Here is a 57,671-nt window from a genome sequence, read left to right as displayed (position 1 = left end):
AAATTAAAGGCTATCGCACTTGCTCTAGAGGTTAATGCTCCTTTTATAATACCAGTAATATATAACTCTAATAAATCGTAAACAGTAAGACCTTCTAGACCTGGCAGTTTAAGCGTTTTAAAGAATCTTACTAGAAAATTTACTATTGGAATTTCGGCTAGCTTATCCTCAATAGGCTTTGTCATAATTAAACCGCTTTGAGGCTTAAATCCATATTATAAACAGAATGCGTTAATGCTCCAGATGAAATACAGTTTACACCACATTCGGCATACTTACGAAGTGTATTTTCATTAATTCCTCCCGAAGATTCTGTTTGGCATGTATCACCAATTAACTTTACGGCAGTCTTGGTATCGGCGTAATTAAAATTATCTATTAAAATGCGGTATACCCCATCGTTTAGAAGAATCTCTTCAATTTCTTGAAGGTTTCTAGCTTCAACAATAATTTTTAAATCTTTATTATTCGATTTTAAATAAGCTTGAGTTTTTGTAATCGCAGCAGTAATTCCACCAGCAAAATCGATATGATTATCTTTTAACATAATCATGTCGTACAACGCAAATCTATGATTTTCTCCACCTCCTATTTTAACAGCCCATTTTTCTAGAGCACGAATACCAGGCGTAGTTTTTCTTGTATCTAAAATTTTAGTTCCGGTACCTTCTAACAAATCGACATACGATTTTGTTTTAGTTGCAATTGCACTCATACGTTGCATGGCATTTAAAACCAAACGCTCTGCTTTTAAAATAGATTGCGAAGCACCTTCTACGTAAAAAACAACATCACCATATTTTACTTTGGTCCCGTCTTCAATTAAAGTTTCAATTTTTAAATTACTATCAATATATTCAAAAACCTTTTTAGCAAATTCTACACCTGCAATAACACCTGCATCTTTTACCAGTAATTTGGCTTTTCCTTGTGCTGTTTCTGGAATACAGGCTAAAGAACTATGATCACCATCACCAACATCTTCACGTACAGCATTACTAATAATACCTTCTATTTCCTTATCGAATTGCTCCTTACTTATCATAAAAATTATTTGATGCTAAATTACTAATTGCGGATTTAAAATGTAATAAAATCGAATTAAAAAATTTCTAAACTTCCTTTCCCTTCCCTCACAATTACAGGTTCGTCTTCGGAAAAATCGATTACTGTAGACGCTTGATTACCCCCATAACCACCATCGATTACCAAATCAACTAGATTATCCCATTTTTCATAAATTAATTCTGGATCTGTAGTATATTCTAAAACCTCATCTTCATCTCTAATAGAAGTTGAAACAATAGGGTTTCCTAATGCTTTAACAATTTCTAAAGCTATTCTATTATTTGGAACACGAATACCAACTGTTTTCTTTTTCTTGAAAGCTGTTGGCAAAGTTTTGGCTCCAGGAAGAATAAATGTATATGGTCCTGGTAAAGCTCGTTTTAATATTTTAAAAGTAGACGTATCTATTTGTTTTACGTAATCGCTCAAATTACTCAAGTCGTAACAAATAAATGAGAAATTTGCTTTTTCCAATTTCACCCCTTTTATACGTGCTATACGCTCTAAAGCCTTACTATTTGTAATATCGCATCCTAAACCATATACCGTATCGGTTGGATAAATAATTAGTCCACCACGTTTTAAAACCTCCACTATTTTTTTTATTTCCTTAGGGTTCGGATTTTCTTCATAAATTTTTATTAACTCGGCCATAATAAGTATATTGTAGAATCGTTCTACAAAGTAATTAATAATTTATAATGAAACCAATAAAATCCATTATCATCCTACTATTAATTGCAGTTTCTAGTTATTCGTGCACATCAGACACCACATCTGATACAAATGAATTTACAGATTTAGAAGCCTTAATTAAAACAGATGTCTCATATGGTAATCACGAATCTCAGACCTATGATATTTATTTACCTGAACATCGTGATATAGACACCAAAACTTTAATTTTAGTGCATGGTGGCGGATGGACTTCTGGCGATAAAAACGATATGAATGGTTTTGTAGCTCTAATCCAAAAAGACTTACCAAATACTGCAATTGTAAATATGAATTACCGTTTGGTAGACGAAAGTACAGAAGCCTACCCAACACAAATAAACGATATCTCGGCAGTAATTAATCATTTAAACGCGAATCTTGATGCCTATCAAATTTCCGATGACTTCGGATTTATAGGCACTAGCGCAGGTGCACATTTAGCTTTACTATGGAGTTACGCCTTCAACGAAAACGAACTGATTAAAATGGTTTGTAGTATTGTTGGACCTACAAATTTTACAGACCCTGCATATTTAGAAAATTTAAATTTCAACACAGCTAGTTTACTAGAAAACCTTTATGGTATTGATTTAACTACCGAATTTTTAGAAACTGTAAGTCCGTATCATCAAGTTACTGCAGCAGCACCGCCAACAGTTTTATTTTATGGCGGAAAAGACCCTTTGGTGCCGACCTCTCAAGGAGATCAATTACAACATAAACTTCAAGAATTGGGAATTATGCACGAATACACATTATATCCTGAAGCGGGACATGGTTGGGCTGGTTTAGAACTACTAGATACTTGGTCTAAATTAAAAAGCTTTATTGAAGCACATTTAGATTAATTATTTACATATTCTACCTCGTTAAATCATGAGCACCTTTCACCTCTACCTCCTTTAAAACCAACATAATACCTGAATTATTTTAAATCAATCACAGCCCACATGAATAAAAGTTTTTATGAACAAAACAGACAAAAGCTATTGCAAATGGTTAAAGCTTTACATAAACTTGGGTATGGAAAAACACGGGTAATTCCCTCAATTGCTCCTATCGGCTTGGCGTTGCGTTTTTATTGATTAGACAAGAAATACAAAATTATAGCGTCGTCATGGATTTCTAATCACGAAAATGGAAGTTTTCAAAATGAGATTAAATTATCTTCAATAGAGTTGGCTGATATTTTTATAAAAGAAAACTCAGATTTTATTGAACAGTGTATGGGTAATAACGAAGCATGCTATTACCAAATGATTTCAAGTTTAGAAGAAGAAGAATTACCATATGCTTTCGATATAGGTGAGCGTTTTTTCCTACTGATTATTGGTTAACTAGTAAAAACAATAAAATAAAAAATTTACCCAACGAAGAAGATTTTTACTAGCACTACTTCACTCACTAAGTGAAACTTTATTATCTGTCATAAACTATATCACGAATAGACGGTCAATTAAAATAAAAAAGTCCAGAATAATGAATTCTGAACTTTTTTAATCTTAACCTTAATTATATTTCTGTTACCCTAAAACCTCTAATTTAGCAAAACGAAGCAATAGTTTCTTATTACCTCCATTTTCAAATTTTATTTCAGCTTTTGTATCTGCTCCTGCACCTTCAATTTTTAAAACTTCTCCTTTACCAAATCGTAAATGCTTTACAATGGTTCCTGTTGTTAATTTATTATCGAATAAATTAGCACCTTCTGCTGCTCCAGTACTACTTACTGGTTTTAAGTTTTTAGGTGTATTGATTTGAACTTTAGCTGGCCCTTGTAATTTTGAAGCTCCCTTTTTCTGAATTGGTAATTGCTTAGCTGGCTTAAATCGGATATTCCCTGGTCTTGGCGTATCTGCATCTCCAAAAATGTTAGCATCTAACATCGGATTCATTCTACGTTCTTCAATAGGCGTCAATATATCTAAATACTCCTCGTCTATTTCTTGAATAAATCGGCTTGGATCAGAATCTACTAATTTTCCCCAACGGTATCTTGACAACGCATAAGTTAAATACGCTTGTTTTTCTGCACGTGTTAAAGCCACATAAAACAAACGACGTTCTTCTTCTAATTCACTTCGCGTGTTCATACTCATAGCACTTGGAAATAAATCTTCTTCAAGTCCTACAATAAACACATACGGAAACTCTAGTCCTTTTGCTAAGTGAATAGTCATTAAAGCTACACGATCATCTTCTCCAGTATCATTATCTAAATCGGTTGCCAGTGCAACATCTTCTAAAAATTCGGTTAAAGATCCTGTTGTATCTGCAAGCTCTTTCTGTTCTTCAACGAAATCTTTAATACCGTTTAATAGCTCTTCAATATTTTCAACCTTAGCAACACCCTCAGGCGTGGTGTCTTTATTGAATTCTTTTATTAATCCTGTTGTTTTTGTGACATGGTCGGCAAGTTCGAAAGCATTTACATTCTCATTCATCACTTGAAAACTCTCTACCATGGTCACAAAATCCATCAACTTATTCTTAGTTCCTGAATTGAACTTTACATCGGTTTTATCGATGTTTTTCATCACTTCAAAAATAGAACGCTTATAACCATTTGCAGCGATTAGCAACTTATCTATAGTTGTTTGTCCAATACCTCGTGGCGGGAAGTTAATCACACGTTTTAACGCTTCTTCATCAGACGGATTGATAATAATTCGTAAATACGACAGGATATCTTTAATCTCCTTACGCTGATAGAATGACAATCCACCATAAATACGATATGGAATGTCACGTTTACGCAACGCGTCTTCCATAGAACGAGACTGCGCATTGGTACGATACAAAATAGCAAAATCTGAATGATTAAGTTGTTCGTTCATTTTCGTTTCAAAAATGGTACTCGCTACATAGCGCCCTTCTTCCCCATCGGTCATAGAACGATTTACTTTAATCTTATTCCCTTCATCATTAGCCGTCCAAACCACCTTATCTAATTTGGTTTCGTTTTTATCGATTATAGAATTCGCTGCATTTACAATTGTTTTAGTCGATCTGTAATTTTGTTCTAGTCGAAACATTTTTACATCGTCGTAATCCTTTTGGAAATTCAGAATGTTATTAATATTGGCACCACGGAACGCATAAATACTTTGCGCATCATCCCCAACCACACATATGTTTTGGAAACGATCGGACAGTGCTCTTACTATTAAATATTGTGAGTGGTTTGTATCTTGATACTCATCGACCAAAATATATCTAAATCGATCTTGATATTTTGCTAATACTTCTGGAAAACGTGTTAAAAGTTCGTTGGTTTTCAATAATAAATCATCGAAATCCATAGCTCCAGATTTAAAACAACGATCAACGTATTCTTTATAAATATCTCCTAAACGCGGACGTCTAGCCATTGTATCTGCTTCGATTAATTCAGGATTCTGAAAATAAGCACGAACGGTAATTAAACTGTTTTTATATGAAGAGATTCTAGAAAATACAGATTTGTATTTATACAATTCTTTATCTAATCCCATCTCCTTTATAATAGATGAAATTAAACGCTGAGAATCTTGCGCATCGTAAATGGTGAAGTTTGCTGGATATCCTAAACGGTCTGCCTCTATTCTAAGAATCTTAGCAAATACCGAGTGAAATGTTCCCATCCATAAATTCTTAGCCTCACTTTGACCAACAATAGTCGCAATACGCTCTTTCATTTCGCGTGCTGCTTTATTGGTAAATGTTAACGATAAAATATTAAAAGGGTCGATTCCCTTATGCATTAAATAGGCAATTCTGTAGGTAAGCACACGCGTTTTTCCTGAACCCGCACCTGCGATAACTATCATAGGGCCGTTCATCTGGATTGTTGGTGCTAACTGTGCTTCATTTAACTGACTTAAATACTTCTCCAATGTTCATACAATTTAGATTGTAAAATTAACCTTTGTTGGCCGTTTAACTAAATAGATTTATAAATAATTATAAACATTGCCCATTTTGTATGATTCTCTAACACTAAACGCACTTAAATAATCCCGTCGCCCACAAACACAAGTTTTAAGCCTTCCTTTACATTTAACCAGAAGAAGTTGAAAACAGACTTGGTTTTATCGCGTTCTACCTGACCTGATTTTGTAATAAATCCATCATCGTTTTTGTCGGAATCATTTCTAAGAAATAAGTTCGCTACCGAAGATAAAAATTTATTTTTCTGGTGTTTTTTATTTAAAATCTGAAGTTTCATATCTTCATACTTCACACTAAAATCTACATGAGACCGATTTACATTACCATTAATATTGGCATAAATTTCATCGAACTGTCCTTCTAGCTTAATATTTAAATTGTGTTCCGTGAATTTATTAAGCTGAGAAACGGGCAATAAACCGATTTCGGTTTTAAAATTGAATTCGTCTTTTTCGTTATTCACATCAAAAGTCCAAAGCGCGTGTAAAGGTGCGGTGTCAAAAAAATTGGTATTAATATCTAACTCTGTTTTGGTAGGCGATGTATACGTATTACTTACATTTTTTATTGTTGCATTAAAATCGTTAAAAGAGATACTTCCAGCATGAATTCCTTCCTTTACCTTTTCCTCATATTCTATATATCCGTCTTTTAAGATAAGAACAGGTAAGGTTAAATCGAATTTTAAATCTCGTAACATTTTACTGTATAATGGTTTTACTGAATAATCGTCGGCAACCATTTTATTTCTATAAATTTTCATTATTGGTTTCTGAATAGTAATCGTATCTGTATTAAAATAAATACGTTTATCTGCAGCACCAAATTGCGGACCTTTAATATATAAGGAGTCCATTTCTACATCAAAATGATCACGTTCCTTTGTTATAAACTTGGTCAACTCGCGTTTAGAATATTTCGTTTTTAGTTTTAAATCGCGAATCACCCAATAATTTTTAGTAAATTCAAGCTCGCTTAAACGTAATGTTTCAAATTTTCCGACATTAAATTTTAACGAATCGGTTAACACGCGATAATCGGAATACTTAAAAGGCACACCTTCTAATGCCGTAGCATCATCAAAATAGATATCGTTAAATCTAATACTTGCATTCTCCGATTTCACAAAAACAGAATCTTTAGACCCTTTGTACAAGGTGACTGTCGCATGATTTAAATCGAAATTATCAATCTTCACCACCTTATCGAATTTTTTTAAACCTTGAGATTTCGAATTAGAACTAACTTGTACAGAATCCTTAGTTTTTTCTTTAGATCTCACATAAAATATTTGGGCATTATTTAGCAACACCGAATCTAAATGAATTGTATTATTAACCACATACTCCCAATAGCTTACATTGGTGAGCTTAAAATCTTCGAGTATAATCTTTAAATCTACTCTTCTTTCTGCGCCTTCTATAAGTTCTAACTCTGGATTTTCGACAAACAACATGCCTTGAAACACATTAACATGTAATGCAGAGTAATTGAAACGCACAGACTCTGGTAAGGTTTTCAGGGTGTTTTCTAATTTCTTTTCAACGAAACTATTTGCGAAAAACACGCAAATAACACAAAACGCACCAAGGATTGAAAACCCTATAATTAACCTCTTTCTTATTGTATACGACATTTTATTGTATCTAGATAATTCTAAAATACTGAAAACAATCTAATCTTATTGTAAAATACTTATTTATGTTTTCCCTTTATTTTAAATATATTTACTTCCAAATCATAAAACATACACATAATGGGCTTAAGTGACATAAGTTGGTGGGTTTGGGTTATCCTATTCCTATTAATTGTAGCAATACGCGATATTTTTATCCAGAAGAAACATACAATTAGCCACAATTTTCCAATTATTGGTCATATTCGATATTTATTAGAAAGTATCGGCCCAGAAATGCGTCAGTATTTTGTAGCAAATAACCGCGAAGAATTACCTTTTAATCGCATAGAACGTGGTTGGATTTATGCTTCAGCAAAAAAAGAAAACAATTACGAAGGTTTTGGAACCGATAGAGATATTTATGCCATTCAGCACATCTTTATCAACAACGCCATGTTTCCTTTTAAACCCAAAGAAAATCATCCAAATTTAATTGACAAAACATTCTTGCCATGTGCTAAAGTTATGGGTACATATAACAAGAGAAAAAAACCTTTTAGACCGGCTTCTGTTATTAACATATCAGCAATGAGTTTTGGTTCACTTTCTGCTAAAGCTATGGAATCTTTAAACAAAGGTGTGAAAATCTCTGGTGCATATCATAATACCGGCGAAGGAGGCTTATCGCCCTACCATAGTTATGGTGGCGATGTTATTTTTCAAATTGGAACGGGGTATTTTGGAATTCGCGATGATCAAGGAAATTTCTCTAAAGAAAAATTAATTGCTTTAGTAGAGGCCAATCCATTTGTTAAAGCCATAGAAATAAAATTATCTCAAGGTGCTAAGCCTGGAAAAGGAGGCGTATTACCTGCAGCAAAAATTACACAAGAAATTTCAGATATTAGACACGTCCCAATAGGAAAAGACGTGCTTTCACCTCCTAGCCACTCTGCTTTTAGCGATATTCCAGAGCTTATGGCTTTTATAGAAGACATTGCTGATGTTACAGGTTTACCTGTTGGAATTAAAGCTGCTATTGGAAAATTAGACCAATGGGAACAACTTGCCGATATGATGTTAAGCACCGGTAAAGGTCCCGATTTTATATCTGTTGATGGTGGAGAAGGTGGTACTGGAGCAGCACCTCCGAGTTTTGCCGACCACGTGTCTTTACCATGGGTTTACGGATTTAGCGACTTATATAAAGTGTTCTTAAGACGTGGACTAACAGACCGTATTGTTTTTATAGGAAGTGGAAGATTAGGATTTCCAGCCAAAGCAGCTATGGCTTTTGCTATGGGTGCCGACTGCATTAATGTGGCCAGAGAAGCCATGATGAGTGTTGGATGTATTCAAGCACAAGTATGCCATACAAACCGCTGCCCTAGTGGTGTCGCTACACAGAATAAATGGCTACAAAACGGTATTGACCCAACCTTAAAATCGGAACGATTAGCACAATATTTTAAAACGTTTAGAAAAGAGTTTATTGAGATTACTCATGCCGCTGGTTACGAACACCCTTGTCAGTTTAAAATGACCGATATTGATGTGAATGTAGACGACAAAAATTTATCTACCGAATTAGACAAAACCTATAAATATAACAAAGCTTTAGTAGAGTTCACAAGTATGCAAGACCTAAAAGATTGTCCACATCTAGGAGGAAAAGCTATCTAACTCAAACTATAAATCATTAAAAATTGCAATACGTTTTTGTGTTTTGTAGACACAAAAAAAGCTAGTAAGTTTGCTTTTAAATATTACACAAATGAATACAGATTCAATAATTAATTTATTCTTATATACATTACCTGCAGTTGTTACAGGTTTAATTGCTTATTATTTCTTTAAAGAACATACCAAGAATGAAGACGGTCGTAGGCGGTTTCTGTTAAAAAAAGAAATGCAAGTAAATGCTATGCCTTTACGCTTACAGGCTTACGAGCGTATGACCCTTTTTCTTGAACGCATTACACCTTCTAAATTGTTAATTCGTGTTCAACCAACTTCAACTGATAAGGACGATTACGAATCGTTATTAATTAATAATATTGAACAAGAGTTTGAACACAATTTATCGCAACAAATATATATTTCAGATGAATGTTGGAGCATTATTACTGCTGCAAAAAACTCTACAATCCAATTGGTGCGTAAGGCTGCCATGTTAGAAAAAACAGACTCTGCAAATAAAATCCGTGAAGTTATTTTATCAGAAATGATGGAAAAACGAGCACCTAGCGACGCGGCTTTATCTTACATTAAAGAAGAAGTTAGTGATATGTGGTAATATAAAAACCATCATCACAAAACTTTAAAAGCTTTAAAAATTGAACTACCACAATAAATCATTCAGACCTGTAGAACATTCCGAAAACGCAGAAACTACTACTGAAACTAGTTTTGAATACAAACAACACGGAAATATTCTTACCTCGAACTACCAAGGTGGTCACATAGTAAGCGGACATTTAATCGGGTTGGTAGACGACTTTGGTAACATTGAAATGCGTTATCATCAGGTCAATACTAAAGGACAACTCATGACAGGAATCTGTACTTCTAAACCTAAAATCCTTCCCAACGGAAAAATCAGACTTTATGAAACCTGGCAGTGGACATCTGGAGATAAGTCTAAAGGCAAGTCTATTTTAGAGGAAATTTAAGTTAATAGTTCACAAAACACCGCTCTTTCCCTTAACCTCTAAATCAGAAGTCGACCCGTTAAAATGTTTTTCTTCGGCGTATTCGTAGCCTTGTTTCCACCATTTTTCCATTAAGGGTTTGCTAAAAATCAAAGAGTTCTCGGTGAGTTTGGTAGGCGTGTAATACAAGTTAAGCTTTACCGTTTTCTGAATCGCGGCGAGTTTTCCTATCACAATATCATGCTGTTCTACTTGGTCTAATAAATGACCGAATAAATTCATCATTAATGAAAACGGATTTTTTCCTAAGACCTTATTTTTTTTCATTTGTTCCGATTCCAAAATAACCGCATCAATTTCTGTGGCTCCACGTTTTATGGCTTCTTGAATAGGCACTACACACGAAAATCCGCCATCGGCATATTCGTAACCATTTACTGTCGCTAAAGACATAAACGGTATGTAATTACAGGAAATCCATATCCATTCGCAAAATTCTTCATAGGAATAATCATGAATAGACTTGTACTCGACTTTACTTTTAGACAAATTGGTAACCGTTACAACCACATCTTCCTTAGTGCGTTTAATGAGATTGTATTCTTCTAAAGTGAAATTCTTTTTAATGTTTCGCCTTAAAGATTTACTCTCTCCAAACGTCCGTTTCCGTTTAATAAACTGAAGTATGGAACTCAAATAATTAATAGTTACATACTCACGGCCTTCCTTTTTGCGTTGAATAAATGGACTCACGCTAAAAATATCATGTTGCGTGACATTGGTATACATTTTATGCAATTTTTTTAAATCGCCCGTAGCCAAATGCGGAATTAACATACTTCCTGTAGATGTCCCCAAAAACATATCGTATTCACGCTTGTTGCGTTCTATTAAATATTGGGCGACACCACCCGCGAAGGCACCTTTACTTCCGCCTCCCGAAATTACTAATGCTCTCATATGTTTTCTAATTGGCTAATTTCATCATTTTTATATTTGGCAAATTCAAATCCACTTTGCCACCACTTAATCATATTCTTTTTATTAAAAATTAAAGAGTTTGTGGTTAATATGGTTGGCGTGTAATACAAGTTAATAATCGCATCGTTATTTGTGGCAACATATTTCCCGATTTTTATATTCTGACTCTCGATACGGTCCAGCATAAACGCAAACATATTGGTAAGTAACGAAAAAGCATTTAAGGATGGCATGCGGTTAAATTGAGTGACTTCGGTTTGTAAAATAATAGCATCTACTACTTTGGCACCGCGTTTTATAGCTTCTTCTATAGGCACCATAGACCCTAAACCTCCATCGGCATATTCGAAACTATTCTTTTGCACCAAACTCATAAACGGAGTGTAATTGCACGAAATCCAAATCCACTCGCAAAACTCGTCGTATTCAAAATCTTTAAGCGATTTATATTCCGTTTGATTAATAGATAAGTTCGAAACCGTGACCACCACATCGGTCCCGCTTTGTTTTAGTTCTGAAAATTCGGCTGGGGTAAATACTTTTTTAATCAGTTTCTTTAGGTTTAAACTCTCTCCGAATGTTTTATTTCCGTTTAAAATATTGCGCAACACATTCACATGATTAATGCTAATGGTTTCGACACCTCTCTTTTTTTTGATTAAAAACGGACAGCTATTAAATATATCGTCTTGAGTAACACTTGTATAAATGCCTTTAATTTTCTCCACTTTCTTAAGCGCCAAATGAGAAGCCAACAAACTTCCCGTAGATGTCCCGATAATAAGGTCGTAATTATGTTTTTTATGTTCTATAAGATATTGAGCCACACCTCCTGCAAATGCACCTTTACTTCCTCCTCCCGAAATTACAAGCGCTCTCATGGTGTTGTAGATTGTGTTTCTAACTGACTTAAAATAGCTTTATACTTTGGCTGTGTTTCTAAGGCCGATAGCAATTGCTTGGCCATTTTGCTTAGTCGCCAATTGTGATGTGTTGTTGCTTGCTTGATATTTATAATTGAATCTTCATTATACAACTGAAGCGCATCGACATAACTAAAAGCCAACTCACGAACTTCAAAATCGTATTCCGGTCCTGTATAACTGATTAATTCATTGATGTAAGATGCATTCTTGTCGGCTTCAAACTCTGGAGTCGACAAGGCTAAAACCAACCACAATTGTCTGATATTTTTAGATTTAAAACCAACACGTCCTTTTGTTTCTTCTAAATATGTAGCGCGTTTATCCGGAAAGTTAGACCACAAATTGTATAAGGCCATTTCCTGAGTCTGATACGATTTATCGCTTAACAAGGTTTCGTAAGCCGATTGCAATTCTGAAGGAATCGTTCTCAAGGTTTGAGCAATGGTTTGACGCACTTCTACACCATTTTCAAGCAATACCGATTCCGTGATTAATTCAGGATATTTTTTTATGATTTCCTGTTTTTCATAATAAAACTTAGAAGCGTCCATTAAAAAATCGACGTCTTTATCGACCGAACATTCAATATGCTCCAAATGCTTGATGTAAAAACTCATATCGTCTTTAGCATTTTCAACAATAGACTCCTTTGGAAATTCTACGGTGTTTAACCACAAATCGAAAAACGCATCTAAATTTTCACCGCTAGTCGCTTCTACCGCCTTAATAAAATCGTCTGTCTCGACATTATTAAACTGATGTGCTTCCAAATATTGCCTAACAGCCATTTTAAAAGCCTTATCGCCCACTTTTACACGCAAAGCATGCAAGAGCCACGCTCCTTTTTTATAGAACGTTGTACTGCTCGATTTCGCATTTAACAAGGCTGTACTTTGTCCGCTAGCATCCTGAGCTTCTAATTCCTTTGCATATTCATACAAGCGCATTTTGTAATAATCGTTACCAAAAATATCGCGTTCGGCCAGTAACGCGTAATAGGTCGCGAATCCTTCTTGCAACCAATGGTGCGTCCCCGAAGTTTCGGTAACTAAATCACCAAACCATTGGTGTGCCAACTCATGAGCATTTACGTTGACGTAATTTCTATCTACAAAACCAATGTCATCTACCACAAAGGCATCAGAAAAAATGGTTGCCGTGGTATTTTCCATGCCTGCATACAGAAAATCTGCCACCGGAATTTGCTTATAATTGTCCCAGGGATACGGCACACCAATTTCTGTTTCCAAAAAATTAAATAGCTGTGCACTGTATCTGTATGTTGGTTCTACTTTAGAAACATCTTCTGGATAATAATACAATTCTAAAGGGATTCCGCTTTTAGATTCGAGTATTTTCTTATCGTATTTTCCAATGGCAATGGCAAACAAATAATTACTCATAGGCTTGGTCGATACATACCGCCAAGATGTTAAATCATCTTCCAATTTTACTTTTTCTATTAATTCACCATTTGCAATAACCTCATAGCCATCAAGAAAGTTCACAGTCAGGTCTAAGGTTGTTTTTTCATTCATATCGTCGAAACTCGGCAACCAATTACTCGTGTATTTCCCTTGGCCTTGCGTCCAAACTTGCTGTCGGCCGTCGTATTCCCATCCTACAAAATACATGGCCTTTTTAGGGGTTGCAGTATATTCTAACTTCAGCGTATTATTATCACTTCTTTCAAAATCAGACAGTATCCACAGTTTTTTACCATCGTTTGTAAAGGCTATGTCTTGTTTATTTAAGGTTACTTTTGAAATGTGCATCTGCTGAGCATCAATAAAAATAGAATCTGTAGCATGTAATACATCAAAAACATACGATACCTTACCTGAAATTTCTCTCTCCAAAGGCTGAATAGACACTTGTGCAGTAATCGACTTAAAATCAATCACATCAATTTGTTGACTCCACAACACACTACTGAATATCCCAATTAAAAGGTATAAAAAATGCTTCATATCTTAAATATAACAAAGGTTTTAGTAAAATTCGTAAAAATTAGGGTTTTATGTTTCAAGTATAAGATTTATCTTCGTTTTTATGAATTCCAAGCTTCAAACCCCAATTGACTACTTAAAAGGTGTCGGCCCAAATCGTGCCGATTTACTTAGAAAAGAACTTGGCATACATACCTATCAGGATTTAATTAATCTCTTTCCTAATCGTTATCTAGACCGAACTCAATATTACAAAATCGCTCAATTACAGCGTAACAATGCCGATGTACAAATTATTGGGCGCGTTACCGGACTTAAGGAAGTTTCGCAAGGCAAAGGAAAACGCTTAGTTGCTACATTTCGAGACGACTCTGGAGCGATGGAACTCGTTTGGTTTCGTGGCGCAAAATGGCTTAAAGAAAGTATTAAATTAAATACCGATTATGTGGTGTTTGGAAAAGCTAATGCTTTTGGTACCAACTTTAGCATGCCACATCCGGAAATGGAACTATTAGAAGACCATGAGAAAAACCTGCGTTCGGCCATGCAACCTGTTTACCCATCGACCGAAAAATTATCGAACAAAGGAATTACCAATCGAGTGATGAGTAAAATCATGCAACAGTTATTTTTAGAAACTCATGGTAAATTTGAAGAAACGTTGTCTCGTGATTTATTAACCGAACTAAAATTGGTTTCAAAATCTGAAGCACTTTTTAATGTCCATTTTCCGAAAAACCAAGAGCTCTTAGCACGCTCACAATTCCGATTAAAATTTGAAGAATTATTCTACATTCAGTTGCAATTAATTCTGAAAAATCTAATTCATAAATCGAAAATAAAAGGCTTTCCTTTCGACCAAGTTGGCGAATATTTTAACACCTTCTTTAAACACCATTTACCATTCAATTTAACCAACGCACAGAAACGTGTGATTAAAGAAATTCGTGCCGATTTAGGTAGTAATGCGCAAATGAATCGGCTTTTACAAGGCGATGTGGGTTCGGGGAAGACCATAGTCGCCCTCATGTCAATGTTAATCGCACTTGACAACGGTTTTCAAGCTTGCTTGATGGCGCCTACTGAAATTTTGTCAGTCCAACACTACAACGGATTACATGACCTGTGTAAAGAACTAAATATCAGCATAAAACTACTCACGGGTTCAACTAAAACTTCAGATAGACGAATCATTCATGAAGCCCTCGAAAATGGCGAATTAGACATCTTAATTGGTACGCATGCGCTACTAGAAGATAAGGTGAAATTTAAGAATTTAGGACTTGCTATTATAGACGAACAACACCGTTTTGGAGTTGCACAAAGAAGTAAATTGTGGCATAAAAACCATGTGCCCCCTCACATTTTAGTGATGACGGCAACGCCAATTCCGAGGACTTTAGCCATGTCTGTTTATGGTGATTTAGACATCTCTATAATCGATGAGTTACCACCAGGAAGACAACCCATAAAAACGGTGCATCGTTTCGATTCTAACCGATTAAAAGTATTACGATTTATAAGAGACGAAATAGATAAAGGGCGCCAAGTTTATATAGTTTATCCGCTGATTCAAGAAAGCGAAAACATGGATTATAAAGATTTGATGGATGGCTACGAAAGCATAGCTCGCGATTTCCCTAGTCCGAAATACCAAATCTCAATAGTACACGGAAAAATGAAACCCGCCGATAAAGAGTTTGAAATGCAACGGTTTATAAAAGGAGAAACTCAGATTATGGTTGCCACAACGGTTATTGAAGTGGGGGTAAACGTCCCGAATGCGTCGGTTATGATTATTGAAAGTGCCGAGCGTTTTGGATTATCGCAACTACACCAGTTGCGCGGTCGTGTAGGTCGTGGTGCAGAACAGAGTTTCTGTATTTTAATGACGAGTCATAAACTAAGTAACGATAGCAAGACCCGTTTAGAGACCATGGTAAGAACCAGTGACGGTTTCGAAATTGCCGAAGTCGACTTGCGTTTACGTGGTCCTGGAGACATTATGGGCACGCAACAAAGCGGTATTTTAAACCTTAAAATTGCAGATATCATTAAAGATAACGACATTTTAAAACTCGCTCGTTTTCACGCAAAAAACATTTTAAAAGACGACCCTAGACTTATTAAAGACCAGCATCGTCCTATACTTTTCACCTATCAGCAATTAGCGAAATATAAAAATATTTGGAATTACATTAGTTAAACTATTCGTTTAGTAATTTATCTATAAACGATTTAAAGTCAGACTTATAATCATCATATAAATCTCCTGTAGCAGGTCCATTAAACCCAGTATGTATTTTTCTAACCTTTCCTTTTTTATCGATATAAATCGCCGTTGGATAAGACAACACATGATTCAACATAGGGAGTTTTTCTTGAGCCGATTTTTTATTTGTAGACCCATATTGTGCCAATAAAATAGGATATGTAATACCTAATCTCGATTTTAAACGTTGGATGTTTTCAAAGGCTTTTTCTTTCGTTTTGGCATATTCAAATGCAAGTCCTATAAACGCAATATCATCAGAGTTATTAGCTTTTAAATACTCTACAAAATATTTACTTTCGTCTAAACAATTTGGACACCACGTCCCCATTAACTGCACCACAACCACTTTATTTTTAAATTGCGCATCAGACAAAGACACCATATTTCCAGAAGCATCAGAGAAAGTAAATGCTAAAGCATCGTATCCTGGCTTTAAAAAGGTTAAAGAATCGGCGTCGGCTAATTCAAACATACCATTACGTTTAGCCTTAAACGACTCTTTAAAATGATTCCCCGAATAAAACGTTCCAGTCATTGTACTATCGTTCACATCTGCCGTAAACAAGAACGCATGAGCACCGTCGAAAGCAGATAGCTTCATGGTATTGCCTTCAACACTACCTTCTAAAAAACGATAATCTCCGGTAGTCGTTCTAAATGTTCCCGTAACTCTATCGCCATCCTGCTTAAATATACCTTTGGCTTTATATTTATCATCAGGGCTGTCTGGAGAAAAGGTTGTTTCCCAAATACCGTCGACGTTTACCTCGGCTTTTTTGCTGGTTTCAAATCTATGAGATACGCCATATTCAGCTTTAAATGGCACAGCACGCTTTAATTCATCTATAATAAAGAATCCGTTTAACGATTTTCCCGCTGTGAGTTTCGCTTTTAAATACCCTTCAAACACTGGTAGTTTTATAATTACACTATCGTTTTTAAAAGAAATCTCGTCTACTTTAATTTCTTCTTCGGCATTAAACACGGTAAGCGTACTATCGTTAACCACCTCAAAATTAAAAGGTAAAACCTCAGAATCTTGAGCTTCAATTGTCGCCCTCCACATGCCTTCTTCAAGTTTTTCAGATTCAGGTTGTTTACAATTAAATAGACATATTGCAACACTTAGCAATAAAAAATAACGCATAGAATATAGTTTTAATTAGTATTCGAAGAAACATCAAATTCCTTACAATAAAAAAACATTTTACAATTTTATAGACGTTGAAGTATTACTATCTTTGCGCTTTTAAGAAAACACGCTTTACATGAAGATTTCATACAATTGGTTAAAACAATTTATTAAAACTGACTGGTCTGCAGAGCAAACCGGAGAACTTTTAACCGACCTTGGCCTAGAGGTTGAAGGCATAGACTCGTTTCAATCTGTAAAAGGAGGCCTAGAAGGCATTGTTGTAGGTGAAGTATTAACTTGCATACAGCACCCGAATGCTGATAGATTAAAAATTACAACCGTAAATATTGGCGCAGAAGCTCCTGTACAAATTGTATGTGGTGCACCAAATGTAGATGCTGGACAAAAAGTTCCTGTTGCTACTATTGGCACGACTTTATATACTGAAACCGGTGAAGCTTGGACCATTAAAAAAGGTAAAATTAGAGGCGAAGAAAGTTTTGGAATGATTTGCGCCGAAGATGAACTTGGTCTTGGGAAGTCTCATGATGGTATTATGGTTTTAGATGCCGATTTAAAAGTAGGAACAGCTGTAGCAGATATATTTGATGTTGAAAATGATTTGGTTTTCGAAATTGGATTAACACCAAACCGTGCCGATGCCATGAGTCATTATGGTACAGCACGTGATTTAAGAGCCGGTTTGTTACAAAAAGAAATTCACGCCGAGCTTATTACACCTTCTGTTAGCGCGTTTCATGTGAATAACAGAACATTTCGTGTAGATGTCGATGTACAAAATAAAGAATTAGCGCCACGTTACTGTGGCGTTAGTATTTCTGGAATTAAAGTTGAAGAATCTCCAGAATGGTTAAAAAACCGACTTAAAGCGATTGGTTTAACGCCTAAAAATAATGTTGTAGATGCTACAAACTATGTGCTTCACGATTTAGGACAACCGCTTCACGCTTTCGATTTTAATAAAATTTCTGGTCAGAAAGTGATTGTAAAAACGGTTGAAGCTGGAACGAAATTTACTACTTTAGACGGTATAGAGCGTACCCTACACGAAGATGATTTAATGATTTGTGACGCCGAAAAACCAATGTGCATTGCTGGAGTTTTTGGTGGCGAGCAATCTGGAGTTACAGAAAACACTACTAATATTTTCTTAGAAAGTGCTTACTTTAATCCGGTTAGTGTTAGAAAAACCGCTAAACGTTATGGTTTAAATACAGATGCTTCTTTTAGATTTGAGAGAGGAATAGACCCTAATTTATGCGAGTACGCTTTAAAACGTGCAGCATTACTTATAATTGAAGTTGCAGGTGGTGAAATTTCAAGTGATATTGAAGATTCATACAGCAATAAAATAGAAGATTTCCAAGTTCGTTTAAGTTTTGACAATGCAAAACGTCTTATTGGTGAAGAAATCCCTAAAGATGTTATTAAACGCATTTTAATGTCTTTAGATATCAAGATTAACAATGTTACAGAAACTGGCTTAGGACTTACTATTCCGGCTTACAGAAATGACGTACAACGTGAAGCTGATGTTATTGAAGAAATATTACGTGTTTACGGTTACAACAATGTAAAAACGACTGAAAAATTAAATGCATCTATTTCTAATTCGTCTCGTTTTGAAGATCATAAAGTTCAGAACACCATAGGAAACCAATTGGCTGCACAAGGTTTTTACGAGATCATGGCCAACTCTTTAACATCGCCAGATTATGTTAACTTGAGCGAGCAGTTAAAAGCTGAGCATAACATAAGCATGTTAAACCCTTTAAGTAACGATTTATCTGCATTAAGACAGTCGTTATTGTTTTCAGGTCTAGAAGCTGTATCTCATAACATAAACAGAAGACGTCCGAATTTAAAATTCTTTGAATTTGGAAAAACATATCACCAGTATAGCGAAAACCGTGAAGAATATAAACATTTATCATTGTTTGTAACAGGAAATAAATCTTCTGAAACCTGGAATTCAGCGCCTCAAAAAGGAGATTTCTTCTTTATGAAAGGTATCATCAACACCGTTTTAGAACGTTTAGGTTTAACCAGATATAGAACATCTCCTATTTCTAATGATATTTTTGCTGAAGGCTTACAATTAGGTCTGGGTAAAACAAAATTAGTGGAGTTTGGTTTAGTTAAATCTAGTATTTTAAAACATTTTGATATCTCTCAAGAAGTTTTATTCGCCGATTTTAATTGGGATGCTATTATTGATTTAGTAAAACACAATAAAACGAAATACTCCGAGATTGCTAAGCACCCAGAAGTACGTCGTGATTTTGCTTTACTTCTAGACGATCAAGTAACTTTTGAAGAGATTTATACGATTGCAAAACAAACGGAAAAGCAACTTTTAAAAGAGGTAAACTTGTTTGATGTATACCAAGGTAAAAACTTACCTAACGGCAAAAAGAGCTACGCAGTGAGCTTTATTTTACAAGACGAACAAAAGACTCTTACCGATAAACAAATCGATAAGATCATGTCTAAACTACAATCTAGTTTCGAAAACAAATTAGGTGCTGAGTTAAGATAAACTCTAAATATTCATAAAAAAGCCTGCAATTGCAGGCTTTTTTATGCTCTTAATTTACTTCACATAAATCACCATGAGCAAAAAAAAATCTCAGACTAAAATATAGTCTGAGATTTAAAATAGTTTTATTGTAAATAAAAGGAATCAAATCAATTTCCTTTTTAGCGACCTGAAATGAGTCTTCTATTTATTGATAATAGTTAACTCATCTACAATATGTTTTGCATTAGAGTATTTATCAATTAACCATAACACATATCTAATGTCAACATTTATGGTGCGTTGTAAATCTGAATCGAATATAACATCACCTGCCATAGCTTCAATATTTCCATCGAACGCTAAACCAATTAATTCACCATTTCCATTAACTACTGGCGAACCTGAATTTCCTCCAGTGATATCGTTATCAGTTAAAAAGTTTACAGGAAGCTGTCCGTATTCGTTAGCATAACGTCCAAAATCTTTCTTTTCGTAACTATCAAGCATACTTTGGTCTAAATCGAATTCAGGGTCGTTTGGTTTATATTTATTAATCATACCTTTAAACGTAGTATAATTATTTTCATTAGCATCGTTTCTTGGATCTGCAGGTAAAGCTCTCACCTTTACGTAAGACAAACGTAACGTAGAGTTTGCATCTGGATATTGTATTTCGCTTAAACCAGATTCACGTAAACCTTCTACTAATAATCTAAAAGATGCTTCAAAATCATTTTCTGGCTGTACTAAATTTTCTGGCTGCTCTCTGTATTTACTTAATAATTCACCAGATAAAATATAAAGTGGATCATTCTTTAACTGCGCTTCATCTGGTTGTTTTAAGAATGCTTCTACTTTTTCTTTTGAAGAAAACATACTCTCATCGAAACTAGAATTAATATAAGCTGTAAAATCATTATTAGTCTTAGCTCCTACTGCTGAAACCGTTTTAGGAAGTGGATAATTTGATTTTGTAGCATACAACCCTAATTGTTTAGCAAAGACTTCTTTTTCTAACGGCAAATAGAAATCCTTATAAGAATTATCGATTGAAGCTTGAAGTTTAGGCAATAACTCTTGACGCTTAGCTTCATTTTGAGAAGCATAATACTCTAAGTTCTTCCCTAAACTATATGGTAAAGCCGCAAATTTACTCGTACGCAGTAGCCCAACCAAATAATTTCCTTGCTTTGCTTTTTTATTTGTTAAATCGTAATACGTATTAATGTTTTCTATAACATCTCCGTACTTAGATTTATTTTTCTTCTTATTAGCCCATTTATCAAATTTCTTCTCTGTTTTACGTTTTGTTTCTACAGTTTTATGAGCCGTTAAAGCATCAATCATACCTTGACGGTTTTTCCAATAATTGGCAACACCAGCGTATTTAGAGGCATACATTAAATTTACCTCTTCACTTTGGTCCATATATTTTTTAAACACATCCATACCCAATTTAGAGCTTTCTACCCATGCAGGATATGCATACTTTACGTTTTGTTCTACACCAGATGCAGGCATCCAACGGTTTGTTCGACCTGGATAACCAAGAATCATGGCAAAGTCGTTTTCTTTAACACCGTTTATATTTACAGGTAAGTGGTATTTAGCTTTTAAAGGCACATTTGTTTTAGAATACTCTGCAGGCTCTCCATTATCGTTAGCATACACTCTAAATAATGAAAAATCACCAGTATGTCTTGGCCATTCCCAATTGTCTGTATCTCCACCAAATTTACCTACACTTTCTGGAGGTGTTCCTACAAGTCGAACATCGTTATAGTCTTCGTAAACAAAGTAATAATACTCATTACCTTGATAAAAAGAACGTACCGAAACGGTATATTTTCCGCCTTCATTATTTTCTGCTTCAATTTTAGCTATTTCTTTATTTATTATAGCTTCTCGTTCCTTTTCAGTCATCTCATCATTAACTAATGAAAGAATACGTTTAGACACATCGTCCATACGTACAAAGAAACGCACATATAAACTTTCAGGTTTCATCTCCTCCTCTAAAGAAGCTGCCCAATATCCGTTTTTTAAATGATTTTGTTCTGCTGTAGATAATTCTGCAATGGCACTATATCCACAATGATGATTTGTTAAAACCAAACCACTATCAGAAACAATACTCGCTGTACACCCGCCATTAAACTGTACGATAGCATCTTTTAAACTCTGATTGTTTATACTGTAAATTTCTTCAGGAGTTAATTGCAACCCCATTTTTTGCATATCGCGATAATTTAAGCGCTCTATATGTATTAAAAACCACATCCCTTCATTCGCCATTACCGATGGTAAAGCGATAACGAATGCAATAATTAAAAGTCCAAGTTTCTTCATGTTGTTTTGTTTTGAATAAGGCTATAAAAATAATGAAATTTAAGTTCAGATTATAATAGACAACACTTTTAAAACCGTGATTGGCATTGAATACAAGACTTCTTTTAGAACATAAATACTAAACCAAAACAACAGTTACATAACGTTATACTAAAACAAAAAACAACCTTTAATAACCAAGCGTTGTTAAGCCTGATTTTAAACAAAAAAATCGTCTAAAAACACGTTTTAGACGACCTCTTTTGTCAAAAATTAAAGAATAAAATTAAATTACTTTTACATTTATTGCGTTTAATCCTTTTTTTCCTTCTTTTAATTCAAATTCAACTGAATCTCCTTCTTCGATGCTGTCAATTAAGCCAGATACATGTACAAAGTATTCATTGCTTGAACCCTCTTCTGTAATAAATCCAAATCCTTTAGATTCATTGAAGAATTTTACTGTTCCGTTTTTCACTGTTTTAAAAAAATAATATTAATAATAGTAACAAATTTAAGATTATTAACTACTTAGCAAAATAAATACGCAATTATATTTTTAACTCAAATACAACATAAAACATTGAAAATCTAACTTATAAACATAAAAAAACCCTATCAATAAATTGATAGGGTTTCAAGATCTTAAAAAGTATATATACTACTGAAAGTATTAGATTACTTTTACATTTACTGCGTTTAATCCTTTTTTACCTTCTTGTAAATCGAATTCTACTGCATCTCCTTCGCGAATTTCGTCAATTAATCCAGAGATGTGTACGAAATGTTCTTTGTTTGTGTCGTCTTCAATAATGAATCCAAATCCTTTTGAGTCGTTAAAGAATTTTACTGTTCCTTTGTTCATTGTAATAAATTAAATAATTATAATTACTACAAATGTAGTGTTATAAATTAGATAACCTGCTATAATTTTATTTTATTTTTAATAAATATTCAATTCTTCACTTTACACCCTATTTTTAAAAGATTTGAAAAGATTATTGAAAAGTTCGTATCTTTAAGTATAACTAAATTTTTAAAACTATGGAAGATTCAAATTATATAAGAGTATTTACAGGAAGTTTTATTATCTCCCAGAGAATTGTTCAAGATCTTGAAGCCGCAGGCATTAATGCTATTGTTAAAGACGAGAGTGAATCTGGAAGATTAGCTGGTTTTGGAAGCTCCATTCAGGGTCAACAAGATTTATACGTTAATAAAGACGAGCAACAAGCAGCTGCTAAAATTATTGAAGCAACAGCCTCGGAATTAGACGCATAAAAAAACCCTGACGAATCAGGGTTTTTAAAGTCATATTTTAAATTATAACTTAGACAGCGTACATTTTGTTACGCTGTTCTTTTGTTTTTGGATCAGACATATATTCATCGAACGTTGTATAACGATCAATAATTCCGCTAGGTGTTAATTCAATTACACGGTTTGCAACAGTTTGCGCAAATTCGTGATCATGAGTAGAGAACAATACTGTTCCTTTAAAATTCTTTAACGAGTTGTTAAACGCTGTAATACTTTCTAGGTCTAAATGGTTAGTTGGTTCGTCTAACATTAATACGTTAGCTCTAACCATCATCATTCGGCTTAACATACAACGTACTTTTTCTCCTCCAGATAGTACATTAGATGTTTTTAAAGCTTCTTCCCCACTAAAAATCATCTTTCCTAAGAATCCACGAACAAATACTTCTTCGCGCTCCTCCTCTGTTGTTGCCCATTGGCGTAACCAATCGACTAAGGTTAAATTATTGTCGAAAAACGCACTGTTATCTAAAGGTAAATATGATTGTGATGTAGTAACACCCCAATCGAAAGACCCTGAATCTGCTTGTTCTTTATTATTTAGTATTTGATAAAATGCAGTTGTTGCTCTAGAATCTTTAGAATACACCACCACTTTATCGCCTTTATTAAGGTTTAAGTTGATGTTTTTAAATAAGATATCTCCATCTAGTGAAGCCGATAGATTTTCAACATTCAAAATCTGATCACCTGCTTCTCTATCGCGTTCAAAAATAATAGCAGGATAACGTCTACTTGTACGTCTAATGTCCTCTATATTCAATTTATCAATCATTTTCTTTCTACTAGTTGCTTGTTTACTTTTTGCAACGTTAGCAGAGAAACGACGGATAAACTCTTCTAATTCTTTTTTCTTCTCTTCAGCTTTTTTGTTTTGCTGTGCATGTTGTCTTGCTGCTAATTGAGACGACTCGTACCAGAATGTATAGTTTCCTGAGTAGTGATTAATTTTAGCGAAATCGATATCAGAGATATGTGTACACACGGCATCTAAAAAGTGTCTATCGTGAGATACCACTATTACACAGTTATCGAAGTTTGCAATAAAATGCTCTAACCAACTAATAGTTTCGTAATCCAGGTCGTTGGTAGGCTCATCCATAATTAAGACATCTGGATTTCCAAAAAGTGCTTGTGCCAATAACACACGTACCTTTTGCTTTCCATCTAAATCTTTCATTAAGGTGTAATGATGCTCTTCATTAATCCCTAAGTTAGACAATAATGCCGCAGCATCACTATCGGCATTCCAACCATTCATTTCTTCGAACTGCACTTGAAGCTCACCAATTTTTTCAGCATTTTCATCTGTATAATCGGCATATAAAGCATCTATTTCTGTTTTAATTTTAAACAGTGGCTTGTTCCCGATAATAACGGTTTCTAAAACGGTATGCTCGTCGTATAAGTTGTGGTTTTGCTCTAAAACCGACATGCGTTTTCCAGGCTCTAAATGAACGTGACCCGAAGTTGGTTCTTGCTTACCCGCAATTATATTAAGAAAGGTAGATTTTCCAGCGCCATTAGCACCAATAATTCCGTAGCAATTTCCCTGATTAAAAACTGTACTTACTTCATCGAAAAGCACACGCTTTCCAAACTGAACGGAAAGATTTGAAACTGATAACATATATGTAATTTTAATTTGCTGCAAAAGTAGAAAATTACATCGATTACACGAAAGAAATAATATCTTAATAATATTTAACACCCTATTAACAGCGCAAGTAGGTTACAAGGCATATTTTTGTTTGTCTTAATCTTATTTTCTTATAACTAAGAGCGCCATTTTCTATGAAGCACCTTTACTTAATCATTTTACTTTCAGTATGTTTTACAGCCTGTAAAAAGGATGCTAAACACGGCAACGAATCTTGTGCGTTTCTTGGTGGGGAAATTATAAACCCCAGTAATCGATTTGTTGTAATTACTCAAGACAACAATGTTATTGACACTGTAAACCTAGATCAAGAAAACAGGTTTTTATTTAAAATTAATCCTGTAAACTCAGGTTTATACACCTTTTCACATGGTGGAGAAATACAGATGATTTTTCTTGAACCTAACGACAGCATTATATTCCGATTAAATAATTTAGACTTCGATGAATCGCTTGTTTTTACAGGCCGTGGTGCCAAAGAAAACAACTATTTAATGAAGATGTTTTTACAAAACGAGGAAATTAATCCTGTGATTTTAAGATACAGTCAAGCCTCTCCGAAGGTTTTTAAGCATAAAGTAGATTCTATTAAAGCTGTTTTTCAAGAGGATTTAGACGACTTTACAGCTAAATACAAAACTTCTGAACGTTTTAACCATATTGCACAAGCGAATATAGATTATAATTTTTACGCTCAAAAAGAGCTTTACCCTTTTACATATTACGGTAATAACGAATTAAAAAACTTGCAATCGTTACCAAAGGACTTTTACAATTACCGTGCTAATATTGATTATAACGATGAAGATTTAAAAGATTATTTTCCATACTTCACGTTTTTAAAATATCATTTTAACAACATCGCCCTACAGAAACACTTTAGTCATTCTAACGATAGTATATTCAACAATAAGTCTTTAGATTATAACTTAGATAAAATCCAGTTAATTGACAGTTTAGTTTCAAATGACTCTATAAAAAACTCATTGTTAAACTTTGCTGCTTTAAGATATATAAACTCTTCTAATCGCATTGAAGATTATACGCCATATCTAGAATCTTATTTAGAAAAAAGCACATCTGTAAAGTACAATAACCAAATAGAAAGCTTAATTAAATCTATAAAAAAACTGAGTCCTGGCAACAAGTTACCCAACACTTTAGTACTTAATAATAAGAATGAAGAGCTGTACTTAAGCGATTTTATTAAACGCCCAACAGCGATTTACTTTTGGTCGTTTAGTTTTAAGAAACACTTTTTAGATAGTCACCAAAAGGCTCATGAATTAATGAAGAAATACCCTGAAGTTGATTTTATAGCCATGAATATTGACAAAGGAGAAAACGAATGGATTAATTACTTAAACCAATACCAGTACCCGCTTAAAAACGAGTATCACTTTAAGAATCCAGAACTTTCAAGACAAATGCTTGCTTTAAATTCTATTAACCGTGTTATGCTTTTAAATAAAGATTTAACCATTGTAAATAGTAATACCAATATGTTTTCTAAAGATTTTGAAGAACAGCTTTTAGGTATGATTAATCAATAAAAGACACAGTACAGACATTACATCATCGCATAAAAAAATCCTCAACACAGTGTTGAGGATTTTTTATATCAATATTTATTAGGAATTAATTTCCTTTTTGGTAATCTTCTAAAAATTTAGCTAAACCACTATCTGTAAGTGGGTGTTTTAATAACCCTTCGATAGAACTTAATGGTCCAGTCATAACATCTGCTCCTAATTTAGCACAGTCAATAACATGCATCGTATGACGTACAGATGCTGCTAAGATTTGAGTATCGAAAGCATAATTATCGTATATGTGGCGAATTTCAGCAATAAGGTTTAAACCATCTGTAGAAATATCATCTAAACGACCAATAAAAGGAGATACATATGTTGCTCCAGCTTTCGCAGCTAATAGTGCTTGTCCCGGCGAGAATACTAAAGTTACATTCGTTCTAATTCCTTTTTCAGAAAAATATTTACACGCTTTAATACCATCTTTTATCATTGGTAATTTAACAACAATTTGCTCGTGTAATTCAGCTAAGGCCTCACCTTCTCTTACCATACCTTCGAAATCTGTTGAAATAACTTCTGCACTTACATCACCTTCAACAATATTACAAATGTCTACATAATGCTTTAAAATATTATCGTGCCCAGTAATACCTTCTTTTGCCATTAAGGATGGGTTTGTAGTTACGCCATCAAGAACACCTAACTCTTGTGCTTCTTTAATTTGAGCTAAATTTGCTGTATCAATAAAAAATTTCATTATTCTGTGTTTTATATAATTGTATAATAAGGTGGCTAATTTACAACAATATGTACGCTATTTATGTAATTTTAGCAAAATAACCTTAGTTTTTTACTTAAACGTTTACTCACTAGAGTTTGTAGTGATTTAACAACAATTTTTCGTACATCTTATCTGGTAAAATACGTTTTAGTGCTACTGAAAACTTCTGCATAAACTCCCCTACTTTATAATGTACATTCGGGTTCTTAGTAGAAATAATCTTAAAAATAGCTTCAGCCATAATCTTAGGATCTTTACCAGAATCGACATGAGAATCCATTAATTTCAATGTATTTCCATATGCTGTTTTATAAGGAGAATTCTCGTTAACTGGAGCATGAAAACGTCCAGAAGCAATATTGGTTGCAAAATCTCCAGGAGCCACATTAGTCATTTGTATATTAAAGCTTTTAAGCTCCATTCTATATGCTTCAGTTACCAATTCTAGCGCTCCTTTACTGGCACTATAAATACCTCGATATGGTAAGCCCATGTAACCAGCAATAGATGTTACGTTTATAATTAAACCACTATGTTGCTTGCGCATTTGTGGCAAAACAGCTTTAATAACTTCTAGAGGTCCAAAGAAATTAGTATCGAAATGACTTTTCATCTCTTCTAAAGGAATTTCTTCTAAAGGTCCAGTAATACCTACGCCTGCGTTATTAATTAAAACATCGATACGGTCTTCCTGTTCTAAAAGTGATTGCACACAATCTGAAATGGTAGACACTACTTTTACATCTAATTTTAAAATGGGAAATTTACTTGAAGTGTAACGTTCTGGAGACCTGCTGGTGCCATAAACTTTAAATCCTTTTTCGGTTAAGAACTCTCCAATAGATTTTCCTATTCCTGAGGAACCACCTGTAATTAATACAACTTTAGACATAAAATATTACTCTGTTTAAGTTGACAAAAATACGATTTTAAATGAGGAAAAATGAAGAGAAATTTAGGAAACTATAAGGCATAAAAAAAGGCAAGCTACCTACATCACACCGCTACGACCATTTACCTTTGCTGCGTTCCCGCCCTGGAGGATTCAACAGGAGCTGGTTGTGTAGGACTTGCCGGTGCAAATATACATTCTTTTTATTTTTACGCAATGATTTTTTTAACTGATTTTAAATAAATAAATTGCTTAAAATTAAAATTTACAAATGAAAGCTAGCAACATACTCACTGTCATATTTTTAACAGCTACATTATTTTCTTGCGGAAGTAGTTCTAACGACAAAAAAAGTGATTTTTCTCTGCAAACTAATGCTCCTGGTAACGGAATATCGCTTCATAAGGACTTAAAATTATCTATAAAAAACCCTAAAAACCTTCAAATCGATTCGGTGGCTTATTTTATTAACGACGTTAAGATTTCAGAAAACACCGATTTAAGCACGCATAAACTAGGAAAACAAATTATAACAGCTAAGGTGTATACCAATGGTGAGTCTCAAACCACCACAACTCCCCTACTTATTTTAAACGACGAGAATCCTAAAGTTTATACTTACGAATTACTAAACACTTACCCTCACGACATAACGTCTTATACACAAGGTTTAGAATTTCATAATAATATAATGTATGAAAGTACTGGGCAGTATAAAGAATCGAAACTTAGAAAAATCGATTATGAAACTGGTGAAGTTTTACAAAACGTAAAGTTAGCCGACGAATATTTTGGAGAAGGCTTAACCATTTTAAACGATAAGCTCTATCAGCTTACATGGCAAAAAGGAACTGGTTTTGTGTACGATGTTAATACCTTAGAAAAAAAATCTAGTTTTAAATACAACAATAGTAAAGAAGGTTGGGGAATTTGTAACGATGGCAAAGTATTATATAAGAGTGATGGAACCGAGAAAATTTGGATTCTTGACCCTGAGACTTTAGAAGAAAAAAGTTACATACAAGTGTATACCAATAAAGGAAAAATTGGACGTGTAAACGAATTAGAGTGGATAGATGGTAAAATTTACGCCAATATTTATCAGAAAGATGGTGTGGCAATTATTAATCCTAAAAACGGAGCTGTAGAAGGCGTTATCGATTTTACACCACTTAAAAAGAAAGTAACACAACACCAAGGTCTAGATGTTTTAAACGGTATGGCTTTTAATCACACTACAAAAACCTTATTTGTTACAGGAAAACGTTGGGATAAATTATTTGAAGTAAACGTAAAACTTAAGAAATAATTCATGAAAGAATTTGAACTTAAGGTAACTGTTACACAAGACGACTTAGACGACTTAAACCATGTAAATAATGTGCGTTATGTACAATGGATTCAGGATGTAGCTAAAGGACATTGGCAACAAGCTGCAACTCCAGACATGCAAGAACAATACATTTGGGTCGTGATAGAACACCACATTTATTATAAAGGTGAAGCACTTTTAGGCGACGAATTACGATTAAAAACGTACATTAAAAAATCTGCTGGTGTAAAATCTATTCGTGTGGTTGAATTATATCACGACATAACCGACAAACTTTTGCTTAACGCAGAAACCCATTGGTGTTTAATACATACTAAAACAAAACGTCCAACTCGCATTCCTCAAGATGTGAAAGATATTTTTATATAGTTTACACTACAATTTAACATCAGCTATTTAAAATTTATTTATCGCTTAAAAGTTATATTTTTACCTAAAATCCGCTAGGGAACCAGTTTATTATTATGAAACGTATTTTCTATTTTATTTCATGTTTTTTGTTTTTAATGCTTTGGAGTTCTTGCCGAAAAGATTTCGATTTTTCTACGAGTAATGGTACCCTAACTTTTTCTAAAGACACGGTTTATTTAGATACTGTATTTTCTAATATTGGTTCAAGCACCTATAATCTTAAAGTGTATAATAATAGTAATGAAGATATTTTAATTCCATCTCTTACTTTAGCGCAAGGTGAAGCTTCTAATTACCGCTTAAATGTAGATGGCATGTCGGGTAAAGTGTTCGAAAATGTAGAAATATTAGCTAAAGACAGCATGTATATTTTTATTGAAACCACAATAGATTATAACGATTTTAAAAACCCTGATGCGACTTATTTATATACCGATGAAATTGAATTTACCTCAGGTTCTCATTCACAAAAAGTAGATTTAGTAACCTTAGTAAAAGACGCGGTTTTTATTTACCCAAGTAAAGATGATGATGGTATCGTTGAAACCTTAACGTTAGACATTGATGGGCAAACGGTATCTACCGAAATTCAAGGGCGCTACTTAACTACAGAAGAGTTGAATTTTACAAACGAGAAACCTTATGTAATTTACGGTTATGCCGCTGTACCAAATAATGAAACGCTAACTATAGATGCTGGTTCTCGACTTCACTTTCATGCTAATTCAGGATTATTTGTTGGCGAAGGCGCATCGCTTCAAGTAAACGGAAGTTATAGCACCGACCAAGAAACTTTAGAAAACGAAGTTGTTTTTGAAGGCGACAGATTAGAATCTGATTTTTCGGATGTTCCTGGACAATGGGGAACTATTTGGTTATACGAAAACAGCAAAAATCATACGATTAATTATGCTACAATTAAAAACGCAACGGTAGCCATTTTAAGTGAAGGAAACCCTAACGAGAATAAATTAGTCTTAAATAATACACAAATATACAACAGTAGTAATTTTGGAATTTTAGGAAGAAATACCTCGATTACTGCAGAAAATCTAATTATTAACAACAGTGGACAATCGTCTTTCGCTGCTACCTTTGGTGGTCGTTATAATGTAACACATGCTACAATTGCTAATTATTGGAATAACAGTTACAGACAGTATCCTGCGTTGTTAATTAACAATTATCTGCTTGATGAAGAAGGCACAGCTTTTATAACCGATTTAGCCGAAGCTAACTTTAATAACTGTATTATATACGGAAACGACAATCCGGAGTTTGTTTTAGATGAATTAGAAGATGAGCAAGTTGATTTCAATTTTAAATTCACGAATTGTTTGGTACGATTCCAAAACACTTCAAGCTCAAATTACACTGGAGTAAATTACGATTTCGATGACGTGTCGCATTACGAGAATATGATTTTTAATGAAGACCCAGAGTTTAAAGACGCTAATAATAATCTATTAATTATTGGCGAAAACTCAAAAGCAATTAACCAAGGAAATTCAGATTTTGCAAACCAAGTGCCTGTAGATCTTTTAAACAACAACAGAACAGCATCACCCGATTTAGGTGCCTATCAACATACTATTTTCGAAGAAGAGTAAACAATTATAGTTAAAAATCAGCTATCAAAAACTCATTTCAAAAAATTGCATATTTTCTCATTTAATTTATCCTTATTTTAAAAACTAGACTTGTTAATCAACAAGTAAAATTACAATATAGAATGCTCTCCAATATTTTATATATAATAATTTGGTGGGTATTTTGAAATATCTTTTGTTAATTCACTTTTCAATTCAACCGAGTCAATATTAAAGAACATAAGATTTTCATTTCTCATTAGTCTTTGTATTTCATATTTACCTCTAATATTTAACAGGTTGATTAATAACTTTGATTTAGACGCTTTATCATGATATATAATTATTATTTTTTTTACTTCAGTTTCTAATTTATTCATAAAATCAAAAACTTCATTAATGTAATCTTCGTCAGAATTATCTAAAGAGTGACCAAAAAAGAAAAATTGAAAATTAGAATCTTTTTCTCTTTCAAGATTGGATATAAATTTAAAATCTGTATTACTATTTAATTTTTGATAATATTTTGTAAAGGGTAAAAAATATCTCTTATCTAAATCGGCTTTAGGTATCTCATTAATTCCTAGCACAATTTCATTAGCTTTTGAATTAATTTTCCCATGTAAAAACTCTGTCTTAATGGTACTATCATACACTCTATCAAAAGTAGGTGTATAATTAAATGTATAGTGATTTGTAATTGTAGAAAAAAAAGTTTTATCAACTTTCGTTATTCTGTTTTCATAAAGTGGATAAACAAAAACCTCAAAATATATGTTGAATATTTTTTTAAAACCTTTTAATTCCTTAATTAAGCTTTTAGTTATTTTATTAAGGTCTACATCTATAAAAAAATCATATTTCTTTATAAGATAATTCACATTTAATTTAACATTATAACTTTCATTTTTAGTAATAATGTTAAATTTATTTAAAACTTGTATTATTTCAACATTATTATTAAACAATACAGCTGTGTAAGTAATTCTATCTTCTGGAAGTGATCCTTTAGAGAATATATTCTCCTGCAAATTTTTCACAGATATAAACAAATTTTTTAATACATATTCAATTTTATTTTCAAAGTCAATCCACGTATCTATTTCAAATTCATTTTTAAAAAACTGAAACCACAAATTATTTTGAATTTCAGATTTCAATTCCTTAATTTTCATGCGATTAAAATCAAATTTCCTATAATTATCTCTGATTATTTTATAATTAGAGCTATTACTATAAACAGAATCAAAATCAACAATTTCATTTTCCTCAAGTGAATTTAATATCTTTATAAAATCACAGTAAAATGTGGGTAATCCTAGTCTTAAGTCAAATCCATTTCCAGTAATTAATATCTTCGGCATAGTTTTTTTATAAAATATTTCACAAGTCTAATTCTCAACAAGATAACAACTTAGAATAATACATCTTTTTATTCTAAGTTTTAATTAGGCCAAAAATAAAATTGGACTTAAAAAAACAACCTCATTCTAAAACACCTCACTTGATTATTAAACTTCTTCCCATAGTTCTCTTACAAACACAACATCTTTTTTAATTCTATTAAAAACGTCTTTATGAGCTATGTTAGGTGTTTCACCACGTTCTGCACCTCCTAAATCATATTCAGTATGAATTGAAATTGGTACATTGATATTATGAGTTTTCAAGAGAGTGAAAAAGCGTTTAAAATCTACCATACCTTCTCCTAAAGGTGTATATTCAAAATTCCACTGCCCATTTTTCTTTGTCCATTTGTAATCTTTAATTACTAAAGTATTAATATGAGGGGCAATCAGTTTAAAACCGACTTCCCAGTTTGTACCACCTTCAATACTGGCATGTGTAATATCGTATTGACTTCCTATATATTTCGGATTTAATCCGTTTAAACCACTATGTAAATCCCAAATCGCGGAACCAAAAAACTGACCTGGAAGGTTTATATAACTACCACTTATTTCAAACTTTTTATTCAATGTTTCTAAAGCAGCAAAGTATGTTTTAGCATCTTCAACAACTTGTAATACTGTTTTATCATCGGTATAAGTAAGTAAATCTGGTCTATAATTTGTGTAGCCTAACGCACTAGCAACTTCCAAGACTTTTAAATCGACTGGATTAGTAGCGTCTTTAACATTAGAACAAATCATATTCGGCTTCAGACCGAAGACTTTCATAGCCTCGGTAACTTTTGGAAGATCCTCCTCTACACGTTCTGGCAAAACATGTCCGTTTGGTCTTAGCGTTAAATCTATTCCATCAAATCCCATTTCAGCCACAGCTTCACTCATGCTATTATAATCTAAAAACTTTAAATGCTTAGAAAATATAGACAGGTTTAAACCTTTAGTTTCTGTGTCATCTGCTTGACTAATTTTTGAAATTGATGTTGACGATTCGTTATTTGATGCTTTCATAAGACACGACTTTTATCACTTTTAATTTAATAAGAAACTATAACACAGCGTTGTACTTTCTTATCGATTAGAGATACTAAATTAAGCATTTTTCAGAAATAATATGGTGTGTAATATACTTTAGAAAGTGTTATTCTGTGAAGTAGAGTTTCTAAACGTGATTTAAAAGTTTTAAAAATTATAATCGGAAAAATTTGTCCGTTTAATAAAATTTAGAAAACATTATTCAATTTTAATTATTGCTACCAATGGTATTACTACACTGCAACTAAATCGCAATACCAAAACCCAGAAGGTTTACTTTGCTTATTTGGTGCTGGATATTCTCGATAGGTTTTCTCGCCTACTTCAAAATCTATAGGTGTTTTAAATAAAGGGCCATCGAAACAAAATGTATGAAATTCTCCATTTTCGCCACAAAAATCAACCTCTTCGGGTAAATCATCAATAACTTCTTGAGTTAAAACAGTCCCTACAAAATCTGATTCAAAATAATTTGCATCGGCACACACTACAATGGCTTTAAAGCCTAAATCTAAAAATCGCTTTATTAACTTTTTGGTATCCTGTTTCCAAATCGGGAAAACTCCTGTTAAACCCACTTCTAACAATTGCATTTCTCTATAGAACTTTAAATCTTCTAGAAAAATATCACCAAAAGCTGCATGAGAGTACGATTCGGCTTTTAATTGATTCGTTGCCGAAAGCATAATGGCATTATAATCGTCCATATCTGGATGTTCAGGCAATTCTATATACTGAATAGGTAAACCAATGGCTGCTACCTGTTTATTCAGTAACTCTACTCGTAAACCGTGCATAGACACACGATTGAAATGAGAATTTATTGTGGTTACTAATTTATCTACAGAATAGGTTTTGTCTTGTAATAATAGAAATAAGGCTAAAGCAGAATCTTTTCCTGTACTCCAATTAAAATATGTTTTTTTCATTTTAAAAATTTAATCCACGTACATCGCATTTGGCAACGGCTGAAGTGATTTGCTATCGCTTAAAACCTCTAACGGAGTGCTTTCAGAAGTATATGTCTTTCTAGCGGTTCCTGAAATATCTGATAATGCTGCGGCTAATAAAGGTTCATTTACATCACCCAAAACGCCTAAATTTCCATAATCTTCACTAATCTGAATATCTGGAGTTAATCCGTTGAAATAATCTGTGTATCCATCCGCGTTAAGCGATTTAAAAATTAAAGGCTGCATGGCATAGGTATGTGTTGGGTTGACTTCAGATTTACTGTATGTAGGTGAATCGTATACCGTACGCGAGGCCTGATATTTACCCACAGTTACGCCACCAACCTGAACAACATTTATATAAGGTGTTAATCCGTTAATAATAAGTTCGCTCGCAGATGCTGTACTACCTGTTGTTATAACATATACTTTATTTAAATTTAAATGATTTATTGTTTCACTAAACGTAACCGAATTAGACGAATTTCGTTTTTCCATAACATCTACAAACGGATTTAATAAATCCTCTGGGCTATTGTTTTCAAAATAAGATTGCCAATCACTATTCCACTGCTCTTTTACAAACACGTCACCTGTAAATTGCCCTGTTACCATAGATGCTAACCAAGTTGCTGTACTAACAGAACCACCCGGGTTATATCTAAAATCTAGAATTAAATCTGATATACCTTCATTTTTAAATGTGCCAAAAACTGCATTCAATTCCGAATCGAAAGCATCTGTACCTGTAAAACCATTATACATTAAATAGCCTACTTTTTGTCCGTTTACTTGTAAAATTTCCTGATCATAAATTGGATTCTCAGTATATGCCGATTTCACCAAATTAATGGTTTCATCTCTACTTTCTACAGTATCATCATCTTTAGTTTCTGTACCTTGGTTATTATAAGAGGCCATACCAATTGTATAACTAGAACCACTCATTAAACCAATATTAGTATCTGTTTCAGAATTGTAATATAATAATTCGCCATCTACACGATTAAAAATAGCTCCGCGTTTTAGTCCTTTAAATTCAGCATCGGTGCCTGGTAACACATAACGAACATATCCAAAAACAGCTGTGTTATCTGATCGTAAACGCACTAAACCATATTCCATACCATGTGTAGAAGATTCGCCACTAAATTGCTGTTCTAAAGCAATATAATCGTCGGTAATCCAACTAAAACGATCTTCGGTATCTGTATTATATAGCAGACTATAAAATAAATCTTCTGGCTTAGAATAATCACTTAGGTAGTTTTGGTATTCCGTTTCTGATAAAAATCTTGCATCCGATAAATTAGGGACTTCATCTTTATATAAGTAGAATGTATTCATCCCTTTCCAAACAAAATCATTAATATCTGTAGTCGTTACAGGATAATCGTCTAAGTCTTTTGCACAATCTGTAAAGCACAATAACAGGGCGAATAGAAACAGTATCGTTTTAAAATGTTGCATATATAATCTGGGTATAATTGCTAAATTTACTTGAATTAATATCAGTTTAAAAATATTTTGTAACAAAATATAAAACGGCTCGTCGTAATAACAACTAACAACCAATAGACAAAAAACCGACAAAAAAAAAGATGACCCAGTCAGAGTTTTTAAATACCGTACTGCCTTTTAAAGATAAAGTATATCGTTTAGCTAAACGTTTACTTGTGTCTAGCGAAGAAGCCGAAGATGCTACGCAAGAAGTATTAATTAAACTATGGTCTAAAAAAAATCAAATGGAATCGTATAAAAATGTTGAAGCATTTTCTATGACCATGACAAAAAACTTATGTTTCGATAAATTAAAATCGAAACAAGCTCAAAATTTAAAAATTGTACATACTAATTATGAAGATCATAACACAAGCCTACAAAAACAAGTAGAAGTTACCGATAGTTTAGATTGGGTTGCAAAAATAATTGAAACCTTACCCGAACAACAGCGCATGATTATACAATTAAGAGATATTGAACAATACGATTTAGATGAAATTTCTAAAATGCTAGATATGAAAAATACAGCAGTTAGAGTTGCGTTATCTAGAGCACGAAAAACAATACGAGAACAATTAACTAATACACATAATTATGGTATTAAATAATATAGAAGAATTACTTGAAAAGTACGAAAACGGAGAAACCACTTTGCAAGAAGAGGCTCAATTAAAAGCATACTTTTCGCAAGAACATATTGCACCACATTTAGAACTGTACAGACCTTTATTTGCATATTTTAAAGCGAATAAAACAGAAACTTATACCAAAGAGATTCCTTTAAAGTCTAAGAAAACACCAATTTATTCGTGGTTAAGTGTTGCTGCCATCGCTATTTTAATGTTAGGTTTTTATTTTAATTCAACACAAATTATAACCTCTAACGAAGACGATTTAGGCACCATACAAGATCCAGAATTGGCGTATAACGAAGTGGTAAAATCTTTAGAACTAATTTCTAAATCTTTAAATAAAGGCGCATCAACAGTTAGCTATTTAAAATCGTATAATAAAGGCATAGCTACTGTTGGCTATATTGCCGAATTGGAGCAATCCTCGAACATTATTTTCAAAAACACTAAATAAAAAATTATGAAAAATATTAAAAACAAAAATTCCAAAACTATGACAAAACGTATAATGCTATTCGCTTTAGCCCTTGTATTGCTTCCTGCAAGTATGATGGCACAATCTATTTTCGATAAGTATAGCGAAAATCCCAATGTTACTTATGTAAACATTAAACCTAAGATGTTTCAAATGTTAGCCAAACTTGATATTAGTACCGATGATGCAGAATCTCAGGCCTATTTAGATATGGTAAATAGTATTACAAGTTTTAAAACTATTATTACAGACGACAAAGCTATTGCTGCAGATATTTCGACGTGGATGACGTCTAAAAAAGGAGGTTTAGACGAACTTATGGAAGTTAAAGACGATGGTAAGGAAGTGAAATTTTATGTAAAAGAAGGAAAAGATGCCGACCACGTTAAGGAACTATTAATTTTTGTTAACGGTATTTCTGATCTTACAAAAGAAGCCAACATTGAAATTAATGGTAAAAACCGTGAAATAGAAACTGTAGTTGCACTTTTAACTGGTGATATCAATCTAAATGAAATTGCTAAGCTTACTAGTAAAATGAATATTCCAGGAGGCGAACATTTAAAGAATAATAACTAATTTTTTAGCTCGTAGAACGCTGTAAACACATAGACATCATGACATCTTATAAATATATTATTGCTATTACTTTTTGCTTCGGATTATTACTTACAAGTTGCAAATCTGAACCCACATTACAAACCTATATTGTAGACAACCAAGAGTCGCCAAATTTCACAACTGTAGATTTACCACTTTCTGTTTTAAATTTAGATGAATCGAAGCTAAATGAAGAACAAAAGGCAACGTATAACTCTATTAAACGTTTAAACTTTTTAGGTTATAAAAAGGATGCTACGCAAGCTGAAGCTTATAACTCTGAGAAAGAAAAAATAGAACACATTCTTAATGATGAGTCGTATAACGAATTAATGGAAATAAATAACCATGGTGGAAAATTCACTCTGAAATATTTAGGAGACGATGAAAATTCTATAGACGAATTAATTGTATATGGTAATGCAAAAGATACCGGTTTTGGAGTATTACGTGTATTAGGTAACGACATGAATCCTTCGCATATAATGTCGTTAGCAAAAGTTATAGAAGAAGGCGATATCGATATGTCTCAAATAAAAAATGCTGTTAGTTTCTTTAATGAATAGAAATTTATTACCTAAATAAATAAGGTTTTAATGATGTTCATTAAGACCTTATTTTTATGCTTTAACACAATTCAAAGTCCTTTTAAAGCCATTGACTTAGAACGGGGTTAATGCTTCTAAATATAAAAAGGCTACCCAAACAGATAGCCTTTTTAAAATATTATAAACGTTATGTTTATTTAACGACTTCAGTTTTATTTAAAGCAGAGCTCATCTCCATAGAAATAGATGAACGTTCAAACTTAATTTTACCTGCAAGTGTTTCAATAACGCAAGTATTGTCTTTATCCATTAAATCGACAATTTTTCCATGCATACCACTTTTAGTGATTACACGATCGCCGCGTTTTAACTCGCTAGCGAATTTCTTTTCTTTTTTCTGACGTTTCATCTGTGGTGCAATCATAAAGAAGTACACAACCACAAACATTAAAATAAACGGTAAAAATTGACTTATTTCTCCCATTATTAAGATTGGATTTGAGGTGTTGCTAAATTACTATTAGAAGCGGCATTAGCATCTGGCTTAACAAAAGCTTTAATTTTAACCATATCTTTACCTGTCTGTGTGTTAGAAGTTACTGTAATTGTCTTTGTTACATTATTTGCTCCAGACCCATTAAATTTTACTGTAAATTTCCCAGACTCTCCTGGAGCTAAAGGTGCTTTACTCCAATCTTGAGGCACTGTACAACCACAAGAACTTGCAATATTTGTAATAACTAAAGGAGCTTCTCCTGTATTTTTATATTCGAAAACAGTTTCTACATTAGCTTTAGATTCAATAGTACCAAAATCATGTTCTGTTTCAGTAAATGTAATTTGAGGAAATTTAGATGAATTTGCATCACGTTCTGCCGCAACAACTACGTTTTCTTCATTTACTTTTTTAGAAGCGTCCTCTTTACAAGATGTAAAAGCGATTAAGCAAAATGCGCTTAATCCTAATATTACTTTTTTCATAATAATTATATTTATTTAGGGTTTAAAAATACTAATAATTTATAACTACATCAACCCGCGTCCAACTTTATTTAAAGTTCCTTTTTCTTGATATTCTTTTACTAATTTATCTAAAATACCATTAATAAAGATGCTACTTTTTGGTGTAGAGTACTCTTTTGCAATTTCCAAATATTCGTTAATAGTTACTTTAACAGGAATAGACGGAAAATTGTTAAGCTCGCAAACTGCCATCTGCATTAATATATAATCGATTTGAGCAATACGATCGGCTTCCCAATTTTTTGCTTTATTATCTATTTCTGCATTTAATTTTGTCTGGCTTAAAATGGTCTTTTTAAACAAGCTTACTCCAAATGCTTTATCATCTAAATCTTTATATAATTTAGGTGTGAAATAAGAATCGGCAACATCCGGTTTAATTTTGCGTAATAATTTTAAAATAGTTGTATTTACTGTTGGTAAATCGTCTAACCACGTTAAATTCTTATCTTCTAAATAATCGTAAAGTTTTTCGTTTGGTGCGATAATTTCTTTAAACACATCTACAATAAAGTTTTTGTCTGTTTTAAAGTCAGAAGTACGCGTTTTCATGTACTCTGCATAAATATCGCTAGCAAGGATTGCTTTATAAATAACGTCTACATATTCGTTATCTAGCTCCCAGTTATCTACACCATAAGTTCTAATGGTATCTCCTAAAGTACGGTTGTATCTTAACAACTGTAGTACTTCATTATTAACTAATTTCTTATTAGGGTCTTTATCTTCCGACGTTGCAAGATGCTTTAATTGAGATTTATCGATTTGGTTTTCAACTCGTTTTTGAACCTCAATAAGTAATGATAATTGTAACAGATATAAATGATACATATCGTCAAAACTATTAACTAAAAACTTTTCATCGTTTTTAAAATCATCACTTTCACCACCTTTAAAGGCATAGATGGTTTGCATTACTTTTACGCGAATATGTCTTCTATTAAGCATAGTTACAAAGAACTTTTAACCTCCATTACTGGAGTATGAATGATAGCCTTACAGGCCGTTAAATAAAAAAAGCCGAAAGTTAAATTAACTTTCGGCTGCAAAAATAAGGTTTTTAATCAAATAACATTATTTATTATTCTCTTTTTTTCGTGCATCTATTCTAGCTTTAGCTACATATAATGCTGCTTGATTTGTTGTTATTTTATGTGTATCGGCATTAGTAAGAATTTCTAACGTTGTGTTATAAATATTTTGAGTTTTACTCATAATCTCGTCTTTACCGTATTTGGCAATTTCTGCATATACGTTAATAATACCACCGGCATTAATTAAGAAATCTGGAGCATACACAATGCCACGATCTTGTAAAATAGCACCATGAATTTGCTCGTTAGCTAACTGATTGTTTGCTGCACCCGCAATAACTTGTGCCTGAATTTTATTTACAGTATCGTCGTTAATTGTAGCACCTAATGCACAAGGCGCATAAATATCTACAGCTTCACTATATAAATCTGAACCTCTATAAATTGTTGCACCGTACAATTTACTTACCGTTTCTAATCGTGCTTCGCTAATATCACTAATAATAACTTTAGCACCTTCTTTAGTTAAATAGTCTACTAACGTTTCTCCTACGTGACCAATACCTTGAACCAAAATAGATTTTCCTTCAAGATTATCTGTTCCGAATTTAAATTTCGCAGCAGCTTTCATTCCCATATACACGCCATAAGCTGTTACAGGAGATGGATTTCCTGCACCACCTTTAGATTCAGAAATACCCGTAACATAAGGTGTAACTTCGTGAACTAAATCCATATCTGAAGTTTCCATACCTACATCTTCAGCTGTAATGTATTTCCCTCCTAATGAATTCACAAACTCACCAAATCGTTTCATTAACTCGGGTGTCTTTTGTGTTTTAGCGTCACCTATAATAACAGCTTTACCACCACCAAGATTTAATCCAGTTACGGCAGCTTTATAAGTCATCCCGCGAGATAAACGCAACACATCGTTTAGTGCTTCCCATTCGTTATTATAATTCCACATTCTAGTTCCTCCTAATGCAGGTCCTAATACCGTGTTATGAATACCAATAATTGCTTTTAAACCTGTATCTTTGTCATTGCAAAAAACAATTTGCTCATGATTATTAAATGATTGTTGGCCGAATACTGGGTCGACTTTATACAATTCATTTGCATTTAAAACCTCTGAAACCATTTTAATTATGTATTAATTTGTATTGATTGTTTTTGATATATTAATAAAATACATCTGCAAATCTATATCAATATTATCATATTTTCAATAAGACAGATGTTAAAATGTGAATTTATTAAATTAAAAAATAAACAAAACGGTTAATGAAAGCCCTAAAACACGTTAACAAATACTTTCTTAAATACAAATATCAATTACTTTTCGGAATCGCCATTACTATAATTGCCCGCATTTTTATGTTGGTTACCCCGCGATTTGTTCGAGAAATATTTAAAGTCGTTGAAGATTATAAAGCTGGTACAATTACAGAAGTATCTGTGGTTCGTGCAGAACTCTTAGAAGACATTCTATATATAATAGGAGCCGCCATAATTGCTGGGTTATTTACCTTCTTAATGCGACAAACTATCATTAATATGTCCAGACATATAGAATTCGATTTAAAAAACGAAATCTATCAGCAATATCAACGCTTGTCTTTAAACTTCTATAAGAAAAATAGAACTGGAGATTTAATGAATAGGATTAGTGAAGACGTTAGTCGTGTAAGAATGTATGCGGGTCCAGCAATCATGTACACGATTAACACTATTACCCTCTTTATTATTGCGCTATTATATATGTATAGCGAAGCACCTACACTTACACTCTACACTATTTTACCGCTTCCGTTTTTATCGTTCGCTATTTACAAACTGAGTAAAGAAATTCATAAACGTAGTACCATTGTACAAGTGTATTTGTCTAAACTATCCACATTTACGCAAGAGAGTTTTAGTGGTATTTCTGTAATTAAAGCCAACGGCATAGAAGTTCAAACTTCAGAAAATTTTGAAGCCCTTTCACAAGGAAGTAAAGACAAACAATTGGCCTTAGTTCGCATACAAGCTTTGTTTTTTCCTATGATGGTTTTACTTATAGGATTAAGTAATTTAATTGTAATTTACATTGGCGGGAAACAATATATAGACGGAGAAATAGAAAGTTTAGGAACCATTGCTGAATTTATTATTTACGTAAACATGCTTACCTGGCCTGTAGCCACTGTAGGATGGGTAACGTCTATTATTCAGCAAGCTGAAGCTTCTCAAGCCAGAATCAATGAGTTTTTAGATTTAGAACCAGAAATTCAAAATCATAACGAAACACCTTCAAACATTCATGGGAATATCGAATTTAAAAAGGTATCCTTTACTTACGACGACACCAATATAGAAGCTTTAAAAGACATTAGTTTTACCATAAATCATGGCGAAACTTTAGCTATAATTGGAAAAACAGGTTCTGGTAAATCGACTATTCTAGACCTCATCGGGAGATTATACGATTGTAATTCAGGTATTATTTCAATTGATAACACAGCCATTAAAGACCTCAACTTATACAGTCTACGCGATAGTATAGGTTATGTGCCTCAAGATGCATTCTTGTTTTCAGATTCAATTAAAAACAATATTAAATTTGGAAAAGAAGATGCTACAGACGAAAACGTAATTCAAGCAGCAAAACTCGCCCAAGTTCATGGCAATATTTCAAAATTTGCAAAAGGTTACGATACCGTTTTAGGAGAACGTGGGATTACACTTTCTGGCGGACAAAAACAACGTGTTTCTATTGCCAGAGCCATAATTAAAGATCCTAAAATATTATTATTCGACGATTGCTTATCGGCGGTAGATACAGAAACTGAAGAAAAAATTCTTAAAAATTTATATCGTGTAGCAGCTGGAAAAACCACCGTAATTGTAAGTCACCGTGTGTCTTCAGCTAAAAATGCAGATAAGATTATTGTTTTAGACGATGGTAAAATTCTTCAGCAAGGTTCTCATAAGACATTAATTAATACAGAAGGTTATTATAAAACCTTATATTTAAAGCAACTTAGTGAAAAAGAAATATCGTAATTTGTTGGTTAGTATATCTTTTTTTTAGATTTTTGAAAGGAAATTGATTTACCAAAATAAATAATTTTAAAAACTTAAATTAAACATTTTTAAATCTTATTAATAGTAAATATGAGTATGGATAGTAAGGACATGATGGAGAAAGAGGAGATTTTTTCTAAAGTATTAAGAGCGGGGAGACGAACATATTTTTTTGATGTTAGAGCTACAAAAGCAGGAGATTATTATTTAACAATTACTGAAAGTAAAAAATTCACAAACGACGACGGGTCGTTCCACTACAAAAAGCACAAAATATACTTATACAAAGAAGATTTTTCTGAGTTTAGAGATATTTTAAATGAAATGACAGATTACATTATTGATGAGAAAGGCGATGAAGTAATTAGTGAACGTCACCAAAAAGATTTCAAAAAAGAGTACGAAGATAATCACGTAGAAATTTCAGTTGAAGCTGAAGCAAATTCTCCAGAAAAATTCACAGATATTAGTTTCGATGATATCTAATCGTATTTCATATATACCAATTAAACCGTTGCATTAGTAACGGTTTTTTTATGCTCTGTTTTAACAAGCTATAGTTTAACGGCTACAAGTGCAATAACACATACCACTAATACGCTTCCTAAAGCTATAGGCCACCCTAAATTCATCCCAATAATTAATAGTACAATTAATAACCATAACGGTACAGCTGTTAACCCTACTGCAAATCTAAAAGTTCCTGTAAATTCTTTTTCCTTTATTTTGGGTTGTAATACTAACTTCCATAAAGCATACACAGGTAACAACACCAATTTAAGCAGGAATCTAAACCCTGTTCCAAGAGGTTCAAAAACAGAACGCTTAACTTCAAAATCAGAGACTTTCTCATCATGCTCCAAATAATGATTTATAGCATCAGGATTTAAAAAATCGGCTTCTTCGTTAACTAAAGTAGAAACAACCTCATCATGATTATCTGCAATATGCGTTGTAAGTAATTGAATTTCGTTTTGAATGTCTCGTTTTAAAGCAATAACCGCTTCCGTTTTTTCTAAATGACGATAACGTTGTGCAGAAATAGGTTTTCCTATATTTAACAACATACTATCGGCATAATCTTCCGGACTAATGTAATTTACACCAACAGGCAGCAATTGTAAATCTAAATCAGGGTAAACTTCAAGCGTGTCTAAAATAATACGTGTAAATCCTTTACTTAATGGACGCACTTTCCGATTAAGATTATGACTCCCTTCTGGGAAAATAACAAGTGCTTCGTTATTCTTTAATAATCCTTTACAGGTTTCGAAAACGGCATTATTATTCGTTATTGTTTGCCACCCATCGCGAACACGATAAACAGGAAGCATATTCAATCCTTTTAATAATTTAGAAATAAATGGTTTTTGAAAAACAGCAGCGCGAGTTAAATAATAACAAAACCGCTTAGACTGTGTAGCTATTAATAAAGGATCTAATAATGCATTTTGATGATTAGACAGAATTAAAACAGGTTTCGCTTTAGGTACAAATTCTGCGCCTTTTACGTGTATTTGTTTATAATAAAAAAATAATCCTACAGAAATATAAGCCCTAACGGCATGTAATTTAAACTGTTTTAACCCCATGTACAACCTGTGTTTGTTTAGACCAAAATAACGCTAAAAATAGACCAGAAATAATATGCCAAATCCCCCAAAACGCAGCGATAATAGCCATCCCTCCTAGTCCGTTAAAAAAGGTAAAAATCAATAACAACCCTAAACCAGAATTTTGAATTCCCGTTTCTATAGCTAATGTTTTTTGGTTTTTATAGGACAATTTAAAAGCTTTAGCTACATAGAATCCTAATGCCAATGCTATTATATTATGTCCTATTCCTAAAAACAAGACCTCGGAAACGTACCCTTTAAAAATATCTATATTTTTAGAAAATGCAATAATAACAATAACTACAAATACTAGTATTGAAAAAGGTTGGAGTATTTTCGATAATTTTAAAGCCAATTTGGGTTTAAAGTAATGCACTAGCATCCCTAACACTAAAGGGATTCCTAAAATTAAAAGTACAAGCTTTAATAAATCCATCGGACTTAACGCGACTGCTTTTAAAAGATAAGATGTTGGTTTATATAGGTTTCCATAAAACTGAAAATTAAATGGTGTCATTACAAGAGCTATACACGTGGAAAATGCTGTTAGGCTAACAGACAAAGCAGAATTTCCTTGTGCTAAATGTGTCATAAAATTTGAGATATTCCCCCCCGGACAAGCTGCAACCATCATCATACCCAATGCGATACTTGGTTTGGGTTCTACAGCTAGAATCAACAAAAATGTGATTAAGGGCAATAAAAAAAACTGAGACAGAATACCAACTAACATCACTTTAGGCGTTTTAAACAAATTTTTAAAATCGCTTAAAGAAATACCTAAGGCAACACCAAACATAACAACTGCTAAGGCAATATTCATCACCCAGAGTCCATCACTATCAAAATTAATGAGTACTTGATCTATATCTTGCATGAATTACAATACGGAAGTTCCATTTTTAATGCGTTGCTCTGGATGCAACAACATCACATCTTTATCTTTAACCGCTCCCAAAACTAAACATTCACTCATAAATTTAGCAACTTGTTTCTTTGGAAAATTTACAACAGCTACAATTTGTCGTTTTAACAATTCATCTTTTGTATATAATGTAGTGATTTGTGCTGACGTTTTTTTAACTCCCAATTCTCCAAAATCTATGGTAAGTTGGTACGCCGGATTTCTTGCTTCAGGAAAATCATCAACTTTTATAATTGTTCCTACTCGCAAATCGACAGCACTAAAATCTTCAAAATTTATAGTTGATTTCATTTTTTAAAAGTACAAATAATTCCGAACTTTGATAAAAATAGAATTATGGCCGATACACTTTCTAACATGATGCCTCTAGGAACGCAAGCTCCAGATTTTACTTTAATAGATACAGTTTCTAACAAAACCCTTTCTTTAAATGAATTAAAAGGCGACCAAGCAACGGTTATATTTTTTATTTGTAACCATTGCCCATTTGTAATTCATGTAAACAAACAACTTGTAACATTAGCTTCAGATTATAAAGCTAAAGGTGTTAACTGTATTGCTATTTCTAGTAATGATGTTGAAAATTATCCGCAAGATGCTCCCGATAAAATGAAAATAACAGCTAAAAAAGAAGGCTATATTTTCCCTTATTTATACGATGAAACACAAGCTGTAGCTCATGCTTACAATGCGGCTTGCACTCCAGATTTCTACGTTTTTGATGCGAATCACTCTTTAAAATATCGCGGACAATTAGACGATTCTAGACCAGGTAACGCCATACCCGTAACAGGGCAAGACATACGCCATGCTTTAGATTGTATTATTAGTAAAACTGACAATTTAAAACCGCAGAAGCCAAGTATTGGATGTGGTATAAAATGGATTAAAGCTTAGCCCATCCTTTGCTTTCTAAGGCTTTGACTATATGTGCAAAATGATGGCTGCTATGCCAAGCGTACATTCCTATATTTTCTTTTAGCACCACAGTTTTGTTATTTTCTGGATGAATAAAAGTCCGGTTTAACTCTTTATCGTTTAAAGATTTTAAGAGATATACCAAACGTTTATGCACAGCCTCTATATGCATTAAAGACATACTAACTGGCGCGTTTATAGCATCGTCTAGGTTAGACCAATCATCTTGGTTATAAGCTTTAATTGTAGGATTATCTTCTGTAATACTCCATTTAAAACGTGTGTAACTATGGTGATGACTGTCTGCAATATGATGAATTAATTGTCTAATGGTCCAACCGCCAGGTCTATATTCCGTATCTAATTGGTAATCGGTTAATGGTTTTATTAATGCTGTTAATCGTGATGGAAATTGATCTAAAACATCAATCCAATTATCGAGATGTTTAGCAGTTATTGGATTTGGACATTTAAACTGCCCGATTGGGTATTTTAATTGTTGGTCTTTAGTTTCCATGGTTAATGGTTGTTTGTTTGATTGATTTTCTTTTATCTAAAAATAATACATAAATCCGAAACTAATTCTCATAGCATCACGATTTTGGTTAATATTTCCTTCTAATAAATTCGCAACGCCAGAGATATCTAAATCTTTTACACCGTAATTTAATTCTAAACCTACAGTCATACGTTCATAAGCATCGTACATAAAGTTAAAAATACCGTAATAGTGCTGATGAATAAAATCTCCTCTTAAAAACACTGACTCGTTTTGATATTCTGGATAAACCACAAGACGATCCGAATCATCTAAACTAAAATGTGTAAACCCTAATACAGTATTCGCATGAAGTTTATCGGTAAAGTAATATTCGTAAGATGCCCAACCACCCATTGCTGGCGTGGCATTAAATTCATTTCCAGTAGCGGGATAACCGTCATAACCATTTCCTGCTACCGTAGTTAAATAGGCTGAAATTCCTTTTCCTCCAACAAGTTGAAACTGAAGATTGTTTCTGTTAGGTTTGTAAATTCCACTAAAAGTAAATCCGTAACCCATAAAATTATCGATTTCCTCGTCTAATTTGTATCGTACACTTCTTAATACAGAAGACACACGTAAATGTCCCCAATCTCTTTTATATTTTACAGCAAAAGTGATGTCTGGTGTAATTTGGTTAACTTCATCTACTAAGGGTTGAAATTCTTCATAAGCAAAGTTAGTGTTTATCGGTGCTTCTAAACTCGCTTCGTAAATCCAATCTGGGTTACGAAACGTATTCATATATTTTACATGTGGTGATCTTAACCAGATACCAGAAGGTGGCCCTTCCCATTCCATAATGTTTGGCCAAATGCTTTCATCTCCAAAATTATTCCAGTTTTGTCCCACTTGCCAATGCGTAGTTTCAACAAAGGCTTTTCTTAATCGCATTCTACCATCGCCGCCCCAAAAATCAGATTCGATTACAGCAATTATAACTTTACCATCTTTTTGAACATATCGTGTACTTAATTTTAACTGTGTTTGGTATAAATCTACATTCAAACTTTTAGTATCGTCTGTCCCAAATACATTTATGGATCCCACGTTAAATGTTTCACTATTATTTAAACCGCCATAGAGATCTAAATAGCCATTCAATTTCATATTCACACCCAAACTACTCTTATATCGCGGCGCATCGCCCACAGAGTCATTAGAAGTAACGGTTAAAAAAGGATCCTGGGCATAAGCAAAAAACCCAAAACAAAAACATAAAATGGTTAAAGTTAGTTTCATAAAATTGGTGGTTTAAGAGGATGAAATTACTTCCTTTTTTAAAGAAAACCTAAATAGTAGACATAAAAAAAGCTGTCTTTACAGACAGCTTTTAAAAAATTTATATGGATGAAATATTATTTAACTTCCATTAATTCAACATCAAAAATAAGTGTTGCATCTGGTGGAATTACACCTCCAGCACCACGAGAACCGTAACCTAAATCGCTAGGTATCACTAAACGTGCTTTATCTCCTACTTCTAATAACTGAATTCCTTCATCCCATCCTGAAATAACTTGCCCTACTCCAATTGGAAATTCTATAGGTTCTTTACGTTTGTATGAAGAATCGAATACAGTACCATCTTGTAATTGTCCTTTGTAGTGTACAGAAACTGTTTGACCAGATTTTGCTTTTTTACCACTTTTAGACGCTTGTAAAATTTGGTAACGTAAACCACTATCTGTTTTACTAAAACCTGCTGCAATTTTATCTAAAGCTGCATCTTGTTCTGCTCTAGCTTCAGCTAAACGCTTTTCACGAGACCCTTCAAAAGTTCTAAACGCTTCAACAGCATTAAAAGATTCTGCAGCTGCACCTACTCTAATAATCTCTAAAGTTTCAATACTATCGCCTTGAGCAATAGCATCTACAACATCTTGACCTTCTACTACATGTCCAAAAACAGTATGTGCATTATCTAACCATGGTGTTTCAACGTGAGTAATAAAAAACTGGCTCCCGTTTGTTCCAGGACCTGCATTAGCCATAGAAAGAATTCCTGGACGGTCATGCTTTAATTCTGGATGAAATTCGTCATCAAATTTATATCCTGCATCACCAGTTCCTGTTCCTAATGGACAACCACCTTGAACCATGAAATCTGGAATTACACGGTGAAATTTTAACCCATCATAATATGGTTTTCCTTGAGCTTTCACAGAATTCTCTAAATTACCTTCTGCTAAAGCAACAAAATTACCTACCGTTCCCGGTGTTTTTTCAAATTCTAAGGCTACTACAACAGCCCCTTTTGTAGTATTAAATTTTGCGTATAATCCGTCTTGCATTTGTTTCTATTTTAATGATGCGCAAATATAGATAAATGATTGACTAATAAAAAATCGCATCGCGTTATCATCTTGTTAAATACAAAGGGGTAATTTATTTGCAAAACATGATAATAATCAGTTGGTATTTTATTTAAAAGACAGACATTTGCTGAGATTTTTAAGAAAACTTTTGATAGACGAACTTTAATTGGTTTATTATATTATTAAAACTCTTAAAATCATTAATTTCGTAAAAACCAAATTAAAATTGAAATGAGTAAAGGACTTTATATTGCCACCTTAGAACCCAATAGTGGTAAATCGATTATTTCTCTCGGGTTGATGCAAAACTTACTAGGAAAAACAGCTAAAGTTGCTTATTTCCGACCTATAATTGACAAAGAGGAAAATGATAAACGAGACAACCATATCGACACTTTATTATCACATTTTAACCTAGACATTCCTTACGAGGAAACATTCGCTTTAACTAGAAATGAAATTGTACAGAATAGAAACGCAGGGAAAATTGGTGACTCGTTAGATTTAATTATTAAAAAATATAAAGCTCTTGAAGAAAAGTATGATTTTATTCTAGTAGAAGGTACAGACTTTCAAGGTGAAGGTACTGTTTTTGAATTCGACTGGAATGTAAACATCGCAAAAAACTTAGGTTTGCCAGCTGTTATTGTTAGTACAGCTCAAGATAAAAGTTTAGAAGATTTTACGAGTAGTGCAGAAATGGCCTACAAAACGTTTAAAAGTCACGATGTAGAAGTTATTGCTTTAGTTGCCAACAAAATTCAGGCAGAAAACGTAGAAATCATTCAAAAATCGGTTAGAGCATTCTTACCAGAGACTGTAGATTTTTCGACTATCCCAATGGTAAAATCTTTAGCCTCTCCTACCATGAAGGAGATTAAAGAAACCTTAAACGGTGAAGTCCTTTTTGGAGCGGAGCATTTAGGAAACTTATCTGGGAAATTTGCTGTAGGTGCTATGCAATTGCGTAATTTCTTAACGCATTTACGTGAAGGGTCTGTAGTAATTACACCTGGTGATCGTGCCGATTTAATTTTAGGATCATTACAAGCACACTTATCTAGTAACTACCCTAATATTTCTGGTATTATTCTAACTGGAGGAATTGTTCCAGAGCCATCTATTTTAAAGTTAATTGATGGACTAACTACTGTAGTACCTATAATTTCTGTTAATGATGGTACATTTAATACAACCCATAGAATTGGAAATATTAAGTCTAACATATATGCTGAAAGCAAAACTAAGATTTTAACGTCTCTCGAAACATTTCAGAAATACGTACCTGCAGACAATTTGTTAGAAAAACTGACGTCTTTCGAAAACAAAGTGACAACGCCGCGCATGTTCCAATACAATTTAATCGAAAAAGCACGCAAAGCTAAAAAACGTCTTGTTTTACCAGAAGCATCAGATCCTCGTATTTTAACTGCTGCTGCGCGTTTAGAAGTTTTAGATTTAGTAGATATTATTCTTTTAGGAAATCCTAAAGAGATTAAAGAAAAGGCGACTGAACTTGGGTTGAGTTTAGACTATAACAAAACAAAAGTCATTTTCCCTTCAGATTACGAAGGATTTGAAGATTACGTTGAAACCTTCTACGAGTTACGTAAACATAAAAACGTAAACATGGATATGGCAAGAGACATCATGAACGATGTGTCTTATTTTGGAACCATGATGATTTATAAAAATGATGCAGACGGTATGGTTTCTGGAGCTGTAAACACTACAGGACATACTATTTTACCTGCATTACAATTCATTAAAACTAAACCGGAATGTTCTATAGTGTCGTCTGTATTCTTTATGTGTTTAGACGATCGTGTTTCTGTATTTGGTGACTGTGCCATTAATCCGAACCCGAATGCTGCCCAATTAGCAGAGATTGCTATTTCTTCGGCTAGAAGTTCTGCTGCTTTTGGTATTGAGCCACGTATTGCTATGTTATCATACTCGTCTGGTTCTTCTGGAAAAGGAGAAGACGTAGATAAAGTACGTGAAGCTACAGAAATTGTAAGAGCACAATGTCCTGATCTTAAAATTGAAGGGCCTATTCAATACGATGCTGCAGTAGACTTAAAAGTGGGTCAGAGTAAAATGCCAGGTTCTGAAGTTGCAGGACAGGCGACTGTACTTATTTTCCCTGATTTAAATACAGGAAACAACACGTACAAAGCGGTACAAAGAGAAACAGGAGCCTTAGCTATCGGACCAATGTTACAAGGTTTAAACAAACCTGTTAACGATTTAAGTCGTGGATGTACTGTAGACGATATCTTTAATACGGTAATTTTAACTGCTATTCAGGCTCAAGGAATTTAACAACTATTTATTAAAACTATATAAAACAAACACATGAAAATTCTTGTTATAAACTCTGGTAGCTCATCTATTAAGTTTCAACTCATCGAGATGCCTGCAGAAACTGTAGTCGCTTCTGGACTGGTAGAGCGAATTGGCTTAGAAGATGGGGCTATTCATTATAAGGATCAAAAAGATAAAATTTCTTTAACCTTACCTATCCCTAATCATGCCACAGGTTTGGCTCAAGTTGCTAAAATGTTGATGGATGAAAAAACAGGAGTAATTAAAGACGTTGCAGAAATAGACCTTGTTGGTCACCGTGTTGTTCATGGTGGAAAAAAATTCTCTGATCCTGTAGAAGTCACTCAAGAAATTAAAGATAAAATCCGTGATCTTATTTTATTAGCTCCACTTCACAATCCACCAAATTTAGATGGTATTGAAGTTGCTGAAAAAATCTTTACTAAATCGAAACAAATTGCGCTTTTCGATACGGCTTTTCACCAAACATTACCTGCTGTAGCTTATAAATATGCAATCTCTAATAAATTTTTAACAGAAGATAATGTACGTGTTTACGGATTTCATGGATTATCTCATAAATACGTTACAGACCGTGCCGTTGAATTTTTAGATAAACCTGATGCTAAATTAATTTCTATTCACTTAGGAAATGGTTGTAGTATGACGGCTGTTCAAAACGGAAAAAGTTTGGATCACACTTTAGGATTCGGACCAAACGATGGTTTAATTATGGGAACTCGTAGTGGAGCCATAGACCAATCTGTTATCTTTTTCTTAATGGATAAATACAACTATACTAAAGAAGAAATTATTAATATCCTTTCTAAGGAAAGTGGTATGCTAGGTTTAACAGGGTATAGTGATTTACGTGATATTGAAGCGCAAGCAGAACAAGGTAATAAAGACTGTATTCTTGCTTTAGAAATGAATGCGTATCGTGTTAAGAAATTTATTGGAGCTTATACCGCTGCTTTAAATGGATTAGATGCCATAATATTTACTGCAGGTATTGGAGAAAATAGTTCAACCATTAGAAGAATGATTTGTGAACAAATGGATTATTTTGGAATTGAATTAGACGATGCTTTAAACGAAGAGCGTTTACCAAATATTAGAAGCATTAATACGGCAAATTCTAAAACTAAAATATTAATTGTGCCTACCAATGAAGAGTTGGAAATTGCAACAGAATGTTTTGTAAACTTTAAATAAAATCAATTTTTAGTTTTTTATTATAGCAAAAGCGCCTCGTTGTTAACGAGGCGCTTTTTAATTACTTATTAACTGGTTAAACTGATTAATTTGCAACCTCACTTATAAATTTAATTCGATACAAACGTAATTCTTCATCGTCGTAATCGCCATCAAATTCTTCAATTGCTAAATCAATTTTATCGGTTTCTGACTCCATAAAATAATCATGGATTTCTTCTTGTTGATCTTCATCTAAGATATCATCAATCCAATAATCAATATTTAATTTTGTTCCAGAAAACACTATGGCTTCCATTTCTTTTATAAAATCGGACATTTCCATGCCTTTAGCCGTAGCAATATCATCTAAAGGTAATTTTCTATCTACGTTTTGAATAATATACAGTTTTAAAGCAGAATTCATTCCTGTAGATTTAACAACCATGTCGTCCGGACGTACAATATCATTATCCTCTACGTACTTGGCAATCAATTTTACAAAGTCTGAACCATATTTTTTTGCTTTACCTTCTCCAACACCATGCACATTAGATAACTCTGCAATAGTCATTGGATATTTTAAAGCCATATCTTCTAACGATGGATCTTGAAAAATAACAAAAGGAGGTACTCCAATTTTTTTAGCATTGGCTTTACGTAAATCTTTTAACATACGCATTAGTACTTCATCGGTAACAGCGCCTCCACCTTTAGCTGCAACCACAGTATTTCCTTCAATCTCATTACTAAATATATGATCTTCGGTCATCATAAAAGAAGACGCCGATTTTATAAACGCTTTCCCTGACTCGGTTATTTTTAAAACACCATAGGTTTCAATATCTTTCTTTAAATACCCCGCGACTAATACTTGGCGTAGAAGCGCCATCCAGTATTTATCTTCTTTGTGTTTTCCATGTCCGAAAAAAGGTTGTTCGTCTGTTTTATGCGATTTAATGAGTGCATTTGTTTTACCAATTAATACACTTACTAAATCTTTAGACTTATATTTTTCTTTAGTTTTACTTACTGTTTTTAACAGAATAACAACATCGTCTTTAGCTTCTGTTTGTTTTTTAGGATGACGAACATTATCATCCATATCTCCACCTTCGCCAGTTTCGTTATCAAATTCTTCACCAAAATAATGTAGAATAAATTTTCGTCTAGAAATTGAACTTTCAGCAAATGCAACAACTTCTTGTAACAATGCATGACCAATTTCCTGTTCGGCAACCGGTTTACCAGACATAAACTTCTCTAGTTTCTCTATGTCTTTATAAGCATAGTATGCTAAACAATGGCCTTCTCCTCCATCACGTCCTGCACGTCCTGTTTCTTGGTAATAGCTTTCTATACTTTTAGGAATATCGTGATGAATTACAAAACGCACATCGGGTTTATCTATTCCCATACCAAACGCTATGGTAGCCACAATAACATCTACATCTTCCATAAGAAACATGTCTTGATGTTTAACACGAGTTTTAGCATCTAAACCGGCATGATACGGTAAAGCTTTAACACCATTAACTTGAAGCACCTGTGCCAGTTCCTCTACGCGCTTTCTACTTAAACAATAAACAATTCCCGATTTCCCTTCGTTTTGTTTTACAAATCGAATTATATCGCTGTCTACTTGTTTTGTTTTTGGGCGTACTTCGTAATATAAATTAGGTCTATTAAAAGAGGCTTTAAAAGTAACAGCATCATGAATGCCTAAGTTTTTAAGAATATCTTCTTGCACCTTAGGTGTTGCTGTAGCTGTTAGACCTATAATTGGAATATTCTCATCTATTCGCTGTATAATATGCCTTAGATTACGATATTCTGGTCTAAAATCGTGTCCCCACTCACTTATACAGTGCGCTTCATCAATGGCCATAAACGAAATTTTTACCGAACGTAAAAATTCTACATTTTCTTCCTTTGTTAAAGACTCGGGTGCAACATAAAGTAGTTTGGTAACACCATCTACAATATCTTGTTTTACACGTTTAATTTCAGTTTTATTAAGTGAAGAGTTTAAAACGTGAGCAATACCTTCTTCGTTAGAAATCCCACGAATGGCATCTACTTGGTTTTTCATTAATGCGATTAATGGGGATACTATAATCGCTGTACCTTCTTGCATTAACGCTGGGAGTTGATAACATAAAGATTTACCTCCACCAGTTGGCATAATAACAAATGTATTCTTACCACTTAGAAGACTTTCTATAACCGATTCTTGTAACCCTTTAAATGCGTTAAACCCAAAATGTTCTTTAAGTGCAGAATGCAAATTAACTTCAACTTTTGACATGTACTTGTTTATATTTTTATTTACACATTTTATACACCGAAAAAAACATAAGCTATTAGTTAATTCGTTGTATTTAGCGAACCTTGATTAATTTTTTCGTTAGTTTTGCAAAATAAATACTAAGCGAAATTATAAAAAAATGTTCGTTTCAGTTTAAAGGTAATAAAATCTTTAAAAGAGTCAACCTAAAAAAATATTAAATTTTGAATAAACATCATGCCATCATCAACTCTGCAAATCAAGTATTTGAGTTGGAAGGTCAAGCTATCTTGAATTTGAAGTCTTATATAAATGACAATTTTGTTAATGCTGTTAACCTTATTTACAATTCAAAAGGCCGTGTAATTATAACAGGTATAGGGAAAAGTGCTATTATTGGAAATAAGATTGTAGCTACATTAAATTCGACTGGAACTCCTGCAATTTTTATGCATGCCGCCGAAGCAATTCATGGCGATTTAGGTTTAATATTAAAAGACGATGTTGTTATTTGTATTTCTAAAAGTGGAAATACACCTGAAATAAAAGTCTTAATACCATTAATTCAAAGTTCTAACAACAAAATAATTGCTATTACTGGGAATGAATCTTCATTTTTAGGACAACATTGCGATTACTTTTTAAACACTTTTGTGGAGAAAGAAGCTTGTCCGTTAAACTTAGCACCTACTACGAGTACAACTGCCCAATTAGTTATGGGAGATGCTTTAGCTGTATGTCTTCTAGAATTACGCGGATTTTCAAGTGGAGATTTTGCAAAATATCATCCTGGAGGAGCTCTAGGGAAAAAGTTATATTTACGAGTTTTCGATATTTCTAATGAAAACAATAAACCTGAAGTCCATCCAGATACTAATATTAAAGAGGTTATTATAAATATCTCTAAAAACATGCTAGGTGTTACTGCAGTAGTTGAAGATCATAAGGTGGTAGGAATTATTACAGATGGTGACTTAAGACGCATGCTTACAAAAACAGATAATTTTATTAGTCTAAAAGCGAAAGACATTATGGGACAAATGCCTAAGACTATTAATGAAAATGCCATGGCTATAAAAGCCTTAGAAATTATGGAAACTAACGATATTTCTCAGCTTCTTGTTTGCAAAGATGACGGAACATACGCTGGCGTAGTTCATATTCACGATTTAATAAAAGAAGGTATTATATAATGGCGCAAAAGAATAAAAAGAATGTTAACGAGATGTCGTTTTTAGATCATCTTGAAGACTTAAGATGGCATTTAATTCGAGCAACATTATCGGTAATGATTGCTGCTACATTTGCCTTTCTAGCTAAAAGCTTTATTTTCGACACCATTTTATTTGGACCTACAAGACCAAGCTTTTTTACGTACGATATTTTATGTAAAGTGTCTAACTACTTAGGGTTAGACGATAGTTTCTGTTTTAACGAAGCGGCTTTTAAAATACAAAGTAGAACTATGGCTGGACAATTTTCTGCCCATATTTGGACTGCTATAACCGCTGGTTTTATTATTTCATTTCCTTATATTCTTTATGAATTATGGCGATTTATTAGCCCTGGAATGCATGCCAGCGAACGCAGAAACTCTAGAGGATTTATCTTTATTTCATCAT

General features: G+C 33.3%; 52 protein-coding genes and 1 other RNA gene (2 of these 53 running past the window's edge). 22 read left to right on the top strand and 31 right to left on the bottom strand.

Annotation, left to right across the window (positions count from 1 at the left end; translation table 11 throughout):
* The 3 genes in view from BN863_RS05730 to BN863_RS05720 are tightly spaced (at most 56 nt apart) and all read right to left on the bottom strand, a layout consistent with a single transcriptional unit that may run on beyond the window.
* Positions 1-185, bottom strand: the beginning of a protein-coding gene (locus BN863_RS05730) for a YihY/virulence factor BrkB family protein (RefSeq protein ID WP_038528417.1). It extends 757 nt beyond the left edge of the window; the window shows 185 of its 942 coding nt (coding positions 1-185); the start codon lies at positions 183-185; its stop codon lies off the left edge, out of view.
* Between the two features lie 2 nt (positions 186-187).
* On the bottom strand, positions 188-1,045 hold the full coding sequence (gene nadC, locus BN863_RS05725) for a carboxylating nicotinate-nucleotide diphosphorylase (protein WP_038528414.1): 858 nt from the start codon (positions 1,043-1,045) through the stop codon (positions 188-190).
* A gap of 56 nt (positions 1,046-1,101) precedes the next feature.
* Entirely contained in the window at positions 1,102-1,722 is a 621-nt protein-coding gene (locus BN863_RS05720) for an L-threonylcarbamoyladenylate synthase (protein WP_038528411.1), read from the bottom strand.
* 47 nt (positions 1,723-1,769) lie between these two features.
* Here BN863_RS05720 and BN863_RS05715 point away from each other — a divergent pair, with 47 nt between their 5' ends.
* Positions 1,770-2,633 carry an alpha/beta hydrolase gene (locus BN863_RS05715; RefSeq protein ID WP_038528409.1) on the top strand — a complete coding sequence of 288 codons (864 nt, stop codon included), beginning with the start codon at positions 1,770-1,772 and terminating at the stop codon, positions 2,631-2,633.
* Positions 2,634-3,308: 675 nt separating this feature from the next.
* On the opposite strand, the gene BN863_RS05710 is transcribed toward BN863_RS05715, so the two are convergent.
* Complete coding sequence (locus tag BN863_RS05710) at positions 3,309-5,660, bottom strand: ATP-dependent helicase (RefSeq protein WP_038528406.1); 2,352 nt, start codon at positions 5,658-5,660, stop codon at positions 3,309-3,311.
* Between the two features lie 113 nt (positions 5,661-5,773).
* Positions 5,774-7,351, bottom strand: a complete 1,578-nt coding sequence (locus BN863_RS05705) for a hypothetical protein (RefSeq protein WP_148304571.1) — start codon at positions 7,349-7,351, stop codon at positions 5,774-5,776.
* 120 nt (positions 7,352-7,471) lie between these two features.
* Between BN863_RS05705 and BN863_RS05700 the strand changes: the two genes are divergently transcribed.
* From BN863_RS05700 to BN863_RS05690, 3 genes are all read left to right on the top strand, one after another.
* Positions 7,472-9,016, top strand: coding sequence for an FMN-binding glutamate synthase family protein (locus BN863_RS05700; protein ID WP_038528403.1), 1,545 nt, complete (start codon positions 7,472-7,474; stop codon positions 9,014-9,016).
* Positions 9,017-9,107: 91 nt separating this feature from the next.
* Complete coding sequence (locus BN863_RS05695) at positions 9,108-9,629, top strand: DUF7935 family protein (RefSeq protein ID WP_038528401.1); 522 nt, start codon at positions 9,108-9,110, stop codon at positions 9,627-9,629.
* A gap of 40 nt (positions 9,630-9,669) precedes the next feature.
* On the top strand, positions 9,670-10,005 hold the full coding sequence (locus tag BN863_RS05690) for a hypothetical protein (RefSeq protein ID WP_038528398.1): 336 nt from the start codon (positions 9,670-9,672) through the stop codon (positions 10,003-10,005).
* A gap of 9 nt (positions 10,006-10,014) precedes the next feature.
* Here BN863_RS05690 and BN863_RS05685 read toward each other — a convergent pair whose 3' ends face one another.
* The 3 genes from BN863_RS05685 to BN863_RS05675 are packed head-to-tail and all read right to left on the bottom strand — an operon-like array spanning position 10,015 to position 13,861.
* Positions 10,015-10,944, bottom strand: a complete 930-nt coding sequence (locus tag BN863_RS05685) for a patatin-like phospholipase family protein (protein ID WP_038528396.1) — start codon at positions 10,942-10,944, stop codon at positions 10,015-10,017.
* Positions 10,941-11,846, bottom strand: a complete 906-nt coding sequence (locus BN863_RS05680; RefSeq protein WP_038528395.1) for a patatin-like phospholipase family protein — start codon at positions 11,844-11,846, stop codon at positions 10,941-10,943. The genes BN863_RS05685 and BN863_RS05680 overlap by 4 nt, the downstream gene beginning before the upstream one ends.
* Entirely contained in the window at positions 11,843-13,861 is a 2,019-nt protein-coding gene (locus tag BN863_RS05675; RefSeq protein ID WP_038528392.1) for a M1 family metallopeptidase, read from the bottom strand. Before BN863_RS05675 ends, BN863_RS05680 begins: the two co-directional genes overlap by 4 nt.
* An 82-nt stretch (positions 13,862-13,943) precedes the next feature.
* On the opposite strand from BN863_RS05675, the gene recG reads away from it, so the two are divergent.
* Entirely contained in the window at positions 13,944-16,046 is a 2,103-nt protein-coding gene (gene recG, locus BN863_RS05670) for an ATP-dependent DNA helicase RecG (protein ID WP_038528390.1), read from the top strand.
* Between the two features lies 1 nt (position 16,047).
* Here the strand turns inward: recG and BN863_RS05665 are convergent, their stop codons facing one another.
* A complete protein-coding gene (locus tag BN863_RS05665; protein ID WP_038528387.1) occupies positions 16,048-17,262 on the bottom strand; it encodes a peroxiredoxin family protein in 1,215 nt (404 codons plus the stop codon).
* Between the two features lie 121 nt (positions 17,263-17,383).
* On the opposite strand from BN863_RS05665, the gene pheT reads away from it, so the two are divergent.
* Positions 17,384-19,810, top strand: a complete 2,427-nt coding sequence (gene pheT / locus BN863_RS05660) for a phenylalanine--tRNA ligase subunit beta (protein WP_038528386.1) — start codon at positions 17,384-17,386, stop codon at positions 19,808-19,810.
* Between the two features lie 183 nt (positions 19,811-19,993).
* Here the strand turns inward: pheT and BN863_RS05655 are convergent, their stop codons facing one another.
* From BN863_RS05655 to BN863_RS05645, 3 genes are all read right to left on the bottom strand, one after another.
* Positions 19,994-22,141, bottom strand: a complete 2,148-nt coding sequence (locus BN863_RS05655; RefSeq protein WP_038528385.1) for a S46 family peptidase — start codon at positions 22,139-22,141, stop codon at positions 19,994-19,996.
* Positions 22,142-22,406: 265 nt separating this feature from the next.
* Positions 22,407-22,598 carry a cold-shock protein gene (locus tag BN863_RS05650; protein ID WP_038528383.1) on the bottom strand — a complete coding sequence of 64 codons (192 nt, stop codon included), beginning with the start codon at positions 22,596-22,598 and terminating at the stop codon, positions 22,407-22,409.
* Between the two features lie 195 nt (positions 22,599-22,793).
* On the bottom strand, positions 22,794-22,985 hold the full coding sequence (locus tag BN863_RS05645) for a cold-shock protein (protein ID WP_038528380.1): 192 nt from the start codon (positions 22,983-22,985) through the stop codon (positions 22,794-22,796).
* Between the two features lie 179 nt (positions 22,986-23,164).
* Here BN863_RS05645 and BN863_RS05640 point away from each other — a divergent pair, with 179 nt between their 5' ends.
* Positions 23,165-23,401 (top strand): putative signal transducing protein, encoded by a 237-nt coding sequence (locus BN863_RS05640; RefSeq protein WP_038528377.1) that lies wholly within the window; start codon positions 23,165-23,167, stop codon positions 23,399-23,401.
* 49 nt (positions 23,402-23,450) lie between these two features.
* Here BN863_RS05640 and BN863_RS05635 read toward each other — a convergent pair whose 3' ends face one another.
* Positions 23,451-25,070 carry an ABC-F family ATP-binding cassette domain-containing protein gene (locus tag BN863_RS05635; RefSeq protein WP_038528374.1) on the bottom strand — a complete coding sequence of 540 codons (1,620 nt, stop codon included), beginning with the start codon at positions 25,068-25,070 and terminating at the stop codon, positions 23,451-23,453.
* Between the two features lie 164 nt (positions 25,071-25,234).
* On the opposite strand from BN863_RS05635, the gene BN863_RS05630 reads away from it, so the two are divergent.
* The gene (locus BN863_RS05630) at positions 25,235-26,653 is read left to right on the top strand and encodes a TlpA family protein disulfide reductase (protein WP_051774557.1); all 1,419 of its coding nucleotides are present in this window, start codon (positions 25,235-25,237) and stop codon (positions 26,651-26,653) included.
* 85 nt (positions 26,654-26,738) lie between these two features.
* On the opposite strand, the gene fsa is transcribed toward BN863_RS05630, so the two are convergent.
* From fsa to ffs, 3 genes are all read right to left on the bottom strand, one after another.
* On the bottom strand, positions 26,739-27,392 hold the full coding sequence (fsa, locus tag BN863_RS05625; protein ID WP_038528372.1) for a fructose-6-phosphate aldolase: 654 nt from the start codon (positions 27,390-27,392) through the stop codon (positions 26,739-26,741).
* A 112-nt stretch (positions 27,393-27,504) separates the two neighbouring features.
* Entirely contained in the window at positions 27,505-28,308 is an 804-nt protein-coding gene (locus BN863_RS05620; RefSeq protein ID WP_038528369.1) for an SDR family oxidoreductase, read from the bottom strand.
* Positions 28,309-28,393: 85 nt separating this feature from the next.
* An RNA gene (gene ffs / locus BN863_RS18230) (signal recognition particle sRNA small type) lies at positions 28,394-28,492 on the bottom strand.
* An 87-nt stretch (positions 28,493-28,579) separates the two neighbouring features.
* Here ffs and BN863_RS05615 point away from each other — a divergent pair.
* From BN863_RS05615 to BN863_RS05605, 3 genes are all read left to right on the top strand, one after another.
* Positions 28,580-29,617: a glutaminyl-peptide cyclotransferase gene (locus tag BN863_RS05615; protein ID WP_038528366.1), complete on the top strand. Its 1,038-nt coding sequence runs from the start codon at positions 28,580-28,582 to the stop codon at positions 29,615-29,617.
* Positions 29,618-29,620: 3 nt separating this feature from the next.
* Positions 29,621-30,010 (top strand): acyl-CoA thioesterase, encoded by a 390-nt coding sequence (locus BN863_RS05610; protein WP_038528363.1) that lies wholly within the window; start codon positions 29,621-29,623, stop codon positions 30,008-30,010.
* Between the two features lie 95 nt (positions 30,011-30,105).
* Positions 30,106-31,662, top strand: coding sequence for a hypothetical protein (locus BN863_RS05605; protein WP_038528360.1), 1,557 nt, complete (start codon positions 30,106-30,108; stop codon positions 31,660-31,662).
* A 137-nt stretch (positions 31,663-31,799) separates the two neighbouring features.
* Here the strand turns inward: BN863_RS05605 and BN863_RS05600 are convergent, their stop codons facing one another.
* The 4 genes from BN863_RS05600 to BN863_RS05585 form a co-directional block, all read right to left on the bottom strand.
* The gene (locus BN863_RS05600; RefSeq protein WP_038528357.1) at positions 31,800-33,005 is read right to left on the bottom strand and encodes an AbiH family protein; all 1,206 of its coding nucleotides are present in this window, start codon (positions 33,003-33,005) and stop codon (positions 31,800-31,802) included.
* 147 nt (positions 33,006-33,152) lie between these two features.
* A complete protein-coding gene (locus BN863_RS05595) occupies positions 33,153-34,061 on the bottom strand; it encodes a sugar phosphate isomerase/epimerase family protein (RefSeq protein WP_051774555.1) in 909 nt (302 codons plus the stop codon).
* Positions 34,062-34,318: 257 nt separating this feature from the next.
* Complete coding sequence (locus BN863_RS05590) at positions 34,319-35,014, bottom strand: Dph6-related ATP pyrophosphatase (protein WP_038528354.1); 696 nt, start codon at positions 35,012-35,014, stop codon at positions 34,319-34,321.
* Positions 35,015-35,023: 9 nt separating this feature from the next.
* Positions 35,024-36,508, bottom strand: a complete 1,485-nt coding sequence (locus BN863_RS05585) for a S41 family peptidase (protein WP_038528351.1) — start codon at positions 36,506-36,508, stop codon at positions 35,024-35,026.
* Positions 36,509-36,639: 131 nt separating this feature from the next.
* On the opposite strand from BN863_RS05585, the gene BN863_RS05580 reads away from it, so the two are divergent.
* From BN863_RS05580 to BN863_RS05565, 4 genes are read left to right on the top strand one after another with little or no spacing between them, the layout of a single operon-like run.
* Complete coding sequence (locus BN863_RS05580) at positions 36,640-37,149, top strand: RNA polymerase sigma factor (RefSeq protein ID WP_038528348.1); 510 nt, start codon at positions 36,640-36,642, stop codon at positions 37,147-37,149.
* Positions 37,136-37,627, top strand: a complete 492-nt coding sequence (locus BN863_RS05575; protein ID WP_038528345.1) for a hypothetical protein — start codon at positions 37,136-37,138, stop codon at positions 37,625-37,627. The genes BN863_RS05580 and BN863_RS05575 overlap by 14 nt, the downstream gene beginning before the upstream one ends.
* A gap of 39 nt (positions 37,628-37,666) precedes the next feature.
* Complete coding sequence (locus BN863_RS05570) at positions 37,667-38,227, top strand: DUF4252 domain-containing protein (protein ID WP_038533234.1); 561 nt, start codon at positions 37,667-37,669, stop codon at positions 38,225-38,227.
* A 38-nt stretch (positions 38,228-38,265) separates the two neighbouring features.
* The gene (locus tag BN863_RS05565; protein WP_051774553.1) at positions 38,266-38,814 is read left to right on the top strand and encodes a DUF4252 domain-containing protein; all 549 of its coding nucleotides are present in this window, start codon (positions 38,266-38,268) and stop codon (positions 38,812-38,814) included.
* 175 nt (positions 38,815-38,989) lie between these two features.
* On the opposite strand, the gene yajC is transcribed toward BN863_RS05565, so the two are convergent.
* The 4 genes from yajC to BN863_RS05545 form a co-directional block, all read right to left on the bottom strand.
* Positions 38,990-39,280: a preprotein translocase subunit YajC gene (yajC, locus tag BN863_RS05560; RefSeq protein ID WP_038528342.1), complete on the bottom strand. Its 291-nt coding sequence runs from the start codon at positions 39,278-39,280 to the stop codon at positions 38,990-38,992.
* Between the two features lie 2 nt (positions 39,281-39,282).
* Positions 39,283-39,777: a DUF1573 domain-containing protein gene (locus tag BN863_RS05555; RefSeq protein ID WP_038528339.1), complete on the bottom strand. Its 495-nt coding sequence runs from the start codon at positions 39,775-39,777 to the stop codon at positions 39,283-39,285.
* Positions 39,778-39,822: 45 nt separating this feature from the next.
* A complete protein-coding gene (nusB, locus tag BN863_RS05550; RefSeq protein WP_242404073.1) occupies positions 39,823-40,767 on the bottom strand; it encodes a transcription antitermination factor NusB in 945 nt (314 codons plus the stop codon).
* A gap of 126 nt (positions 40,768-40,893) precedes the next feature.
* Positions 40,894-41,997, bottom strand: coding sequence for a Glu/Leu/Phe/Val family dehydrogenase (locus BN863_RS05545; protein WP_038528336.1), 1,104 nt, complete (start codon positions 41,995-41,997; stop codon positions 40,894-40,896).
* A gap of 143 nt (positions 41,998-42,140) precedes the next feature.
* Here BN863_RS05545 and BN863_RS05540 point away from each other — a divergent pair, with 143 nt between their 5' ends.
* On the top strand, positions 42,141-43,901 hold the full coding sequence (locus BN863_RS05540) for an ABC transporter ATP-binding protein (RefSeq protein WP_038528333.1): 1,761 nt from the start codon (positions 42,141-42,143) through the stop codon (positions 43,899-43,901).
* Positions 43,902-44,018: 117 nt separating this feature from the next.
* Complete coding sequence (locus tag BN863_RS05535) at positions 44,019-44,408, top strand: PUR family DNA/RNA-binding protein (protein ID WP_038528330.1); 390 nt, start codon at positions 44,019-44,021, stop codon at positions 44,406-44,408.
* Between the two features lie 68 nt (positions 44,409-44,476).
* On the opposite strand, the gene BN863_RS05530 is transcribed toward BN863_RS05535, so the two are convergent.
* Genes BN863_RS05530 through BN863_RS05520 form a run of 3 tightly spaced genes read right to left on the bottom strand, consistent with a single transcriptional unit; the run spans position 44,477 to position 46,754 of the window.
* Entirely contained in the window at positions 44,477-45,514 is a 1,038-nt protein-coding gene (locus BN863_RS05530) for a lysophospholipid acyltransferase family protein (protein ID WP_051774551.1), read from the bottom strand.
* Positions 45,495-46,415, bottom strand: a complete 921-nt coding sequence (locus tag BN863_RS05525; protein WP_038528328.1) for a bile acid:sodium symporter family protein — start codon at positions 46,413-46,415, stop codon at positions 45,495-45,497. The genes BN863_RS05530 and BN863_RS05525 overlap by 20 nt, the downstream gene beginning before the upstream one ends.
* 3 nt (positions 46,416-46,418) lie before the next feature.
* Positions 46,419-46,754 (bottom strand): tRNA-binding protein, encoded by a 336-nt coding sequence (locus BN863_RS05520; protein ID WP_038528325.1) that lies wholly within the window; start codon positions 46,752-46,754, stop codon positions 46,419-46,421.
* 45 nt (positions 46,755-46,799) lie between these two features.
* On the opposite strand from BN863_RS05520, the gene BN863_RS05515 reads away from it, so the two are divergent.
* Complete coding sequence (locus BN863_RS05515) at positions 46,800-47,360, top strand: thioredoxin family protein (RefSeq protein ID WP_038528322.1); 561 nt, start codon at positions 46,800-46,802, stop codon at positions 47,358-47,360.
* On the opposite strand, the gene BN863_RS05510 is transcribed toward BN863_RS05515, so the two are convergent.
* The 3 genes from BN863_RS05510 to BN863_RS05500 form a co-directional block, all read right to left on the bottom strand.
* A complete protein-coding gene (locus BN863_RS05510) occupies positions 47,350-47,898 on the bottom strand; it encodes a YfiT family bacillithiol transferase (RefSeq protein ID WP_038528319.1) in 549 nt (182 codons plus the stop codon). The two genes, BN863_RS05515 and BN863_RS05510, sit on opposite strands and share 11 nt — an antisense overlap.
* A gap of 36 nt (positions 47,899-47,934) precedes the next feature.
* The gene (locus BN863_RS05505; RefSeq protein WP_038528316.1) at positions 47,935-49,164 is read right to left on the bottom strand and encodes a hypothetical protein; all 1,230 of its coding nucleotides are present in this window, start codon (positions 49,162-49,164) and stop codon (positions 47,935-47,937) included.
* A 116-nt stretch (positions 49,165-49,280) separates the two neighbouring features.
* The gene (locus BN863_RS05500; protein WP_038528313.1) at positions 49,281-50,216 is read right to left on the bottom strand and encodes a peptidylprolyl isomerase; all 936 of its coding nucleotides are present in this window, start codon (positions 50,214-50,216) and stop codon (positions 49,281-49,283) included.
* 255 nt (positions 50,217-50,471) lie between these two features.
* On the opposite strand from BN863_RS05500, the gene pta reads away from it, so the two are divergent.
* Positions 50,472-52,565, top strand: a complete 2,094-nt coding sequence (gene pta / locus BN863_RS05495; protein ID WP_038528310.1) for a phosphate acetyltransferase — start codon at positions 50,472-50,474, stop codon at positions 52,563-52,565.
* Positions 52,566-52,598: 33 nt separating this feature from the next.
* Positions 52,599-53,783, top strand: coding sequence for an acetate/propionate family kinase (locus BN863_RS05490; RefSeq protein ID WP_038528307.1), 1,185 nt, complete (start codon positions 52,599-52,601; stop codon positions 53,781-53,783).
* An 85-nt stretch (positions 53,784-53,868) separates the two neighbouring features.
* Here BN863_RS05490 and BN863_RS05485 read toward each other — a convergent pair whose 3' ends face one another.
* Positions 53,869-56,070, bottom strand: coding sequence for an ATP-dependent DNA helicase RecQ (locus BN863_RS05485; RefSeq protein ID WP_038528304.1), 2,202 nt, complete (start codon positions 56,068-56,070; stop codon positions 53,869-53,871).
* A 203-nt stretch (positions 56,071-56,273) separates the two neighbouring features.
* Between BN863_RS05485 and BN863_RS05480 the strand changes: the two genes are divergently transcribed.
* Together BN863_RS05480 and tatC are read left to right on the top strand one after the other, a co-directional pair.
* Positions 56,274-57,242, top strand: coding sequence for a KpsF/GutQ family sugar-phosphate isomerase (locus BN863_RS05480; RefSeq protein ID WP_038528300.1), 969 nt, complete (start codon positions 56,274-56,276; stop codon positions 57,240-57,242).
* Positions 57,242-57,671, top strand: the 5' portion of a protein-coding gene (tatC, locus tag BN863_RS05475) for a twin-arginine translocase subunit TatC (protein ID WP_038528297.1). Its footprint extends 413 nt past the window's final position; the window shows 430 of its 843 coding nt (coding positions 1-430); the start codon lies at positions 57,242-57,244; its stop codon lies beyond the right edge, outside the window. The genes BN863_RS05480 and tatC overlap by 1 nt, the downstream gene beginning before the upstream one ends.

It is taken from the genome of Formosa agariphila KMM 3901 (genome assembly GCF_000723205.1).
In the GTDB taxonomy this organism is placed as follows: domain Bacteria; phylum Bacteroidota; class Bacteroidia; order Flavobacteriales; family Flavobacteriaceae; genus Formosa; species Formosa agariphila.
Note: the sequence above shows the minus strand (reverse complement) of the source record. Positions and strands in the feature narration are given on the sequence as shown.

Bases quoted from the DNA above. Each gene is read 5' to 3' on its own strand.
- nadC (WP_038528414.1), bottom strand. From the start codon at position 1,045: ATGATAAGTAAGGAGCAATTCGATAAGGAAATAGAAGGTATTATTAGT.
- BN863_RS05720 (WP_038528411.1), bottom strand. From the start codon at position 1,722: ATGGCCGAGTTAATAAAAATTTATGAAGAAAATCCGAACCCTAAGGAA.
- BN863_RS05715 (WP_038528409.1), top strand. From the start codon at position 1,770: ATGAAACCAATAAAATCCATTATCATCCTACTATTAATTGCAGTTTCT.
- BN863_RS05705 (WP_148304571.1), bottom strand. From the start codon at position 7,351: ATGTCGTATACAATAAGAAAGAGGTTAATTATAGGGTTTTCAATCCTT.
- BN863_RS05700 (WP_038528403.1), top strand. From the start codon at position 7,472: ATGGGCTTAAGTGACATAAGTTGGTGGGTTTGGGTTATCCTATTCCTA.
- BN863_RS05695 (WP_038528401.1), top strand. From the start codon at position 9,108: ATGAATACAGATTCAATAATTAATTTATTCTTATATACATTACCTGCA.
- BN863_RS05685 (WP_038528396.1), bottom strand. From the start codon at position 10,944: ATGAGAGCATTAGTAATTTCGGGAGGCGGAAGTAAAGGTGCCTTCGCG.
- BN863_RS05680 (WP_038528395.1), bottom strand. From the start codon at position 11,846: ATGAGAGCGCTTGTAATTTCGGGAGGAGGAAGTAAAGGTGCATTTGCA.
- BN863_RS05675 (WP_038528392.1), bottom strand. From the start codon at position 13,861: ATGAAGCATTTTTTATACCTTTTAATTGGGATATTCAGTAGTGTGTTG.
- recG (WP_038528390.1), top strand. From the start codon at position 13,944: ATGAATTCCAAGCTTCAAACCCCAATTGACTACTTAAAAGGTGTCGGC.
- BN863_RS05665 (WP_038528387.1), bottom strand. From the start codon at position 17,262: ATGCGTTATTTTTTATTGCTAAGTGTTGCAATATGTCTATTTAATTGT.
- pheT (WP_038528386.1), top strand. From the start codon at position 17,384: ATGAAGATTTCATACAATTGGTTAAAACAATTTATTAAAACTGACTGG.
- BN863_RS05655 (WP_038528385.1), bottom strand. From the start codon at position 22,141: ATGAAGAAACTTGGACTTTTAATTATTGCATTCGTTATCGCTTTACCA.
- BN863_RS05645 (WP_038528380.1), bottom strand. From the start codon at position 22,985: ATGAACAAAGGAACAGTAAAATTCTTTAACGACTCAAAAGGATTTGGA.
- BN863_RS05640 (WP_038528377.1), top strand. From the start codon at position 23,165: ATGGAAGATTCAAATTATATAAGAGTATTTACAGGAAGTTTTATTATC.
- BN863_RS05635 (WP_038528374.1), bottom strand. From the start codon at position 25,070: ATGTTATCAGTTTCAAATCTTTCCGTTCAGTTTGGAAAGCGTGTGCTT.
- BN863_RS05630 (WP_051774557.1), top strand. From the start codon at position 25,235: ATGAAGCACCTTTACTTAATCATTTTACTTTCAGTATGTTTTACAGCC.
- fsa (WP_038528372.1), bottom strand. From the start codon at position 27,392: ATGAAATTTTTTATTGATACAGCAAATTTAGCTCAAATTAAAGAAGCA.
- BN863_RS05620 (WP_038528369.1), bottom strand. From the start codon at position 28,308: ATGTCTAAAGTTGTATTAATTACAGGTGGTTCCTCAGGAATAGGAAAA.
- BN863_RS05615 (WP_038528366.1), top strand. From the start codon at position 28,580: ATGAAAGCTAGCAACATACTCACTGTCATATTTTTAACAGCTACATTA.
- BN863_RS05610 (WP_038528363.1), top strand. From the start codon at position 29,621: ATGAAAGAATTTGAACTTAAGGTAACTGTTACACAAGACGACTTAGAC.
- BN863_RS05605 (WP_038528360.1), top strand. From the start codon at position 30,106: ATGAAACGTATTTTCTATTTTATTTCATGTTTTTTGTTTTTAATGCTT.
- BN863_RS05600 (WP_038528357.1), bottom strand. From the start codon at position 33,005: ATGCCGAAGATATTAATTACTGGAAATGGATTTGACTTAAGACTAGGA.
- BN863_RS05595 (WP_051774555.1), bottom strand. From the start codon at position 34,061: ATGAAAGCATCAAATAACGAATCGTCAACATCAATTTCAAAAATTAGT.
- BN863_RS05590 (WP_038528354.1), bottom strand. From the start codon at position 35,014: ATGAAAAAAACATATTTTAATTGGAGTACAGGAAAAGATTCTGCTTTA.
- BN863_RS05585 (WP_038528351.1), bottom strand. From the start codon at position 36,508: ATGCAACATTTTAAAACGATACTGTTTCTATTCGCCCTGTTATTGTGC.
- BN863_RS05580 (WP_038528348.1), top strand. From the start codon at position 36,640: ATGACCCAGTCAGAGTTTTTAAATACCGTACTGCCTTTTAAAGATAAA.
- BN863_RS05575 (WP_038528345.1), top strand. From the start codon at position 37,136: ATGGTATTAAATAATATAGAAGAATTACTTGAAAAGTACGAAAACGGA.
- BN863_RS05570 (WP_038533234.1), top strand. From the start codon at position 37,667: ATGACAAAACGTATAATGCTATTCGCTTTAGCCCTTGTATTGCTTCCT.
- BN863_RS05565 (WP_051774553.1), top strand. From the start codon at position 38,266: ATGACATCTTATAAATATATTATTGCTATTACTTTTTGCTTCGGATTA.
- yajC (WP_038528342.1), bottom strand. From the start codon at position 39,280: ATGGGAGAAATAAGTCAATTTTTACCGTTTATTTTAATGTTTGTGGTT.
- BN863_RS05555 (WP_038528339.1), bottom strand. From the start codon at position 39,777: ATGAAAAAAGTAATATTAGGATTAAGCGCATTTTGCTTAATCGCTTTT.
- nusB (WP_242404073.1), bottom strand. From the start codon at position 40,767: ATGCTTAATAGAAGACATATTCGCGTAAAAGTAATGCAAACCATCTAT.
- BN863_RS05545 (WP_038528336.1), bottom strand. From the start codon at position 41,997: ATGGTTTCAGAGGTTTTAAATGCAAATGAATTGTATAAAGTCGACCCA.
- BN863_RS05540 (WP_038528333.1), top strand. From the start codon at position 42,141: ATGAAAGCCCTAAAACACGTTAACAAATACTTTCTTAAATACAAATAT.
- BN863_RS05535 (WP_038528330.1), top strand. From the start codon at position 44,019: ATGGATAGTAAGGACATGATGGAGAAAGAGGAGATTTTTTCTAAAGTA.
- BN863_RS05530 (WP_051774551.1), bottom strand. From the start codon at position 45,514: ATGGGGTTAAAACAGTTTAAATTACATGCCGTTAGGGCTTATATTTCT.
- BN863_RS05525 (WP_038528328.1), bottom strand. From the start codon at position 46,415: ATGCAAGATATAGATCAAGTACTCATTAATTTTGATAGTGATGGACTC.
- BN863_RS05520 (WP_038528325.1), bottom strand. From the start codon at position 46,754: ATGAAATCAACTATAAATTTTGAAGATTTTAGTGCTGTCGATTTGCGA.
- BN863_RS05515 (WP_038528322.1), top strand. From the start codon at position 46,800: ATGGCCGATACACTTTCTAACATGATGCCTCTAGGAACGCAAGCTCCA.
- BN863_RS05510 (WP_038528319.1), bottom strand. From the start codon at position 47,898: ATGGAAACTAAAGACCAACAATTAAAATACCCAATCGGGCAGTTTAAA.
- BN863_RS05505 (WP_038528316.1), bottom strand. From the start codon at position 49,164: ATGAAACTAACTTTAACCATTTTATGTTTTTGTTTTGGGTTTTTTGCT.
- BN863_RS05500 (WP_038528313.1), bottom strand. From the start codon at position 50,216: ATGCAAGACGGATTATACGCAAAATTTAATACTACAAAAGGGGCTGTT.
- pta (WP_038528310.1), top strand. From the start codon at position 50,472: ATGAGTAAAGGACTTTATATTGCCACCTTAGAACCCAATAGTGGTAAA.
- BN863_RS05490 (WP_038528307.1), top strand. From the start codon at position 52,599: ATGAAAATTCTTGTTATAAACTCTGGTAGCTCATCTATTAAGTTTCAA.
- BN863_RS05485 (WP_038528304.1), bottom strand. From the start codon at position 56,070: ATGTCAAAAGTTGAAGTTAATTTGCATTCTGCACTTAAAGAACATTTT.